A 56,077-nucleotide genomic window follows, 5' to 3' on the forward strand; every position below is an offset into this window, starting at 1 on the left:
CGGGTCCGTGTCCGTGTTCATGCTCAGCCCGGGCAGCAGCGAGCCGAGGTGGGCGGCCATCCGCCGGTTCGACCCCGGACCGCCGACGCAGAACTCCGTCCGGTCGCCGAAGCCCAGATGGGTCCGGTCGTGCTGGACGATCTGCGCCTGCGCCCCGCAGTCCTTCACGAGCGCGGCGAGTTCGAGCAGCGCGAACACGTCGAAGCGGTGCACCGCCCCGTCCCCGCCCGCCTCCCGGTTCACCACGAGCAGGCACTCGGCGTGGCCGGGCAGGCCGAAGAACGCCTGCTTGCGGCGGAGCCGCCGACGCCACACGTACGTCCGGGTGAGCCATCCCAGGGACGCGCTGAGGCCGGTCGCCAGCACGCCGAGCACGATGTTCCGCAGGTCCTCGTCCATAGGGGCGCATGCTAGCGGCGGTCGGGTGACCGTTCGAGAGGGGCGGAGCGCGGTCCTGCCTCCGAGGAGTCCGGGAAGTTACGCTGCGTGGACGATCATTGACGGGAGGTCAGGGATGCGTCGTTCCGGCTGGCGGTACGGGGTGATCGCGGCGGCGGCCGCGACGGTGCTCTCGGTGGGAGCCGCGGCCCCACCGCCGACCGCCCCCGCGCCGCCCGTCCCGCCGCCGACCGCCCCGCCCGGCTCCCCGGACCGGCCCGTCCCCCCGGCTCCGCCCGGCCCCCCGGTCCCGCGCGCGAAGGTGCCCGTGGCCGTCGGCCACGGCGGCGCCGTCGCCAGCGTCGACGCCGACGCGAGCGACGCCGGCATCGAGGTGCTGCGCCGGGGCGGCAACGCCGTCGACGCGGCCGTCGCCGTCGCCGCCGCCCTCGGAGTCACCGAGCCCTACTCGGCCGGCATCGGCGGAGGCGGCTACCTCGTCCACTACGACGCCAGGACCCGTACGGTCCACACCGTCGACGGCCGTGAGACGGCCCCCGCGTCGGCCGACGCCGCCCTCCTCACCGAGAACGGCGCGCCGCTCCCCTTCGACGAGGCGATGACCAGCGGCCGCGCCGTCGGAACCCCCGGCACCCCCGCCACCTGGGCCACCGCCCTCGACGCCTGGGGCAGCAAGCCGCTCCGCGAACTGCTCGCCCCCGCCCAGCGCCTGGCCCGCGACGGCTTCACCGCCGACGCCACCTACCGGGCCCAGACCGCCGCCAACGAGGCCCGGTTCCGCGACTTCCCGGCCTCCGCCGCCCTCTTCCTGCCCGGCGGCCGGCTCCCCGAGGTCGGCTCGGTCGTGCGCAACCCCGACCTGGCCCGCACCTACGCCACCCTCGCCGAGGAGGGCGTCGGGGCGCTCTACCGGGGCCCGCTCGCCCGCGACATCGTCCGCACCGTCCGCACGCCGCCGGTCCGCGCGGGCGCGGACCGCGTCGTCCGGGCCGGCGATCTGACGGAGCGGGACCTCGCCGCGTACCGGACGGTCCGGCGCGCGCCCACCGAGACCTCCTACCGGGGGCTGCGGGTGCTCGGCATGGCACCGTCGTCCTCCGGCGGCACGACCGTCGGCGAGGCCCTCAACATCCTGGAGTCCACGGACCTCGCGGCCGCCCCGGAGCCGCGGTACCTCCACCGCCTGATCGAGGCGAGCCGGATCGCCTTCGCCGACCGGGGCCGCTGGGTCGGCGACCCCGCCTTCGAGCGGGTGCCCGTCCGGGGCCTGCTCTCCCAGCGGTACGCGGACTCCCGGGCCTGTCTGATCCGCGACGACGCCGTCCTCGTCAGCCCGCTCGCGCCCGGCGACCCCCGGAACCCGGTGCCGTGCGCCGTCGGCGGGACCGCGGCGCCGACCACGTACGAGGGCGAGAACACCACCCACCTGACGGTGGCCGACCGGTGGGGGAACGTCGTCGCCTACACGCTCACCATCGAGTCCACGGGCGGCAGCGGCATCACCGTCCCCGGCCGCGGCTTCCTGCTCAACAACGAGCTGACCGATTTCTCCTTCGTCCCGGCGAACCCGGCCGTCCACGACCCCAATTTGCCGGGACCCGGCAAGCGCCCCCGCTCCTCCATCTCCCCGACGATCGTGCTCGACGGCCACGACCGGCCGGTCGTGGCCCTCGGCTCACCGGGCGGCGCCACCATCGTCACCACCGTCCTCCAGACCCTCACCGGCTTCCTCGACCGGCGGCTGCCGCTCGTCGACGCCATTGCCGCGCCCCGCGCCAGCCAGCGCAACCAGGCCGCGACCGACCTCGAACCCGCCCTCTGGAACAGCCCGGCGCGGTCCGCGCTCGAAGCCCTCGGGCACACCTTCCGGCAGAACCCGGAGATCGGCGCCGCCACCGGCGTCCAGCGCCTGCCCGACGGGCGCTGGCTCGCGGCCGCGGAGACCGTCCGCCGGGGCGGCGGCTCCGCGATGGTCGTCCGGCCGGACCGGTGACGGCGCGTCGTCAGGTTCCGTCCGGCGCCAGGGCGACCCCCATCCGGCGCGCGAGCGCCGCCACCCCCCGGACCGCCGGCCCGTCGCAGATCTGTTCCGCGGTGACGCGGTTGCTCCGGTGGTCGTCGTGCACCTCGTACAGGAGCGCGTAGACGAGCTTCTCCTCGCGCGCGGTGGGCCGCGCGGGCAGCGGCGTGTCCCGCCACAGCTCCGCGACGGCGGACGGCGACACCGGCGCGCGCCGTCCGCCGCCCGCGGGGCCGGGCGCCTCCGCCAGGCGGATCGCGCCCAGGGCGACCGAAGCCTCCGACAGCTCGCGCCGGAACGCGAGCCGGCCGGCGGCCTCCGGCGCCACCGCCCGGGCGGCCGCCGCGACCCGCGCGACCGTGGGCCCGTCCGTCCAGACCAGGGCCGGCACGTCCCCGGCGGCCGCGGCGACGGCGGTCCCGAGCCGCTCGCCCACGGCGGCGGCCAGGGCGTCGAGCGGCTCCGCTCCGGGGGCGCGGTCGCCGGCCGTGCCGCGGGGGCGGTTCTCGGCGGTGCCCACGGCTACAGGACCGTCAGGACGCGCGGGCCGGCGGCGGTGACCGCGACCGTGTGCTCGGCGTGGGCGGCGCGGGAGCCGTCGAGGGTGCGGATCGTCCAGCCGTCCCGCGCGGTGTAGTGCTCGTCGCCGCCGCCCCCGATCAGCATCGGCTCGATCGCCAGGACCATGCCGGGCCGCAGCCGCATCCCGCGCCCGGGCCGCCCCTCGTTGGGCACGCCCGGGTCCTCGTGCATGGCGCGGCCGATGCCGTGGCCGCCGAAACCGTCGGGGATGCCGTACCCCGCCTTCCGGCACACCGTGCCGATGGCGTGGGCGATGTCCCCGACGCGGTTGCCGGCCACGGCCGCGGCGATGCCGGCCGCCAGCGCCTCCTCGGCCGCCCCGATCAGCCGGGTGTCCTCGGGGCGGGCGCGGCCGACGGTGAAGCTCACCGCCGCGTCGCCCGCCCAGCCGCGCAGCAGGGCGCCGCAGTCCAGCGAGACGAGGTCGCCGTCGGCGAGCCGGGTCCCGTCCGGGACGCCGTGCACGATCGCGTCGTTGACGGACACGCAGACGACGGCGGGGAAGGGGGTCGGCGCCCAGTCCGGGCGGTAGCCGAGGAAGGGCGAGCCCGCGCCGGCCTCCGCCAGCACCTCGCGGGCCGCCCGGTCCAGCGCGGTGACCGGCACCCCGGGGGCGGCCTGCGCCCGCGCCGCCGCCAGGGCGCGGGCCACCACGCGGCCCGCCTCGCGCATCTCGTTCACGTTCTCTTCGGTCTTGATCTCCACCATTCCCATTACTATACCGGTATAGAAATGGTGTCGGGCCGGTAGAGTGGTGGCATGGTGCGCACCCCCCTGACCCCGGAAGAGCGCGAGCGCGGCGAGCGGCTCGGGCGGCTGCTGCGCGACGCGCGCGGCGGGCGCTCGATGGTGGAGATCGCCGCGGCGGCCGGCCTGTCGGCCGAGACCCTCCGCAAGATCGAGACCGGCCGTGCCCCGACTCCGGCCTTCTTCACCGTGGCCGCCCTCGCCGGCGTCCTCGACCTGTCGATGGACGACCTGCTCCTGCGCTGCGCGCCGCTGCCCGTCTGACCGGCGGCGCCCGGCCGCCGAGTGGCCTCCGCCCCGGCGGGGGAGGAGGCTTGAGGTGGGTACGTCCGGGTGGACCGGGTGCGTACGGCACGGAGGCTCCGCCCGGCCGGGAATGGGGCAGTGTCATGCGCATGCTTCTGAAGGTCGAGATGAACACCGAGTCCTCCAACGACCTCATCCGGCAGGGCGCCGTCCAGGGACTCATGGAGGAGGCGCTCGGGCGGATCCGCCCCGAGGCCGCGTACTTCACCGTCGAGAACGGCTGCCGCACCGGCTACTTCTTCTTCGACCTGGCCGAGACCTCCGACATGCCGGCGATCGCGGAGCCGTTCTTCATGCGCCTCGGTGCCAAGGTCCACTACTCGCCGGTGATGAACCCGGAGGAGCTGGCCAAGGGCCTCGGCCAGATCTCCGGGCGGGGCTGATCCCCCCACCGGGCCGGCCGGAGCCGACCCCCCCACCGGGCCGGCGGGGCGCGGGCGCCTCAGGCCGACCCGACCGCGAGCTGGACCCGGCTGTGGCGGGGCCGCTCGATCTCGTCCAGCAGCGCGAGCGCCAGATCGGCGTGCGCGATCCGGCCCGGGCCGTCCACGACCCTGCCGACCGCCGTGCGGTAGCCGCCGGCGGGCTCCGCCTCCGCGTTCAGGTCCAGCGGCGGCACCACCATCAGCCAGTCGAGATCCGGCCCGGCCGTCGCCGTCAGCAGCTCGAACTCCACGACGTGGCCCTGCGCGAAGGCCCGCCACTCCCCGGGGAAGCCCGGCGCGTCCATCAGCCGCACACCGGCCGCGTCCTCCAGGGTGGTGGCGATGCCGAGGGTCACCAGCCGGCCCACGCCGGCCGCCGAGAGCCCCGCGGCCAGCGCCTTCGCCGTCGCCGCGAAGTACTCCTCCGACGGTACGTCGAGGCGGGCGGAGGCGTGCACGGCCGCGTCGTGGCCGACGGCGAGCGCCGCCACCGACTCCGGGTCCGTCGCGTCCCCGCGCGCCACGGTCACTCCCGCCCGCTCCAGGTCCGCGTGGCGGGCCGGGTCGCGCACCACCGCCGTCACCCGGTGGCCCCGGGCCGCCGCCTCCGCCACGGCCGCGCGGCCGACCCGCCCGCCCGCGCCGAACACGATGATCTTCTTGCCGCTGTCGTTGTCGTCCATGAGCGGGACGGTAGGACGGGGGTGCCCGGTTACTTCAACGGTACGGGCACGGCTACCGTCGGACCCATGAGCGAACTGCCCCCGATACCCGTCCGGTTCGACGGCCCGGAGTGCGCGGACGGTGCCGTCCAGCCCTTCCGCGTCGGCGACAAGTGGACCGGCGTGGTGCTGCGCTGCCTGGAGGACGGCGCCGCCCGCCGCTTCGGCGAACTCCGCGCCGCGCTCCCCTGGATCACCCCCAAGGTCCTCACCGAGACCCTCCGCTCCATGGAGCGCAGCGGCTTCCTCACCCGGACCGCGTACGACGAGAACCCGCCGCGCGTCGAGTACGCCCTCACCCCGCTCGGCCGCTCCCTCCTCGGCCCCCTCGACACCGCCTGCGCCTGGGCCCGCGCCCACGGCAACGAGATCGGCGCCGCCCGCGCGGCCCACCCGGGACCCTGACCCCTGCCCCGGCCCGCGGGGGACCCGTGCGGGGAGCCGGGGCGACACGGCCCGGCCCGCCGGAGGGCCTTCAGCGACCGCGCCCCCGCCCGCCGGAGGGTCGTCGGGCGGACGCGGCCCAGCCCCCCAGAGTCCCGCCGGGCCGACGCGCCCCCGCCCACCGGAGGCCCGCCGGGCGACCGCGACCCCGCTCCGGCATAGGCTCGGCGGTCATGACGACCGACCCCGAGAACCCCGCCGGCCCGCGCCGCCTCCCCGACGAGCTGCGGCGCGGCCGCTACCTCAGCCTGACCACCTTCCGGAAGAACGGCACCGGTGTCGCCACCCCCGTCTGGTACGCCGTCGAGGGCGAGCGGGTGTACGTGTGGACCCGCACCGACTCCTGGAAGGTCAAGCGGCTCCGCAACGACCCCAGGGTCGAACTGACCGTCTGCGACCTGCGCGGCAACGTCCCCGAGGGCGCCGTCCGGACCCCCGGCACCGCCCGGCTCGTCACGGGGGAGGAGCTGCGGCACGTCCGCAGGCTGCTCTCGCGCAAGTACACCTACCAGTACTGGCTGGTCGACTGGCCCGCCACCCTCGCCCGGCTCGGCAAGCGCCCCCACACCGGGATCGTCGTCACCCTGTGAACCCGGCCGCGCGACCTGTCCGGACCACACCGATGTGGTCCCCGGGGCACGGAAAGGAAAACGGTCCGTAGCCGTCCCGTAACACGACTGCGGTGCAATGCCCTGCGGCGGACCGGAAGGTCCCCTTCTACCGCAGGGCAGGTGCGTGCGCATGACGGTCACTCACATTCCGTCCCAGATGGCGGAGTTCACCCACTGGCTGGGCGGGCTCGCCGCCCGCGCCGAGCGGACCGGCGGCTGGTGGGCCGTCTTCGCCGAACGGGACCCCGACGGGCTCCGCGCCTGCCTCGACGGGGCCGAGCTGCTCCCCTGGGACGTCGTCGAGTCCCTCCTCCAGGACGTGGGGGAGGGGCCGGAGCGGGGACGGGAGCTGTACGCGGCCGCCGCCGGCGCCCACGACCGGCGGCCCGGCGGGGCCGAGGCGCTCGCCGCGCGCCGCGAGCTGATGGAGACCGAGCGCCGCCACGCGGAGGCCCGCATCCGCGAGCTGTGGGAGCGGCTCCGCGCGCCCGGCCCCGAGGAGGCGGCCCGCCTCGCGCACGACCCCGAGGAGGCGGCCCGGCTCGCCCACGACCTCGCCTGGACCCGCGACGACCACGCCCGCGCCACCGCCCGGATCGTCGACCTCACCGACCGCCTCGACCGGCTCCACGCCTCCCCCGCCCCGGGCGCCGCCGCCGCCGCTCCCGGGGCGCGGGAGCGGCGCCCGCGCGGGGCCCGGTACGCCTGGGCGGACGACGCCGGCGCCGCCGGGGGACCCGCGCCCGCCCCCGTGCCCGACCTGCCCGCCGGCGGCGCCGAGCCGCGCGGCGCCCGCTTCCGGCTCCGGGCCCCGTCCCGTACCGGCGACGCGGCCGCGCCGGAGGCAGACGCGCCCGACCCGGACGAGGCCGCGGAGGCGGCCCGCGCCGCCGTCAACGCCGTCCACGCCCTCCAGCGGCTGCGCGCCCAGGGCCGTACGGGTGAGGCGCACGTACTGCTCTGCGAGGCGCTCGGCGGGCCGCCCGCCCGGCTGCCCGCGCTCGCCGGGGAGCTGCACCGGGCCGGGTTCGGCGCCGACTGGGCCACCCTGCTCTGGGAGGCCGCCTCGCTGCCGCCCGCCCGGCTGGCCGCCGTCGCCGGGGCGCTCGCCGACGCGGGCCGCGCCGACGACTGCGAACAGCTGCTGCGCCAGGGGCTCGCCCGTCCGGTGGAGGAACTGGCCGGAGCCGTCGCGGCCCTGGTGGCCGAGCGCCACGACCACGAGGCCCACGCGCTGCTCACCGCCTTCATCCGGGTCCGCACCCCCGAGGAGGCCGCGCGTCTCGCGGCCGTGGACCCGGCCCTGCTGGTGCCCCGGCTCGGCGCCGCGGCCCGCGGCCTGTCGCGCGCCGACGAACGGGCCCTGCGGCACGCACTGCGGGTCGGTGGCGTCCTCGGCCCCTGACGGCGGAACCGTACGTGCGGGGAGCAGTCGGCACGTGTCGGTACGTGTCCGGTGTGGACCACTCCGGTATGAAACATGATCGACTGCGCTGCTTCCGGGCGGCAGTCTTGCTCCGGGGTGTGACGGGGCTTACGTTCTCCTCCTACGCATCGTGTCTACGGGCGTAGAGGCTCTCTGACGCCGCGCCGAAGGAGCAGCTCATGACCGTCGTACGCGCCGCCCTCGTCCAGGCGACCTGGACCGGCGACACCGAATCCATGATCGCCAAGCACGAGGAGCACGCCCGCGAGGCGGCCCGCCAGGGCGCCCAGGTGATCGGCTTCCAGGAGGTGTTCAACGCCCCCTACTTCTGCCAGGTCCAGGAACCCGAGCACTACCGCTGGGCCGAGCCCGTGCCGGACGGCCCCACCGTCACGCGGATGCGGGACCTCGCCCGCGAGACCGGCATGGTGATCGTCGTTCCCGTCTTCGAGGTCGAGTCCGAGGGCTTCTACTACAACACCGCCGCCGTCATCGACGCCGACGGCAGCTACCTCGGCAAGTACCGCAAGCACCACATCCCGCAGGTCAAGGGGTTCTGGGAGAAGTACTACTTCCGCCCGGGGAACGCCGGCTGGCCGGTCTTCGACACCGCCGTCGGCAAGGTCGGCGTCTACATCTGCTACGACCGCCACTTCCCCGAGGGCTGGCGCCAACTCGGCCTCAACGGCGCCCAGTTGGTCTACAACCCCTCCGCCACCCACCGCGGCCTCTCGTCCTACCTGTGGCAGCTGGAGCAGCCCGCCGCCGCCGTCGCCAACGAGTACTTCGTCGCCGCCATCAACCGCGTCGGCGTCGAGGAGTACGGCGACAACGACTTCTACGGCACCAGCTACTTCGTCGACCCGCGCGGCCGGTTCGTCGGCGACGTCGCCTCCGACAAGGAGGAGGAGCTCGTCGTCCGCGACCTCGACCTCGGCCTCATCGAGGAGGTCCGCCAGCAGTGGGCCTTCTACCGCGACCGCCGCCCCGACGCGTACGACGGGCTGGTCCAGCCGTGAACAGCCTGTACGCCCGCCACCGCTCCGTCCTCCCCGACTGGCTGGCCCTCTACTACGACGAGCCGATCGAGATCACCCACGGTGAGGGCCGGCACGTCTGGGACGCCGAGGGCCGCCGCTACCTCGACTTCTTCGGCGGCATCCTCACCACCATGACCGCCCACGCCCTCCCCGAGGTCACCAAGGCGGTCGCCGAACAGGCCGGCCGGATCGTCCACTCCTCCACCCTCTACCTCAACCGCCCGATGGTGGAGCTCGCCGAACGGATCGCCACCCTCTCCGGCATCCCGGACGCCCGCGTCTTCTTCACCACCTCCGGCACCGAGGCCAACGACACGGCCCTGCTCCTCGCCACCGCGTACCGCCGCTCGAACCAGATCCTGGCGATGCGCAACAGCTACCACGGCCGCTCCTTCTCCACCGTCGGCGTCACCGGCAACCGCTCCTGGTCGCCGACCGGCCTCTCCCCGCTCCAGACCCTGTACGTGCAGGGCGCGGTCCGTGGCCGGGGCCCCTTCGCCGGGCTCACCGACGAGCGGTTCACCGACGCCGCCGTCGCCGACCTCGAGGACCTCCTCGGCCACACTCACCGGGTCGCCGCTCTCATCGCGGAACCCGTCCAGGGCGTCGGCGGCTTCACCTCCCCGCCCGACGGCCTCTACGCCGCCTTCCGCCGGGTCCTCGACCGGCACGGCATCCTCTGGATCTCCGACGAGGTGCAGACCGGCTGGGGCCGCACCGGCGACCACTTCTGGGGCTGGCAGGCGCACGCCCAGGCGGGGCCGCCCGACATGCTCACCTTCGCCAAGGGCATCGGCAACGGCATGTCCGTCGGCGGTGTCGTCGCCCGCGCCGAGATCATGAACTGTCTCGACGCCAACTCCATCTCCACCTTCGGCGGTTCGCCCGTCACCATGGCCGCCGGCCTCGCCAACCTCGGGTATCTCCTCGACCACGACCTCCAGGGCAACGCGCGCCGGGTCGGGGGCCTCCTCATCGAGCGGATCCGGGCCGCCGCCGCGGGCGTCGGCGCCGTCCGCGAGGTCCGGGGCCGCGGCCTCATGATCGGCATCGAACTCGCCGACCCCGTCACCGGCCGCGCCGCCCCCGAAGCGGCCTCCGCCGTCCTGGAACGGGCCCGCGAGGACGGCCTCCTCATCGGCAAGGGCGGCGGCCACGACACCAGCGCGCTGCGCGTCGCACCCCCGCTCTCCCTCACCGTCGCCGAGGCCGAAGAGGGCGCCGCGATCCTCGAACAGGCCCTCAGATCCCTCTAGTTGGCAGGGGAGAAGTCCCGTGAGCACCCGAACCCTGATCCGGGGCGGCCTCGTCGTCACCGCCTCCGACGAACTCCACGCCGACGTCCTCGTCGAGGACGGCCGCGTCGCGGCGCTCGCCGCCCACGGCTCCGACGCGGCGGCCGGCTGGACCGCCGACCGTGTCCTCGACGCCACCGACCGCTACGTCATCCCGGGCGGTGTCGACGCCCACACCCACATGGAGCTGCCCTTCGGCGGCACCTTCGCCTCCGACACCTTCGAGACCGGCACCCGCGCCGCCGCCTGGGGCGGTACCACCACCATCGTCGACTTCGCCGTCCAGTCCGTCGGCCACGCCCTCCGCGAGGGCCTCGACGCCTGGTACGCCAAGGCCGACGGCAACTGCGCGATCGACTACGCCTTCCACATGATCATGTCGGACGTCACGCCGGCGACCTTGCGGGAGATGCCCCTGCTCGTCCAGGAGGGCATCACCTCCTTCAAGCTCTTCATGGCCTACCCCGGCGTCTTCTACTCGGACGACGGACAGATCCTGCGGGCCATGCAGGTCGCCGCCGGCACCGGCGGCCTGATCATGATGCACGCGGAGAACGGCATCGCCATCGACGTCCTCGTCGAACAGGCCCTGGCCCGCGGCGAGACGGACCCTCGCCATCACGGGGAGGTCCGCAAGGCGCTGCTGGAGGCGGAGGCGACCCACCGGGCGATCCAGCTCGCGCGGGTGGCGGGCTCCCCGCTGTACGTCGTCCACGTCTCCGCCCAGGAGGCGGTGGCGGAGCTGGCGGCCGCCCGCGACCTGGGACTGCCGGTCTTCGGCGAGACCTGCCCGCAGTACCTGTTCCTGTCGACGGACAACCTGGCGGAACCGGACTTCGAGGGCGCCAAGTACGTGTGCTCGACCCCGCTGCGGCCGAAGGAGCACCAGGCCGCCCTCTGGCGGGGGCTGCGGACGAACGACCTCCAGGTGGTCTCCACCGACCACTGCCCCTTCTGCTTCGTGGGGCAGAAGGAGCTCGGCCGCGGCGACTTCTCGAAGATCCCCAACGGGCTGCCCGGCGTGGAGAACCGCATGGACCTCCTCCACCAGGCCGTCGTCGACGGGCACATCTCCCGCCGCCGCTGGATCGAGATCGCCTGCGCCACCCCCGCCCGCATGTTCGGCATCTACCCGCAGAAGGGCACCATCGCCCCCGGCGCCGACGCCGACATCGTCATCTACGACCCGCACGCGACCCAGGTGCTGTCCGCCGAGACCCACCACATGAACGTCGACTACTCGGCGTACGAGGGACGGACGGTGACCGGCCAGGTCGAGACGGTCCTCTCCCGCGGCGAACCCGTCATCGACCAGCGCAAGTACGTCGGCCACGCCGGCCACGGCGCCTTCGTCCCCCGTTCCACCTGTCAGTACCTGAACTAGGAGGCCGCCCCTTGGACTTCGGACTCGTCCTGCAGACCGACCCGCCCGCCTCGCAGGTCGTCGGCCTGATGCGCCGGGCGGAACGCAACGGCTTCCGCTACGGCTGGACCTTCGACTCCGCCGTGCTCTGGCAGGAACCCTTCGTCATCTACAGCCAGATCCTGGCCAACACCACGAAGCTGCACGTCGGCCCCATGGTCACCAACCCCGGGACGCGTACGTGGGAGGTCACGGCCTCCACCTTCGCCACCCTCAACGACATGTACGGCAACCGGACCGTCTGCGGCATCGGCCGCGGCGACTCCGCCATGCGCGTCGCCGGCCGCAGGCCCAACACCCTCGCCCGCCTCGGCGAGGCCATCGAGGTCATCCGCGACCTGGCCGAGGGCCGCGAGGCGACCGTGGACGGCAACCCGATCCGCATCCCCTGGATCGAGAACGGCAGGCTGCCCGTCTGGATGGCGGCCTACGGCCCCAAGGCCCTCGCCCTCGCCGGGCAGAAGGCCGACGGCTTCATCCTCCAGCTCGCCGACCCCTTCCTCACCGAATGGATGATCAAGGCCGTCCGGGAGGCGGCCCGGGACGCCGGCCGCGACCCCGACGCCCTCACGATCTGCGTCGCCGCCCCCGCGTACGTCACCGCCGACGACTCCCCGCAGGCCCTGGCGCACGCCCGCGACCAGTGCCGCTGGTTCGGCGGCATGGTCGGCAACCACGTCGCCGACCTCGTCGCCAAGTACGGCGAACACTCCTCGATGGTCCCCGAGGAGCTGACGGCGTACATCAAGGACCGCCAGGGCTACGACTACTCCCACCACGGCCGCGCCGACAACCCCGACACCACCTTCGTCCCCGACGAGATCGTCGACCGCTTCTGCCTCCTCGGCCCCACCGAGGCCCACATCGACAAGCTCCGCCACCTCAAGAGCCTCGGCGTCGACCAGTTCGCCGTCTACGACATGCACGACAACCGTGAGGGCACCATCGACGCCTACGGCTCCGGGATCATCCCCGCCCTCACCTCCTGACCCGCCGGAGGGCCCGGAACCGACTCGTCCGGGCGGATCAGAGACCGAGGAGCCGGTCGAGCTCCGTCCGGGCCTTCCGCGTGTCATCGTGTTCCTCGCCCAGCACCCGCGCCCGGTCCGCCACGACCTCCCGCAGCAGTGCGACCGCTGCCGGAACGTCGTCGAGGGCCGCGAGGATCAGGGCCCGCCCGAACCTCGTCGTGACCACCTCGGGGTGATGCGGGTTCCGGTAGCGCTCGACGCGTTCCTCCAGGAGCGTGTCGATCTCGCTCAGGAGGGTGCCGGTGTCGCCGAGCTCCAGCTTCAGCATGATGATGTTGTAGCGGGTGATCATGACGGCCGGATGCGTGTGGCCCAGCGTCTCCCGCTGGTCGCGTACCAACTCCTCATGGAGCGCCAGTGCCTCCACGGGGTCGCCCAGCTCCCACGTGAATCGCGCCGTGTTCAGCCGGACCAGGAGCGTGTTCGGGTGGAGCGCCCCGCGCACCCGGACCGCGAGCGGGAGCAGGGCCCGATATCCGGCCAGCGCCTCCTCCCTGCGTCCCGACTCGCCCAGGAACTTGTAGATGTTCATCCGGCTGAAGACGACCTGGGCGTGCTCCTCACCGAACTCGGCGATCCGGTCGCGCAGCAGCTCGTCGTGCAGTTCCAGGGCCAGGTCGTGGCGGCCCAGCACGCCGTGCCAGTACGCGATGTAGTGGCGCTCCTCGAACACGTCCAGGTGCGTCGGACCCAGCACCCGTTCCAGGTCGGGCAACAGCTCCTCGTGCAGGCGCAGCGCCTCCGCCCGGTCGCCGGCCCGGCCCGCCCAGTACGCGAGGTGGTGGCGCGTCTTCAGCGTGCGCGGATCGTCGGCGCCCAGAACCCGCGTCTGGTCGGCGAGGACCGCCCGGTGCAGCACCAGCGCCTCGGTGAAGTCCCCCGCCTCGCCGGTCGCGTACGCGATGCGGGAGCGGGTCTCCAGCACCTCGGGGTCGTCCGCGGCGAGCACCTGGCCCTGGTCCGAGAGCAACTCCTGGTAGAGGGCCAGGGAAGCGCCGTACGCTCCCGCCTTGCCCGTCCAGTACGCCGTCCTGGCGCGGGCGTGGAGGGTCATCTCCGACTCGGGCCCCAGATGGGTCCCGAGCCGCTCCGCCCACATCTCCCAGCGACCCCGGTTCGTGGTCGCCTCCGGGGCCGCGCGGAGTTCGAGGCTCCGCAGAAGCCGCTGGCGCAGCGCGCCGGCGGCGGCCGGGTCGGACGTGGCGAGCGACGCCTGCCACAGGTGCTCGGGCTCGCTCTGTTCGGCGTAGCGGTGCAGGGGGTCGTCGGGCGTGTGCTGGTCCATGGGGGCCATCATCTCCAGCGCGCGGCACAACGCGGCATGTCCCGTCGCCACGTCGTGCGTGTCCGACAGGGCCACGTACTCGGCCAGTGAGGGGTGGTGGACGCCGACCAGCTCCGTCCCCGACGGGGCCTTCCCGTGCGTCACGAGGCCCGCGAGCAGGTCGAGGACCAGCCCGGTCCGCTCGTCGTCGTCGGGTCCATGGAGCTCTGCGGCGGCCCGGACGAGCAGGGGCCGGGGCAGGGAGGTGCCGGTGCCCGAGGCCGCCACGACCGTCAGGACGGTGTCGACGGACGCGGGGTCGCCGCCCGGCGCGCCGTTGCGCAGCGGCGCCAGCACGGTGTCGTACATCGCCGTGAAGCCTTCGCCGCGCATCTCCTCCGCCAGGTGCCCGTGGCGGGAAAGGACGGTGAGCAGCTGCCAGTTCCCCCGCGCGAAGCCGTGGATCGCGGGCCGGTGGACGGACTTCACGTGCACCGAGTCCAGGTAGGCGGCCTGCTGCCGCTCGTCGGGCACCGGGATCGTGAAACGGTGCCAGTCGTCCGGGAGGGCGATCCCCTCCCGGACGGTGGCCACCACGCCGAACCAGTCGGGCGCCGTGTCGCCCAGCGCGGTCAGCTCGGTGATCACCTTGGCGCGCTGCGCCGGGTCCGTCACCTGGTCGATCCCGTCGACGATCACCCGTACGGGTTCCCGTGCGGGCATCAGCCGGAGCGGTCCACCGACCTCCCGGACCGTGGAGGGCAGGAGGGCGCGTTCGCCCTGGGGCACTTCCCGCGCGTACGTCTTCCTCGCTGCGGCGAAGCCCGGTAGATGGCGGCCGAGCTGCCTGGCCATGCTGAGGACGGACTCGCCGTTGCCCCACCGGAAGGCGTCGAGCCGGACGACCGCGCAGACCTCGGGAGTCGTCTCGACCTCCTCCTCGGGCAGCAGCTCGGCCCGGCTCAGCGCGGTGGCGAGCGTCGTCTTGCCCGTCCCCACGGCGCCGACCACGGCCACGAGCCGGTGGAGTCGGACGAGCCGTGCCACGTGGGCCAGCTCCCGGGGCGACTGGAAGAGACGCAGGGGTTCCAGGAGGACTCCGGTGGGGGTCGCCCCGGCAAGGACGCTCAACCCTGGGGTGTACGCCACGTTCCGCGAGAGCCAGGGGTCGATGTCGGTCGCGGACCGGCGCCCGCTGCCGTCGTAGGAGGCGCCCTGCGGAACCTGGCGGGACACCCGCTCCGACAGTGCCCGGCGTACGGCGCTCACGTGGAGGAACGGGGCGAGCCGGACGTCGCCGCGCCGGACCATGCGGTTCACGCCCCGGGAGACCTGGAGGTCGTACGAGACCCGATCGTCCTGTGACGAGGCCAGCCATGCGATCCCGCGCCGCGCCAGCATCGCGGACGAGGTCCAGCGGCCCATCGCCTCCCGCAGGGCCAGGCCGGAGTAGCATCCGTCGACCATGAGCGTCAGCTCCGGCACGCCGCCGTACCGGGCCGCGAGGCCGCCCACCTCGGTGGTCAGGTCGTACGCGGTCTCGGGGCCGGGGCGGGCGGGCGAGGACCGCAGCGGGAAGAGGAAATCCCCCTGGTCCGGGTGGTGTCCGTGGCCGAGGAACACCAGCAGCAGGGAGGCGCGAGCCGACTGCGCCGCACGGAACGCCTCCTCCACGGTCCGGGCCACTTCGTCGACGGTCGAAGGATTCAACAACAGTCCGTCGGCGGCGGCGGGCAGGCACTCGCCCCGTGCCGGGTCGAGGAGCAGCTCTCTCAACTCCTGCGCGACCGGCTCCAGTCGGACCAGTCGGTCCTCCTGCTTCTCCTCGCGGACGTCCCAGTGGGACGCGATCACCAGCATCATGCGCTCATCTGTCACGCGCGGCATTATCGCCGAGCGTCATGACGGCAACTCCGTTGTCGAACACATGACTTGGGGGCAAGGTCGGGAACCGCCGAGGAGTGCCGGGGCGTTGGACCGGCCGAACCAGTCCCGACACGTCCGGAACGAACGGACGTGCGACCCGACAGGGAGACACATGGCAGAGCTGGTCATGGTGCACGGCATCGGACCCGTGGGGGAGACCGAGCAGGAGCTCCGTGAGGAGTGGACGCGCACCCTCGCGCGCACCCTGCGCGACAAGGAGCGTGTCGAGGTCGCCGACCGTCTCGAACGCGGGGTCGTGACGGTCGACATGGCCTACTACCGCGACCTGTACCGACCCTACGTACCCCGGGACGAGTTCGACGTGACGCTGCCCCCGCAGGTGGCGGCGACCGGTGCGGCGTACGCCCAGGACGTCATCGGCAACATCAGTCGGCACGCGTCCGACCCCCGCGACAGCGAGGAGGCCGCCGATGCCCTGGAGGAACTGACCCTCGACGTCGGACCCGAACAGGGCCCACTGGAGCCGTTCCGTATGTTCGTCTCGATGATGGGGAGCCTCGGCCCCATCGCGCGCTCGGGCTTCGCCGCGCTCAGCGGCAGGGGGGCCTTCCATCTCGGACAGGTGGCCGCCTACCTGGACGACGAACGGGTGCGGGAAGGCGCGATCGAGGCGGTGCTCTCCCGGGTCACCCCGGACACCAAGGTCGTCCTCGCCCACTCCCTCGGCACCGTCGTCGCCTTCGAGGCCCTGCATCGCCTCGACCAGCCGCTGCCGCTGCTCGTCACCTTCGGCTCGCCCCTCGGGCTGCGCTCGATCATCCGCGGCCGACTGCGCCCGCAGCCCCTGCGTACGCCCCCCCAGGTGAAGCGCTGGGTCAACGTCGCCGACCGTGACGACTTCATCGTCGCCACCCTGCGCCTGCGCACCCTCTTCCCGGACGACGACGCGGTCCTGGAGCGCACGCGCACCGTCCGGAACAGCAACTTCGACCCGCACGCGGCGAAGGAGTACCTCGGCCGCTGGGAGACCGTGGAACCCCTGGCCGACCTGCTCTGACCCCGCTCCCGGCCGGGAGTCGCGCCGAGTGGGCACTCCGCTCGGCCGCACCGGTGCCGTCCCGCGCCTCTCCGGCGCGGCACGGACGCCGGGCCGGGAGGGGTGCCTAGGGTCGGGTGGCACGTACGACCCCTTCGTACGGATCCGTCCCGCAGAGGAGTGGCCCGTGGCCTCCCGGCTCAACCCCTACATCAGCTTCGCCGGCTCGGCGCGGCAGGCCCTCGACTTCTACCGGGAGGTGTTCGGCGGCTCGCTGGAGGTCAACACGTACGCGCAGTTCGGCCAGGCGCCGCCCGGCTTCGAGGACAAGGTCATGCACGGCATGCTGGAGACCACGGCCGGCTTCACGCTGATGGCCTCGGACACCCCGCCCGGCATGGACCACACCCCCGGCAACAACATCAGCGTCAGCCTCAGCGGCGACGACGAGACCGAACTCCGCGGCTACTGGACCAGGCTCTCCGAGCGCGGCACCGTCTCCGTCCCGCTGGAGAAGCAGATGTGGGGCGACGTCTTCGGCATGTGCACCGACGAGTTCGGCGTCACCTGGATGGTCAACATCTCCGGCGAGCCCTCCTGACCCGCCCTGACCACCGGAAACGTGGGTGAGAAGCACCTCGAACACCTGGTAGATTGATGTTCGTCGCCGCGAGGGAACGAGCGGGCGGCCAACACCTTGTCCGGGTGGCGGAATGGCAGACGCGCTAGCTTGAGGTGCTAGTGCCCTTTATCGGGCGTGGGGGTTCAAGTCCCCCCTCGGACACGATCGAGAACGAGCCGTGCAGGCCGGTGAGAACCGGCCGGCACGGCTCGTTCCCGTATGCCCCGGACTCCGGTGCCGGCGGCCTCCGGTGGCCCGCTCGCCTCAGGACTCCGGTGGGCGGAGGCCCGTCTGGCGGGTGATCCAGGGGAGGTGGGCGGTGATCCTGGTGTTCACCGCCGGGGTGTCCGTGGCGCAGCCGCGGCCGTAGGAGACCAGGGCGGCTAGGGCGGTGCGGCCGGTGGGGGCGCGGTGGACGAGGGGGCCGCCGGAGTCGTAGACGCAGGTGTCGCGGCCGGGGGTCCAGGTGCAGAGCTGGGCCAGGGTGAGGTGTTCGACGCCGCGGAGGGCGCAGGCGGTGTGGGGGAGCGTGTCCAGGGTCACCGTGCGCAGCACGGGGGAGGGGGCCTCGCCGAAGGCGGTGGCGCCCCAGCCGACGGCTTCCAGACGGGTGTGGGCGAACGATTCGCCAGGGGCCGGGAGGGCGATCGGGCGGACACCGGCGTCCGGGCGGACCGGGGTCGTGAGGGTGATCACGGCGAGGTCGTCGTGCTGGGTGCGGGGGTCGTAGCCGGGGTGGGTGGTGAAGCGCGCCGGGCGGGCCACGCGCGCGTGGCGGGACTCCGCCGCCGTGCGCAGGTCGTGCTCGCCGAGCAGCACCGCGACCCGGCCGGGATCGGCGTACGAGCCCGTCAGGCAGTGGGCGGCCGTCAGGACGTGCCGGGGGCCGATCAGGACGCCGCCGCAGAACTGCCGGTGGCGCTCGGTGTCGACCAGGGCCGCCGCGTACGGGTACGCCCCCGGGGCCGCCTCCCGGCCGCCGACGATCGCCGCAGCCTCGGGCGGCGCCACCGGCGCCGTCGCCAGAACCGTCCCCAGCAGTGCCCCCAGGAGCGCCGCCGTCAGTGCCCTCGCCCGTCCCACCATGCCCTCCGTGTCTGTCGACGCAGCGTGTCCATGACGTCAACGAGCCGGTACGGGGCAGGTCACCGCTCCGCGTCGGGCCGCCAGCCGGGGACGTACGAGGCCGCCGCCGCGTCCCAGGCGGGGGCGCCGCCGGGGAAGGGCCAGGCCCGGGTGAGGTCCGGGGCGCCGGCGGCCGCCTCCAGCTCGCGCGCGAGGAGGCGGGCCGCGTTCGCCGCGCGGGTCCTCCGGAGCGGTCCGTCCTCCAGCGCCGCCATCCGCTCCTCGTACGCCCGCACCGGGCGCTCCGCGCACAGCGCCACCCAGGCCGCGTCGGCCTCCCGGGAGAGGACCAGGACCTCCGGCCGGCCGCCCTCCGCGAGCGCGGCGGTCAGCCGGTCGTGGCCGTCCAGGACGACGGGGACGTTCAGGCCGCTGATCCACCAGGCGAACACCGGCGGCAGCACGCCCTCGCGGTACTGCCTGCGGTACGCCTTCACCCGGGGCGCCTCCGGCGGGGACAGGGGCCGCAGCGGCAGCAGGTCGCGGGCGTCGCCCTCGGGGTCCCCGTACCCGAACCAGGTGAGGTGGCCCCGGTCACGGTCGTACGGCAGGAGGTGGTCCCAGTGGCGCTCGACGAACCAGCCGGTGGCGTCCGGTGCCAGTCGCCACGCGCCCGCGTGCAGCGGTCCCGCGTCCGCCGCGCGCAGCTCCGCCTCCGCGTGCGCCGCCCACCGCTCCGTCCACGCCGCGCCTCCGGGAGCCGCGGACTCCGCGTACGCACGGGCCCGTTCGGCCCGGAGCGGCGCGAGGGGCGACACGTACCGGCCCGTCCGCGCGTAGTGCAGGCCCCGGTGGGTCACCCGCTGCCGGGCGAAGAGCACCGGCACGGGGCCCTCTCCGGGGGTCTCCCGCACCAGCACCAGGCGCCGCCCGTCGGCGCACTCCATCCGCAGCCCGGGCCGCACCGGGGAATCCACTCGCATGCGAGGAACCCTAGGTCTTTCCCGGAGAGTTCCGCCCGGCTGGGGACACCGGCTGGGGACACCGGCTGGGGACACCGGCTCGGGACACCGGCTCGGGGCGCCGGGCTGGGTGTCAGGGGACCCGCGCGGTCCATTCCGGCGAGGAGAACTTGGACTCCGCCAGGTCCTTGGCGAGGGCCAGCTCCTCCTCCGTGACCCGGCCCTCCGCCAGGCCGTAGCGCTGCCGGAAGGAGGCGACCATCCGCTCGATCACGGCCTCGCGCGGCAGACCGGTCTGACGGCGCAGCGGGTCGACGCGCTTCTTGGCGCTCTTGGTGCCCTTGTCGGAGAGCTTCTCGCGGCCGATCCGCAGCACCTCGGTCATCTTGCCGGCGTCGATGTCGTACGCCATCGTCACGTGGTGCAGCACCGCGCCGTCGCCGGTCACCATCCGCTTCTGCGCCGCGCCCGCGATCTTCCCGGCCTCGGTGGCGATGTCGTTGAGGGGCTGGTACCACGCCTTGACGCCCATGTCGCCGAGGGCGCCGAGCACCCAGTCGTCGAGGTAGGCGTAGCTGTCGGTGAAGGACAGGCCCTGCACCAGGGCGTCGGGGACGGACAGCGAGTACGTGATGGTGTTGCCGGGCTCGATGAACATGGCGCCGCCGCCGCTGATCCGGCGGACCACCTGGATGCCGTGCCGCTCGGCGGCCTCCGGGTCCACCTCGTTGCGCAGCGACTGGAAGCTGCCGATGACGACGGCCGGGGCGCCCCACTCCCAGACCCGGAGCGTCGGCGGGCGGCGGCCGGCCGCGACCTCGGCGGTGATCACCTCGTCGAGCGCCATGTGCAGGGCGGGGGCCTGCGGCGGTTCGTGGATCAGCTGCCAGTCGTAGTCGGTCCAGTCGGTGGCGTGCGCCAGCGCCCGGCGGACCGCCACCCCGATGCCCTCGGTGGTGAGGCCGTACATCTGCGTGCCGGGCGGCAGCGCCGCGTCGATGCGGGCCGCGAGCCCGGAGGCGTCGGTGTCGGCGGGGGCGCCCTCCAGGGCGCGGTCGATGGCGAGGATCGCCTCGTCGGGTTCGAGGAAGAAGTCGCCGGCCACCCGGACCCGGGCCAGCGCCCCGTCCACCACGTCGAGATCGACGACGACCAGCTTCCCGCCGGGGACCTTGTACTCGCCGTGCACCGGACCGACCTGCCTCTCGGGGAGCGCGGAGCCCCCAGGGGACGCGAAGGTCCCGCCAGGGGGTGAAACCGTCCAAAGCGTACTCCTGGTGTCCGCCTCCGGGCGGGCCGAGGCCCTGTACCGGTTGTCGGACCCGCGTGCTTAGCTGGACGCATGATCGAATCCTTCCTTGAGCACGTCCTCGACGGCGGTACGACCGAGGTGGAGGAAGCGGTCCGCAAGGCGGCCGCGGCGGAGATCATGCCGCGCTTCCGACAGCTCGCCGACCACGAGATCGTCGAGAAGAAGGGGCCGTACGACCTGGTGACGGTCGCCGACCGGGCCGCCGAGGAGCACCTGACCCAGGCGCTGACGGCCCTGCTGCCGGGCTCCGTCGTGGTCGGCGAGGAGGCCGTCCACGCCGACCCGGAGCTGTACGGGCGGCTGCGCGGCGACGCGCCCGTCTGGATCGTCGACCCGGTGGACGGCACCCGCCAGTTCGTCCACGGCGACCCGGGCTTCTGCACCCTGGTCGCCCTCGCCCGGCACGGCGAGCTCCTCGCCTCCTGGACCTACGCGCCGGCCCTCGGAGAGCTGGCCGTCGCCGTGAAGGGGCGCGGCGCGTTCCTGAACGGGGAGCGGATCCGGTCCGGTTCGCCCGCCCCGGACGCGGTGCTCCAGGTCGCCACCTCGCACCCCGACTACACCACGCCCGACCAGAAGCGGGCCCTGCTGGGCCTGGAGACCGAGGGCGTCCGGCCCCGGCCGTGCGGCTCGGCCGGCCTGGAGTACCTGGCCGTCGCCCGGGGCGAGCTCGACGCCACCGCCTTCAGCTGGGAGCTCGCCTGGGACCACGCGGCCGGACTGCTGCTGGTCGCGGAGGCGGGCGGCGCGCAGACCACCGTCGCCGGCGAGCCGTTCCGGATCGCCGGGGGCAACGCGCTGCCGTTCACGGCGGCCCGGGACGCGGCCACCGCCGAGCGGATCCGCGGCCTCCTCGGCGGCGGCCGGACCGAGGGCTGACGCGTGGTCACCGGCCGCCGGGCCCGCCCGATGCCGGCGCGCGGTCACCGGCCGCCGCGGCCGGAACCGGCCCCTCCCGAGGGGTCGCTCCGCCCCCGGCGGGCCCGGGCCTATCCTGGCCCTGCCGAACCGCCGGCCGACGTGAGGAGTCCGAGGTGACGTCGCTGCTCGATGCCGTCGTCGTGGGGGCGGGGCCCAATGGACTGACCGCCGCCGTGGAGCTGGCCCGGCGCGGCCGCTCCGTGGCCGTCTTCGAGGCGAAGGAGACCGTCGGCGGCGGAGCCCGTACCGAGGAGCTGACCCTCCCCGGCTTCCGCCACGACCCGTGCTCCGCCGTCCACCCGCTCGGCGCCGGCTCACCCGTCTTCCGGACGATGCCGCTCGACCGGTACGGCCTGGAGTGGCTCCACCCCGAGCTGCCCATGGCCCACCCCTGGGACGACGGCACCGCCGCCGTCCTCTCCCGCTCCGTCGCCGAGACCGCCGCCTCCCTCGGGCCGCGCGACGCCGGCACCTACCGCCGGCTGGTCGCCCCGTACCTCGGCAAGTGGGACACCCTCGCCCGGGACTTCATGCAGCTGCCGCTCACCGCGCTGCCCCGGGACCCGGTCACCCTGGCCCGCTTCGGGCTCACCGGCACGCAGCCCTCGACCTGGCTGCTGCGCCGCTTCCGCGACGAGAAGGCCCGCGCCCTCCTCGCCGGCCTGGTCGGCCACGTCATCGCCCCCCTCGACGGGTTCGCCACCTCCGCCGTCGGCCTCGTCTTCGCGCTCGCCGCGCACGCCGGCGGCTGGCCCGTGCCCCGCGGCGGATCCCAGGCGATCCCGGACGCCCTCACCGCGTACCTCACCGAGCTCGGCGGCACCGTCCACACCGGCTACGAGGTCAAGCGCCTCGACGACCTGCCGCCCGCCCGCGCCTACCTCTTCGACACCTCGCCCACCGCCCTCGCCCGCATCACCGGCTTCGGCGCGCACCACTACGCCCACTACCGGTACGGCGCCTCCGCCTTCAAGATCGACTACGCGCTCGACGGGCCCGTGCCCTGGACCGCCGAGGCCGCCCGCCGGGCCGGCACCGTCCAGGTCGGCCCCAGTGCCGGCGAGATCGACACCGCCCTGCGCCAGGCGTCCTCCGGCACCGCCCCCGAGACGCCGTTCCTCATCACCGCCCAGCCCAGCCTCGTGGACCCCAGCCGCGCCCCCGAGGGCCGGCACGTCTTCTGGGCGTACGGGCACGTGCCCAACGGCTGGCGCGGCGACCTCACCGACGCCATCGAGCGGCAGATCGAGCGCTTCGCCCCCGGCTTCCGCGACCGGATCCTCGCCCGCGCCACCGCGGGACCGCCCGAACTCGCCGCCCGCAACGCCAACTACATCGGCGGCGACATCGCCTGCGGCGCCGCCCGCGGCCTCCAGCTCGTCCTGCGCCCCACCCTCTCCCCGTGGCCGTACCACACCCCCCACCCCTCGGTCTTCCTCTGCTCCGCCGCCACCCCGCCCGGCCCCGGCGTCCACGGCATGTCCGGGCACAACGCCGCCAAGGCCGTCTGGCGCCACCTCAGGAACCTGGACAGCCGCGGAACCTAGACTCGCCCCATGGCCAAGTACATCGACGTGCACCCCGAGAACCCCCAGCCGCGCATCATCGACGGCGTGGCCGACTCGATCCGCAAGGGCGGGCTCATCGCCTACCCCACCGACTCCTGCTACGCCCTCGGCAGCCGGATCGGCAACCACGACGGCCTCACCCGCATCCGGGAGATCCGCCGCCTCGACGACCGGCACCACTTCACCCTCATGTGCGCGGACTTCGCGCAGCTCGGCCAGCTCGTGCACATCGACAACCGGGTCTTCCGCGCCGTCAAGGCCGCCGTCCCCGGCGCGTACACCTTCATCCTGCCCGGCACCAAGGAGGTGCCGCGCCAGCTCCTCCACCCCAAGAAGAAGACCGTCGGCGTCCGCATCCCCGACCACGTCGTCACCCAGGCGCTGCTCGCCTCCCTCGGCGAACCCCTGCTCTCCAGCACCCTGCTGCTCCCCGACGAGGAGGAACCGCTCACCCAGGGCTGGGAGATCAAGGAGCGGCTCGACCACCAGGTCGACGCCGTCCTCGACTCCGGCGACTGCGGCACCGTCCCCACCACCGTCGTCGACTTCTCCAGCGGCGAGCCCGAGGTCGTCCGCGTCGGCGCCGGGGACCCCACCCGCTTCGAGTGACCGGCGGGGGAGCGGGCCACCGGCCCCCGAGTGGCCCTTACGCCCGCGGGCGTGACCACCCTACGGTCGGCGGGGTGAACCACCGTTCACCCCGACCGCCGGAGGCCACCGCGTGATCGTCATCGCCCACGTCAGCGACATCCACATCGACGCGGGGGAGCGCGCCACCGCGCGCACCCGCGCCGTCCTGCGCCACCTGGAGGACCTGCCGTACGACCTCACGGCCGTCCTCGTCTCCGGCGACATCGCCGACCACGCCGACCCCGCGGAGTACGAGCGCGCCCGCGCCCTGCTCACCGGCCGCCACCCGCTGGTCGTCTGCCCCGGCAACCACGACGACCGCGCGGCCTTCCGGGCCGGCCTCGGGCCGCTGCTCCACGAGGACGGCGACCCCGCCCCCACCGCCCCCGTCGACCAGGTCCTGCGCGGCGACGGCTACGTCCTCGCCGTCTGCGACTCCTCCGTCCCCGGCAAGCACGACGGCCGCCTGGAGGACACCACCCTGGAGTGGCTCGACCGCGTCCTCACCGACACCCCGCGCGACACCCCTGTCCTCGTCGCCTTCCACCATCCGCCGGTGCCGCTGCACACGCCGTACGTGGACGAGATCCGCCAGTTCGGCGAGGAGCGGCTCGCCGCGCTCGCCGGCCGCCACCCCCATCTCACCGCCTTCCTCGCGGGCCACGCCCACACCGGCGCCGCCACCACCTTCGCCGGCCGCCCGCTGCTGGTCGCTCCCGGCACCGTCTCCACGATCCGCCTGCCCTGGGAGCACCCGGGTCCGGACAGCCCGCACGTCCATCTGGACACCCCGCCCGGGATCGCCTTCCATGTCCTGGGGGACGACGGACGGCTCACCACCCACTACCGGACGGTCGACGTCCCCGCCTGAACGTCCATGTCGTTTTTCTGCCAGCCGGACGCCCGCGCATCCCCGATCCTGGATCCATGCACACTGAGACCGAGCGCTGTGTGCGGGCCGTCCAGTCCAAGGACGCCCGCTTCGACGGCGTCTTCTTCACCGCCGTCCAGACCACTCGGATCTACTGCCGGCCCAGCTGCCCCGCGGTCCCGCCCAAGCCCGAGAACATGGAGTTCCACCCCAGCGCCGCCGCCTGCCAGCGGGCCGGCTTCCGGGCCTGCAAGCGGTGCCGCCCCGACACCAGCCCCGGCTCCCCGGAGTGGAACGTGCGGGCCGACACCGTCGCCCGCGCCGTCCGGCTGATCCAGGACGGGGTGGTGGACCGGGAGGGCGTCCCCGGGCTCGCCCGCCGGCTCGGCTGGTCCACCCGGCAGATCGAGCGCCAGATGCTCGCCGAGCTGGGCGCGGGCCCGCTCGCCCTGGCCCGCGCCCAGCGCGCCCAGACCGCCCGCACCCTCGTCGAGACCACCGGGCTGCCCTTCGGCGAGATCGCCTTCGCCGCCGGCTTCTCCTCGATCCGCTCCTTCAACGACACCGTCCGCCAGGTCTTCGCCCTCACCCCCGGCGAACTGCGCGCCCGCGCCGCCCGGCCCACCGCCCCCCACACCCCCGGCGTGATCAGCCTCCGGCTGCCGTTCAGGGCCCCGCTCGAACCGTCCAACCTCTTCGGCCACCTCGCCGCCACCGCCGTCCCCGGCGTCGAGGAGTGGCGCGACGGCGCCTACCGCCGGACCCTGGCCCTCCCGTACGGGCACGGGATCGTCGCCCTCGCCCCGCGGCCCGACCACATCGCCTGCCGGCTCTCCCTCACGGACCCGCGCGACCTCACCCACGCCATCAGCCGCTGCCGCCGGCTCCTGGACCTCGACGCCGACCCCGTCGCCGTCGACGACCGGCTCCGCGCGGACCCGCTGCTCGCCCCGCTCGTCGACAAGGCGCCCGGGCGGCGCGTCCCCGGCACCGTGGACCCGGCCGAGTTCGCCGTCCGGGCCGTCCTCGGCCAGCAGGTCTCCACGGCGGCGGCCCGCACCCACGCGGCCCGCCTGGTCACCGCGCACGGCGTCCCCGTGGAGGACCCCGAGGGCGGTCTCACCCATCTCTTCCCGACCTCCGAGGCGCTGGCCGGGCTCGACCCCGAGACCCTGGCCCTGCCCCGCAGCCGGCGCGCCACCCTGCTCACCCTCGTCCGGGCCCTGGCCGACGGGGAGCTCGCCCTGGGCCCGGACACGGACCGCGCGGAGAGCCGCGCGCGGCTGCTCGCCCTGCCCGGCTTCGGCCCCTGGACCACCGAGGTCATCGCGATGCGGGCGCTCGGCGACCCGGACGCCTTCCTCCCCGGCGACCTCGGCGTCCGCCGTGCCGCCGAGGGCCTGGGGCTGCCCGGCACCCCCGCCGCGCTCACGGCCCGTTCCGGCCACTGGGCGCCCTGGCGGGCCTACGCCGTCCAGTACCTTTGGGCGACCGACTCGCACCCGATCAACCACCTCCCCGCGTAAGGAAGTTCGACCATGCCCCGCACCGTCGTGCACACGGTCGTGGACAGCCCCTACGAGCCGCTGACCCTGGTGGCCGTCGACGGCGTCCTCAGCCGCGTCTACATGACAGAACAGCGCCACCGCCCGCCGGAGGAGACGTTCGGAGACCGGGACACCCGCCCGTTCGGCGAGACGATCCGTCAGCTCGACGCCTATTTCGAGGGCGAGCTCACCGAGTTCGACCTGCCGCTCCACCTGGAGGGAACCCCCTTCCAGCAGAGCGTCTGGGAGCAGCTCCTGCTCATCCCGTACGGGGAGACCCGGTCGTACGGCGAGCTCGCCGAGGCCCTGGGCAAGCCGGGCGCCTCCCGCGCGGTCGGTCTCGCCAACGGCAAGAACCCGGTCAGCATCATCGTCCCCTGCCACCGCGTGATCGGCTCCAGCGGAAGCCTCACCGGCTACGGCGGCGGCGTCGACCGGAAGAAGCGGCTGCTCGCCTTCGAGTCGGGAGGCTCCGGCCTGCCCGACGCGCTCTTCTAGGCCGTTCTCCCCGGGGCCGGCCGGGGCGGAGCGGTTCGGGCCGGGGCGGGCCGGATCGGCCCGGGGCGGGCGAGATCCGGACGGGACGGCCTAGGTCAGCCGGTCGAGGAGGGCCGGGAGCGCCGTGCCGATCGGCTCGCGCAGGACCTCGGCGGCGAGCGGGTCGTACGGGGTCGGCTCGGCGTTCACGATGATCAGCCGGGCCCCGTGCTCGGCGGCGATCCCGGCCAGCGAGGCCGCCGGCTGCACCTGGAGGCTCGTACCGACCGCGATGAACACGTCGGCGGCCTTGGCGACCGACATCGCGTTCCCGAGCACCACCGGGTCCAGCCGCTGCCCGAACATCACCGTCGCCGGCTTCAGGATCCCGCCGCAGTCCCGGCACGCCGGATCGGGTTCGCCGGCGTCGAGCCGCTCCAGCGCCTCCGTCATCGGCGTGCGGGCGTGGCAGGCGGTGCACACCACCGACCGGACGGTGCCGTGGAGTTCGAAGACCTTGCGGTCGGGCACCCCGGCGGCCTGGTGCAGCCCGTCCACGTTCTGGGTGATCACCCGCAGCGCGTTCCCGGTCCGCTCGAAGGAGGCGATCGCGCGGTGCGCCGCGTTCGGCTCGGCCGTCAGGACGGGCGCGTCGTGCCGCATCCGCCAGGAGCGGCGGCGGACCTCCGGATCCGCCATGTACGGACCGTAGGTGACCAGGCGTTCGGCCTCCGGGTCCTTCCGCCACAGCCCGTTCGGCCCCCGGTAGTCCGGGATGCCCGAGTCCGTGGAGATACCGGCACCGCTGAGGATCGCGACCATCGTCATGCCGGGAGACTAGGCATCCCGGATCCGCTCCCGCGACCGGGTTTCCCGGTGCTAGGTTCCGCCCATGGCCAAGGTGAACATCGCGCTCGACGCCGAACTCGTCGTGGAAGTCATGGTCCTGGCGGGCGTCGGCAGCCCGCAGGACGCCGTCGAGGCGGTCGTCCGCGACTACATCGCGCGCGGCCACCGCACGGAGGCCCGCACCGCCACCCGCGACGAGGCCAACCGGACCGGCGACATGCTGCCGCCGGAACCCCCGCAGGGCTGACCGCGGACTCGGCCGGAGCGCCGCGGGGCCGACGGCGCGGGCCCGGTCAGCCGTTCGCGGGCAGGCCGTTCTCCAGCTCCGCAGGGCCGCGGCCGCCGTCCAGCACCTCCAGTCCGGCCAGCGCCCGCAGGCCCAGGCTGCCCGGCAGGTGCGCCGTGACCTCGGACCGGTCGATCAGCTTCCAGGAGACCAGCTCGGACTCCTGGAGCCGGATCTCCGCGAGCCGCTCCCCGGACAGCACCCCGCCGTCGTACAGGTAGGCGACGACCGGCGGCCGGGCCGTGCTCTGCGCCCAGTCCACCGCGAGCAGCGGGCCCAGCGGCACGTCCAGACCGATCTCCTCGGCGGTCTCCCGGCGGGCCGCCTGGCGGGGCGTCTCGCCCGTCTCGGACTCGACCGTGCCGCCCGGCAGGACCCAGCCCTCGCGGTAGTTCGGCTCCAGGACGAGGATCCTGCCCCCGGTGTCCCGGAAGAGAGCGGCGGAGCCGGCCAGGACGCGGGGGAGGCCGGCGATGTACGTGGCGTAATCGGTGAGGGTCACACGGTCAGCGTAGCCAGCCGCAGCGTCCGTCCGGCGAGTTCGCGGATCCCGGCCCCGTCGAAGCCGTACACCGCGCTGCGCACCCGGTCGCGCAGCGGCCGGGACCACTGCGGCGGGATCGCCGCCGCCCCGCACAGCACCCCGGCCACCGACCCGGCCGTCGCGCCGTTGGAGTCGGTGTCGAGGCCGCCGCGCACGGTCAGCGCGATCGTGCGGGTGAAGTCGCCCTCGCCGTAGAGCAGTCCGGCGGTCAGCACCGCCGCGTTCGGCACCACGTGGATCCAGCCGAGGCCGGCCGTGCGCGCCGCCAGCTCGTCCAGCGTCCGCGACCAGCCGAGCCCCGCCTCGTACAGCGCGATCGTCTCCCGCACGGTCCGGGCCAGCCTGCTCCCCGGCGGCACCACCTCCAGGGCCGTGACGAGCGCGGAGCGGGCGTCGGGGGCGGTGAAGGCGGCGGCGACCAGGGCGGCCGCCCACATCGCCCCGTACACCCCGTTCCCGGTGTGCGAGACGACCGCGTCCCTGCGGGCCAGCCCGGCCGCCCGGCGCGGGTCGCCGGGACAGGTCCAGCCGTAGACGTCCGCCCTGATCAGGGCCCCGATCCACTCCTGGTAGGGGTTGTCGTAGGTGGCGGTGAGCGGTGGTCGCAGCCCGTTGGCGAGGTTCCGGTACGCGGCCCGCTCGGCGGTGTACGTCTGGAGGTACGGCAGCCGCAGCAGCCACAGCTCGCCCACCTGCTCGGTGGTGAAGCCGAAGCCGTGCGTCTCCAGCAGGTGCAGCCCGAGCAGGGTGTAGTCGACGTCGTCGTCCCGGCAGCTCTCGCGGATCCCGCCGCGCACGCAGAGCGGCCACTCGGGCCGCAGAGCGAAGCCGGTCGCGCCGGCGGGCGGCGGCGGCAGGTAGTCGGTGAGCGGGAGCGCGTCGGTGAGCCGCAGGTAGGCGTCGATGCGTTCCCGCGTCCAGTGCTCGCCCTGCTCGACGGGCTTGCCCAGCATGTTCCCGGCGATCCGCCCGGTCCAGCCGCCGAGGATCCGGTCGGCGAGGCCGGGGTCGGGCTCCGGCTCGGGGGCGGGGACAGGGGCAGGGGTGGCGGGCGTCGGCGCGGCGGGTGTCGGGCCGGGGTCCGGTGCGGGGTGGTGCGGGTCGGCGGGGGCCGGGTCGGCGGGGTCCGGGCGCTGCCCGGGGCCGTCCGTCATGCCCCGCCGTCCTTCGTCGGCTCGTCGCCCTCCGTGTCCGCGCGGGAGCGGGCCGCGCGGTGCGGCCGGGGGTGCCGGGTGGAGCCGCCCTGCTCGGTCATCGCCTCGCCGACCAGGGTCCGCACCGCGTCCCGCAGCCCGTGCAGCGCGTGGTGCCGGGCCGGGCCCGCTCCCGGATCCTCCCGCAGCTCCTTCACCAGCGCCCAGCACAGCACCAGCATGACCACCACGAACGGCAGGGCCACCAGGATCGTCGCCGTCTGGAGCGAGTCCAGGCCGCCCGCCACCAGCAGCACCGCCGCGACGGCCGCCATCAGCACGCCCCAGGTCACCACCAGCCACGTCGGCGGGTGCAGCGAGCCCCGGCTGGTCAGCGAGCCCATGACGAGGGAGGCCGAGTCGGCGCTGGTGACGAAGTACGTCATCACCAGGAGCATCGCGACGACCGAGCTGACCGTGCCCAGCGGCAGCGCGTCCAGCATCGCGAAGAGCGATGCCTCGGCGCCGTCCCGCACCGCCGTCGCCAGATCGGCCTCGCCCGTGGACTCCAGCCGGATCGCCGTGCCGCCCATCACGCAGAACCAGACCACCGTCGCCCCGGACGGCACGAGCAGCACGCCCACCAGGAACTCGCGGATCGTCCGGCCGCGCGAGATCCGGGCGATGAAGGTGCCGACGAACGGCGCCCAGGACAGCCACCACGCCCAGTAGAAGATCGTCCAGGCGCCCAGCCAGTCGCGGTCGGTGAAGGCGCCGGTGCGGCTCGCCATCGGCAGCAGCTCGTGCAGGTAGCCGCCGACCGAGGCCGGGATCGTGTCCAGGACGTAGACGGTCGGGCCGAGCAGGAAGACGAAGAGCGCCAGACAGCCGGCGAGCACGATGTTCAGCGTCGACAGCCACTTGACGCCCTTGTGCAGGCCGGAGAAGGCCGACAGGACGAAGGCCGCCGACAGGGCGGCGATGATGATCAGCTGGGTGGTCGTCGAGGCGTCGACGCCCAGGGTGAGGTCCAGTCCCTCGGCCACCTGGAGCGTGCCCAGGCCCAGGCTCGTCGCCGTGCCGAAGACGGTCGCGAAGACCGCGAGCAGGTCGATCGCCCGGCCCTGCCACGACGCGGCCCTGCGGGCGCCGAGGAGCGGGACGAAGGCGCTGCTCAGCTGGTTGCCGCGGCCCTTGCGGAAGCCCGCGTACGCCAGCGCGAGCCCGGCGATCCCGTAGATCGCCCACGGGGTCAGCGTCCAGTGGAAGAACGAGTACTCCATCGCCGTGCGCGCCGCCGCGCCCGTACCGGCCGGGCCACCGCCGGGCGGCGGGTCCAGGAAGTGCTGGAGCGGCTCGCCCACCCCGTAGAACATGAGACCGATCCCCATGCCGGCGCTGAACATCATCGCGATCCAGGCCAGATTCGTGAACTCCGGCTCCGAGTCGTCCGCGCCGAGCCGGATCCGGCCGAAGCGGCTCAGCGCGAGCACCACGCACAGCACCAGGAAGGTGTCCGCGGCGATCACGAACAGCCACGCGAAGTTGGCCAGGACCCAGGAGAGGGCCGTGGAGGAGGCGCTGTCGAAGGAGTCCTTGCCGAGCGCCGCCCAGCCGACGACCGCGACGACGGCGGCCACCCCGATCCCGATGACCTTCGCGTCGGGGGCGTGGCGTTCCGGTACGTGATCCGGAGACGTCCGGTCGTTCATATCCGTGCTCATGTGAGCCCACTATGGTCGGACATTTCTCGTTATCCGGGGGTGGCACGCCGTCTGGCGGTACGGATAGGGTCGGCCCTGGCGCGACTGCCTGTTCGAAAGCAAGGGATGCAAGGTGACGGACGGAGCAGCAACTCAGGTCGCTCACGTGCTGGTGGCGGCCGACAAGTTCAAGGGCTCGCTCACGGCCGTACAGGTCGCGGAGCGGGTCACGGCGGGGCTCCGGAAGGTCGTCCCCGGCCTCTCGGTCGAGGCCCTGCCCGTCGCCGACGGCGGCGACGGCACGGTCGCGGCGGCCGTCGCGGCCGGGTTCGAGCGGCGCGAGGTGGAGGTCGCCGGACCCGTCGGCACACCGGTCACCGCCGCGTTCGCGCTGCGCGGCACCACCGCGGTCGTCGAGATGGCGGAGGCGTCCGGCCTCCAGCTCCTCCCCGCCGGGGAGTTCGCCCCGCTGACCGCCACGACGTACGGCTCCGGCGAACTGCTGCGGGCCGCGCTCGACGCGGGCGCCACCACGCTCGTCTTCGGCGTCGGCGGCAGCGCCACCACCGACGGCGGCGCGGGCATGCTCGCCGCGCTCGGCGCCCGCTTCCTGGACGCGGACGGCGAGCCCGTCGGCCCCGGCGGGGCGGCCCTGGCCGAGCTGGCCTCCGCCGACCTCTCCGCCCTGGACCCGCGCTTCGCCGAGGTCGAGTTCATCCTCGCCAGCGACGTCGACAACCCGCTGACCGGCCCCAAGGGCGCGCCGGCCGTCTACGGCCCGCAGAAGGGCGCCACGCCGGAGGACGTCGAGACCCTCGACACGGCCCTCGCCCACTACGCGCGGGTCCTGGAGAAGGCGATCGGCCCGAAGGCCGCCGAGCTCGCCGCCTCTCCGGGCGCGGGCGGCGCCGGCGGCATCGGCTACGGCGCGCTCCTCCTCGGCGCGGGCTTCCGCCCCGGCATCGAGCTGATGCTCGACGTCCTCGGCTTCGCGCCCGCCCTGGAGCGCGCCACCCTCGTCATCACCGGCGAGGGCTCCCTCGACGAGCAGACCCTCCACGGCAAGGCCCCGGCGGGCGTCGCCGCGGCGGCCCGCGCGGCCGGCAAGGAGGTCGTCGCGGTCTGCGGCCGCCTCGCCCTCCCGCCCGAGGCCCTCGGCGCGGCCGGCATCCGCCGCGCCTACCCGCTCTCCGCCCTGGAGCCGGACCCCGCCAAGTCCATCCCGAACGCGGGCCCCCTCCTGGAGGAAGTGGCCTCGCACATCGCGCGGGACTTCCTGGCGTAGCGGGTACGGGCCGGGCGTTCCGCGACGCCCGGCCTTCGCGGCCGTCAGGCCGCGTCGACCGTCCGGTCCGGAGCGCCGGTCGACGGGTCCAGCGTGATCCGCGTCGTACCGTCGCTGCCGGAGACCAGGAGCGCGTCCGGGCCGTCCCAGGCGACCGCGACGAAGCCCGACCGCTCGCCGAACGTGGCCACCGGATGGCTCCGGGCGGTGAGACCCGAGCCGGAGACCACCGTCACCCGCCACAGCGGGTCGATGAGCGCGGCGCCCGTGTCCACGGTCACGTACCGCTCCGCACCGCCCGGCGCCGCCCAGCGCTCGGATTCCTCCCAGCCGGGGGAGAGGAAGTCGCCGAGGACCACCCGCGCGAACACGAGCAGGACGGCCGCCGCCGCGCACACGGCGACCAGCCCCTCACGCGCCCACCCCCGCCTGCCCGCCAACCGGACGCCCACCGCGCACAGCACCGCCAGGGCGAGCCAGTACGGCCAAGGCGCCCCGAACACGGCCAGCAGCACCACCAGCCGCGTCGACTCCGCCACCAGCGACCCCAGCGCCTGGACCACCGGAGCCAGCAGCCCCACCGCGATCAGAACCTTCCCGAGAGTCGTCCACCGTGGTGTCGTACGCATGTTCGTCGTCATGGTCACGGGGGGATCCTGCCACGTCATCGGGGCTCGCGTACGTAGTCGCTGTAGCGATTACCGTCGGCGTCCGCCCAGTTGCCTGCGTGAACGATCGCCCGTTCGCCGGAGCCGTCGACGCCGACATAGAGGCCGCAGCTGTGGGCAGCGGGCTCCTGGAAGCTCATGAAGAGCGCCCGCGGCTCATCGCTGTCGCCGAACGTCCATGTGAGGCCGGCCGGCTGGGCGACCGATTCCATCAGCCACTCGCAGGACGCGGACAATGACGCCCCCGTCAGGGACGCGGTGCCGTCCCCGCGGATGGTGAGGCGCCCTCCACCGCCTTCCTCGGTCCAGACGCCCTCGACGTCCGCGACGTCCAGACTTCGCTGATCGGCGGGGACGATCAGCAGGTCGGCGGCGATCCAGGCCAACGCCCCGACGGCCACCGCCAGTGCCGTCGTCACCCGCAGGATCATGCGGGTGCTTCTGGACAGGGGAGGTCTGCGCGGGCGAGGAGGCGCGGGAGGGGAGGGCTCGGACGTCATCCGCTCACCCTGGCGCAGTCAGCCGGAACGCGTCCAGCGCCAGCGTCATCTCCGTGAGGTCACGCGGCCGGGACAGCGACCGGGACGTCAGCTGCTCCAGGCGCCGCAGGCGGTTGAAGACCGTGTTGCGGTGGCAGTAGAGGCGGCCGGCGGCGCGGCCCGCCGAGCCTTCGCAGTCCAGCCAGGCGTCCAGCGTCTCCAGGAGCACCGCGCGGTCCGCCGGGTCCAGTTCGAGGAGGGCGCCGAGGACGTCCGTGACGAGGAGTTCGGCCAGGTCGGGCTGGCCGACAATCAGCGCGCCGGCCATCCGGCGGTCCAGCCGGACCACCTGGCGGGTGCCGGGCGGGCAGGTGCGCAGGGCGAGTTCGGCGAGGCGGCGGGCGCGGCCGAGTTCGGTCAGGCCGGTCACGACCGGGCTGATGCCCCCGGGGCCCGGGCACCGCCCGTCGAGGAGTTCCGCCAGCGCGTCCAGGCCCGTCCCCTCGGCCAGCGCCACCACCCCGATCTCGCAGTCGGCCCGCATCCGCCACAGGAACCGCAGCCCCTCGCCCCGCGCCTGACGGTGGAACGGCTCCCGCTCCTCGCGCCGGTCCGGGCGCAGCACCACCACCGCGTACCGCCCCTGCTCCGGCAGGTCGAGGCCCGCCGCCGCCCGCGCCACCATCTCCGGGGCGCGCTGGCCGCCGAGCAGTTCGTCGAGGAGCGCCTGGAGCTGCTCGTCCGTACGGCGCCGCAGCTCCGCCTCGGTCGCCCGGTACGCCTCCGAGGCGCGGTCGGCCTGCGCGTCCACCGCCGACCAGACCGTCGTCGCCGACTGCATCAGCGCCGCGAGCTGGGCCGCGTCGGGGCCCGTGCCCTCGATCAGCGCCTCCCACACCAGGTGACCGGCGTGCCGGTACGCGTGCACCACCAGCTCCAGCGGCATGCCCTGCTCGGCACGCCGCCGGCCCAGCAGCTCCGCGTGCTCCAGGTCGCGGCGGGGCGAGTGCCGGGGCGCCGAGATCATCTCGATCCCGATCCGCATCGCCTCGTGCGCCTCCTGCCAGTGCTGGTCGTAGGGCACGATCCGCCCGTAGGCGGGCTCGTACGCGTGCAGTTCCGTCAGATGCTCGTCCACCAGCTCCGGCACCCGCTCCAGAAGCGCCGTGCACGCACGGGCGAGCACCTTCCAGTCGTCACCGGTCCGCCGTCTGCGCCGTCCCATGGCGGGAGCATCCACCGCCCCGCGCCCCACGGCAACGCCCTGACGCGCAGCGTTGTGCGCATGCACAGCCCTCCGGCGGCCCCGCTGGTCACCGGCAGCGTTTGTGGAGCCGGGCGTGGACGGGCGGTCGGGCGCGGTGCTGGGGTGAGCGCCACCGAACGGCCAGTAACAAGGCCGAGTGACAAGGCGGCCCGGAAGGGGAGTCATGGGAGGTACCGCACCCGCCCTGACGGTGACGGATCTGACGGCGGGATACGGACCGGTGCACGCGCTGCGGCGCGTGTCGCTGACCGTGCCCGCGGGCGCCGTCGTCACCGTCCTGGGCGGCAACGGCGCCGGCAAGTCCACACTGCTGCGGGCGGTCTCGCGCACACTGCGCTTCCACGGCGGGGCGGTGGTCTCCGGCACGGTGACCGCGGCCGGCCGGCCGCTCGACGGGCTGACGCCCGACCGGGTCGTGGCGGCCGGCGTCTGCCAGGTCCCGGAGGGACGGCAGGTCTTCGCCCGGATGTCCGTCGAGGACAACCTGCGGGCCGGCGGGCTCGCCCGGCGCGGCGACCGCGCCGCGAAGGCGACCGCGCTGCGCCGGGTCCACGAACTGTTCCCCGTCCTCGCGGAGCGGTCCCGGCAGCCCGCCGGGCTGCTCTCCGGCGGCGAGCAGCAGATGCTCGCCGTGGGCCGGGCCCTGATGGCCGCCCCGGAGCTGCTGCTCCTGGACGAGCCGTCGCTCGGGCTCGCCCCGCTGATGGCGGCCCGGATCGCGGACGCGGTCCGGGAGATCAACGCCCAGGGCACGGCGGTGCTGCTCGTCGAGCAGAACGCGGCGCTCGCGCTGAGGCTCGCCTCCCACGCGTACGTCCTGGAGGTCGGCGAGGTCACCCTCTCCGGACCGGCGGAGGAACTCGCCGCCTCGGACGAGGTCCGCCGCCGCTACCTGGGGGTCGTGGACGCCGAGGCGGCCGAGGACGCCGCCCGGGCCAAGGCCACCCACCCCGTCCTGTCCCGCTGGGACGAAGAGGCCCGGGGCCCCGCCCGCGGCCTGCGCCGCAAGGAGAACCGATGAGCACCGCCCCACCGCCGGACGGCACCCCGGACGATCCGGAGGTCCCCGCCCCGCGCACCCCGGCAGACCCCCCGGCCCCCGCCGGCGCCTCGCCGCGGGCCGACGTCCCCGCCCTCACCGTCACCGGCCTCACCGTCCGGTTCGCCGGGCTGACCGCCCTCGACGGTGTCGGCTTCACCGTGCGCCCCGGGACCGTGCACGCCCTCATCGGGCCCAACGGCGCCGGGAAGTCCACCTGTTTCAACGTGCTCTCCGGGGTGTACCGGGCCACCTCCGGCTCCGTACGGCTCGGCGCGCACGAGCTGACCGCGCTGCCGCCGCACCGGATCGCCGACCTCGGCGTCGGCCGGATCTTCCAGAACCTGGCCCTGCCGCCGCGCGCCACCGTCGAGGACAGCCTGATGCTCGGCCGCCACCGGCTCACCCGCACCGGCTTCCTCGCCGCCGGGCTCCGGCTGCCGTCCGCCGCCCGCGAGGAGGCCCGGCACCGGGCCCGCGTCCGGGAGATCGCGGACTTCGTGGGCCTCGGCGACCAGCTCGCGAAGCCCGCGGGCTCGCTCCCGTACGGACAGCAGAAGCTCGCCGAGCTGGCGCGCGCCCTCTGCATGGAGCCCACCCTGCTCCTCCTCGACGAACCGGTCGCCGGCATGACCGCCGACGAACGGCGCCGCACCGCGGCCGTCATCGCCGGCGTCCGCGACGGCCTCGGCATCTCCGTCCTCCTCGTCGAGCACGACATGGGCCTGGTCATGCGGCTCGCCGACTCCGTCACCGTCCTCGAATTCGGCCGCCGCATCGCCGACGGCAGCCCCGCCGACGTGCAGAACGACCCGGCGGTCGTCCGCGCCTACCTCGGAGAGGAGACCGCCGCGTGAGCACCTTCGCCGAGTTCCTCATCAACGGGCTCTCCCTGGGCTCCGTCTACGCCCTCATCGCCCTCGGCTTCGTCGTCATCTTCCGCGCCACCGAGGTGGTCAACTTCGCCCACGCCTCGCTGCTCCTGGCCGGCGGCTACCTCGTCGCCGTCCTCCACGAACCGCTCGGCTTCTGGCCCGCGCTGGCCGCCGGGGTCGCCGGCGCGGCCGTCGTCGGCGCCGCGGTCGAGTTCCTCGTGATGCGCCGCCACCGGGGCGCCGACCACAGCGTCCTCGCCATCGTCACCATCGGCGTCGACATCCTGCTCGCCACCGAGCTGACCCGGCGCATCGGCACCGACATCCTCGCCCTCGGCGACCCGTGGGGCGACGCCGTCGTCACCCTCGGCCCGGTGACGATCGCGGAGACCCGGATCGCCGCCCTGCTCGCCGCCGCGCTCCTCATCACCGCCTTCCTCCTCGCCTTCCGGCACACCTCCTGGGGCGTGGCCATGCGGGCCGCCGCCGAGAACCAGGAGACCGCCGCCCTGATGGGCGTCCGGCTCGGCCGGGTCTCCCTCGGGGCGTGGGCGGTGGCCGGCGCGCTGGCCGCCGTCGCCGCGCTCTTCCTCACCGTCTTCCCCACCCCCGGACTGGAGCGCGGCACCTCGCTCGCCGCCCTGAAGGCGTTCCCGGCCGCGATCCTCGGCGGCCTCGACTCCACCACCGGCGCGCTCGCCGGCGGACTGATCGTCGGCGTCGTCGAGTCCCTCGCCACCGGCTACCAGTCCGACCTGGCCTTCCTCGGCCGCGGCATCGGCGACCTCGCCCCGTACCTGGTGATGGTCGTGGTGCTGCTGATCCGTCCGGCCGGCCTCTTCGGCACGAAGGAGCTCGCCCGTGTCTGAGCGCACCGGGATCCCCGCGAAGGCGTACGGCCTCGCCGCCGCCGCCCTCGTCCTGCTCGCCCTCCCCTTCTACCTGGAGCGGTTCTGGCTCCAGGCCGGGCTCTTCGCGATGGCCGCCGCCATCGGCGCCATCGGCATCAACCTGCTCACCGGCGCCACCGGCCAGCTCTCCATGGGCCACGCCTTCTTCCTCGCCGTCGGCGCCTACGGCTACTGCGCCCTCGCCGGCGACGGCACCGACGGCCTCTCCGGCCTCGGCCTGCCGGGCTGGCTCGCCGCCGTCCTCGCCGTCTGCCTCGCGGGCCTCGCCGGCGGGGTGTTCAGCCCCATCGCCGGCCGGCTGCACGGCGCGTACCTCGGCATCGCCACCCTCGCGCTGATCTTCATCGGCCAGCACGTCCTCTTCAACGCCCACGACCTCACCGGCGGCTACAACGGCCGGGCCGTCCCCCCGCTGAACCTCTTCGGCCTCACCTTCGACGACACCGAACTCCTCGTCGCCCAGGTGCCGTTCGGGGCCGTCGAGAAGCTCTGGTACCTGGGCCTGGCGCTGCTCCTCGCCGGGGTGCTGTTCGCCCGCGGGGTGCTCAGGGGCCGCCCCGGGCGCGCCATGAACGCCATCCGCGACCACCGGATCGCGGCCGGCGTCATGGGCATCCCGGTCGCCCGCCACCGGGCCGCCGTCTTCGTCCTCTCCTCCATGTACGCGGGCCTCGCCGGCGTCCTGCTCGCCCTGGTCTTCCAGCGGACCGTGCCCGAGTACTTCGGCATGGCGCTCTCCCTGGAGTACCTGGCGATGATCGTCATCGGCGGGCTCGGCTCCGTCGCCGGAGCCGTCGCGGGCGGGATCTTCGTCGCCCTGCTCCCGCAGGTCCTCAACCGGTACGCCGAAGCCCTGCCGCTGGTCTCCGCCCCCGGCACCGGCGGCATCGCGCCCGGCGAGGCGGCCCGCTACCTCTACGGCGCCGCCGTCGTCGGCGTCGTCCTCTTCCTGCCCGGCGGCCTCGCGAGGCTCGTCGCGCGCACCCCGATCCACCGACCCTCAGGGGAGACACGATGAAGCACAGACGACAGGCGGCCGTGCGGGGCCTCGCCGCGGCGCTCGCGACGCTGGTCGCGCTCACCGCCACCGGATGCAGCTCCAAGGCGAAGACGGGCGACGGCAAGGCGACCGGCGCGGGCGGGGTGAAGATGGGCGAGGGCGTCACCGACACCACCATCGCGCTCGGCGCGCTCACCGACATGACCGGCGTGTACGCCACCCTCGGCAAGAGCGTCACCCAGGCCCAGCAGCTGTGGGTGAAGCAGACCAACGCCGCCGGCGGCATCTGCGGACGCACGCTGGAGCTGACCGTCCGCGACCACGGCTACGACCCGCAGAAGGCGCTCGCCGCCTACACCGAGCTGGAGCCGAAGGTCGTCGGCTACGCCCAGTTCATCGGCTCCCCGTTCGTCGCCGCCGTCAAGCAGCGCGTCGACGGCCAGGACAAGGGCCTGGTCATGCCCCAGGCGTGGTCGGCCTCGCTCCTCGGCTCCCCGTACATCCGTGTCCTCGGGGCCACCTACGACGTGGAGACGATCAACGCGGTCGACTTCCTCGTCACCGAGAAGGGCCTCGGGAAGGGCGACAAGCTCGGCCACGTCTACTTCGAGGGCGACTACGGCGAGAACGCGCTCAAGGGCTCGAAGTACGCCGCCGAGAAGGCCGGCCTCACCATCGTCGAGCAGAAGATCAAGCCCACCGACAACGACATGTCCGCGCAGGTCGCGGCCCTCAAGCAGGCCGGGGTGAAGGCGGTCCTCGTCAGCGCCGGCCCCCGCCAGGCCGCCTCCCTGGTCGGCGTCGCCGCCGCGACCGGCCTGCGCGTCCCCGTCGTCGGCAACAACTCGGCCTTCGCCCCGCAGCTCCTCGGCACGCAGGCCGGCCCGGCCCTGGAGAAGATGTACTGGTTCGCCTCCCCGAGCCTCCCCATCGGCGCCGACACCCCGGTCGCCAAGAAGCTCGCCGCCGACTACGCGGCCGCGTACCCGGACGACGGCCTCGACAACGGCGTCGTCGCCGGCTGGACCGCCGCGACCGCCTTCGGCGAGATCCTCAGGAAGGCGTGCGAGAAGGAGGACCTCACGCGGGAGGGCGTCGCCAAGGCGCTCCTCATCCTGAGCGCCCACGACCCCGGCTTCGGCATGACCCACGACTTCAGCGACCCGAAGTCCCCGTCGTCCCGCCAGTCCGTCATCCTCCAGCCCGACAAGAAGGTCCCGGGCGGCATGCGCACGGTCCGGCAGCCGTTCGTCTCCGAGGCCGCCAAGAGCTTCACGCCCTGACCGCGCGAGGCGTCCACGGCGCGACGCCCAGGGCGTGACGTCCACGGCGTGACGCCCTCGGCGCGACGGGTCCGCGGCGCGACGCCCACGGAAAGAGGACGGAATCCGTCCTCTTTCCGTGGGAGCGTGACGGCATGACCGTCCTCGACACCCGCGCCCTCAACCGCGCCGCCCTCGCCCGCCAGCACCTGCTCGACCGCACCGACGCCCCCGCCCACGCCGTCGTCGCCCACCTCTGCGGGATGCAGGCGCAGGAGCCGCAGGAGCCGTTCACCGGCCTCTGGTCGCGGGTGCGGGACTTCCGGCCCGGCGCCCTGGACGCCCTCCTGACCGGACGCGAGGTCGTCCGCACCCATCTCATGCGCCGCACCGTCCACCTCGTCACCGCCGACGACGCCCTGGCCTGGCGCGCCCGCCACGGCACCATGCTCCAGGGACGCGTCCTCACCACCTACAAGGCCGAGCTCGCCGGCGTCGACCCGGACGAGCTGGCCGCCGCCGGCCGCGCCGTGATGGCCGACGGCACCCCCCGCACCATGGCCGAGCTCGTCGAGGCGGTCGCCGACCGGTGGCCGGCCCCGCCCCGCCGGGCCCTCGGCGAACTGCTCGTCGCCGGCGTGATCCCGATGGTCCAGCTGCCCCCGCGCGGCCTGTGGGGCGCCCGGGCAGGCGTCCGCAACCAGACCCTCGCGGCCTGGCTGGGCCGCGAGGTCCCGCCGCTCCCCGAGGACGGCACCGACCCGGTCGGCCAGGCCCTGGTCCGCCGCTACCTCGCCGCCCACGGCCCCGCCTCCTCCGGGGACCTCCGCGCCTGGTGCGGCCTCACCGGACTGCCCGCCGCCGTGAAGGCCGTACGGGACGAGCTCGTCGCCTTCCGCGACGAGCGGGGCCGCGAGCTCCTCGACCTGCCGGACGCGCCCCGCCCGGATCCGGACACCCCCGCCCCCGTCCGGTTCCTGCCCGCCTTCGACAACGCGATCCTCGGCTACCAGGACCGCGGCCGGATCATCGACGACGCCCACCGCGGGCTCTCCGTCGCCGGCGAGCGCGTCCTGCTGGTGGACGGCCGGGTCTCCGCCACCTGGACCCTGGACGAGGGCGTCCTCGCCGTCGCCCCGCTCCGCCCCCTCTCCCGGGCGGAGCGCGCCGCTGTCACCGAGGAGGGCGGCGCGCTGGCCGCCTTCCTGACCGACGGGGCGAGCGACGGCGTCCGGGTGGCAGCGGCCTGAGCCAGGCTCTCCCGCCGTTTTTCACCTGCCGGAAACCTCCCGGTGTGATGCTCGGATCATGAACGTGCTCATCGAGGAGAACGCCGCGCACCCCCGGCTGCCCGCCCTGCTGACCGCCTACCACCTGGCCACCGAGGCCGAGAAGGGCGCCGCGGTGACCGGCCCCGCCGATCTCCCGGCCGCCCGCCGCGCCGAGGCCGACGACCCGGTCACCGCCTTCGCCGCCGACACCGTGCTGCTCGCCACCGCGCCGGAGACGGGGGAGGCCGTCGGCTGCCTCGTCCTGAAGGCCGGGGCGGTGCCCGAGGTCAAGCGGGTCTGGGTCGAGCCGGAGGCCCGGGGCCGGGGGCTCGCCGGCGCCCTGATGGGCGAGGCGCTGCGCCGGGCCGCCGCGGCCGGGGCGGAGTCCGTCCGGCTCACCGTCTGGGAGTGGCGGCAGGGCCCGCTCGCCCTCTACCGCAAGCTCGGCTTCGAGCCGGCCGCCCCCTGGGACGACCGTCCCGGCCTGCTCTGCCTGCGGAAGCGGCTCGCTCCCGGCGACCGCATCGAGCGCCTGACCCCCGCCGCCGTCCGCGCCCACGCCGGAGGCGGCCTCGCCGCGCTCCTCGTGGACGCCGTCGACGGCGGCGCCTCCGTCGGCTTCCTGGCGCCCCTGGAGCGGGCCGAGGCGGCCGCCTGGTGGGCCGGGGCCGCCGGCGGCCGGGACGTGTGGGCGGCCTTCGGCCCGGACGGCGCCGTCACGGGGGCCGTCACCCTCCTCCGTACCGACACCGCCAACGGCCGCCACCGCGGCGAGATAGCCCGGCTGCTCGTCCACCGCTCGGCCCGCGGCCGGGGCCTGGGCCGCCGCCTCCTGGCCGCCGCCGAGGCCCACGCGGCCGCCACCGGCCTCACGCTCCTCGTCCTGGACACCCAGACCGACAGCCCCGCCGAACGCCTCTACCGGGGCGCGGGCTGGACCGCGGCCGGCACCGTCCCGGAGTACGCCGCCGACCCGGCCGGCGTCCTGCGGGCGACCACGCTCTACTACAAGCGCCTGGCATGACGAAGGGCCCGGAAGCGAGTCGCTTCCGGGCCCTTCACCCGTTTCCGTACGGCCGGGGTCAGCGCAGCTGCGCCGCCTCCGCCTGCCGCGCCTCCCGGCTCTCACGCCGGTTGCCGCGGAAGGTGTTGACGCGGCGGGCCGTCGCGAAGAGGGGGATCACGGCGCCCAGCACGACCTGGAGGGCGCAGCCGGCCTGGAGCAGGAACTGCCCGCCCGGGGCGTCGAAGGCCCAGGCGGCCAGCATGGCCATCGCTCCGACGATCCAGCTGAGCATGGCCGCCGCGAGGACACCCCGCGGCTTGGGGTACTCGACCCGGCTCACCATCAGCCACGCCGTGCCGATGATCGCCAGCAGCGTCGGGATGAACGGCAGCTCGAGCAGGATGATCGAGACCACCGTCAGCGCGCCGAAGGGGCTCGGCATGCCCTGGAACATGCCGTCCTTCATCGTCACGCAGGAGAACCGCGCGAGGCGCAGCACCACCGCGAGCAGCACCACGATCGCGGCGACCGCCGAGACCTTCTGCTGCGCGTCGTCCGCGACCATGCCGTAGACGAGCACGAAGTACGCCGGCGCCAGACCGAAGCTGATCAGGTCCGACAGGTTGTCGAGCTCGGCGCCCATCGGCGAGCTGCGGAGCTTGCGCGCCACGATGCCGTCGAAGAGGTCGAAGATCGCCGCGCAGAGCATCAGTATCACCGCGGTGGCGGCGCTGTTGCGTGCCATCCCCGTCTCGGCGCTGCCGGTGAGGTGCGGGATCAGGATGCCCGTGGTGGTGAAGTACACCGCCATGAAGCCACACGTGGCGTTACCGAGCGTGAGGGCGTCCGCTATGGACAGCCTCAGCGACAGCGGCATCTCCTCCGCCTCCTCGGCCCGCTCCGACGCGTCGTCGGCGGCCCAGTCGGCGGCTCGTGTGTCGGGATCAATCACGGTCAATGCGAGTCACCCCCGCGGTTGTGACCTGCCCCACCTCGACGTCGACCTCGACACCCTCCGGAAGGTAGATGTCGACCCGCGAGCCGAAGCGGATCAGGCCGATCCGGTCCCCCTGCTCGACCTTCGTCCCCTGCGGGATGTAGGGCACGATGCGCCGCGCCACGGCACCCGCGATCTGGACCATCTCGATGTCACCGAGCTCGGTGTCGAAGTGCCAGACGACGCGCTCGTTGTTCTCGGACTCCTTGTTGAAGGCCGGGACGAAGCCGCCGGGCACGTGCTCCACCGAGGTCACCGTGCCGGCCAGCGGCGCACGGTTGACGTGCACGTTGAGCGGGCTCATGAAGATGGCGACCCGGGTGCGCCCGTCCTTCCAGGGCATGATGCTCTGCACCACGCCGTCGGCGGGGGAGATGACCCGGCCGCGCGCGATCTCGCGCTCGGGGTCGCGGAAGAACCACAGCATGCCGGCCGCGAGCGCGGTGGCCGGCACGGCGATGGCCCGGGCGCGCTTCGAGCGGCCGGAGCGCGCGAGGCTGAGCGCCGCCGTGGCGACGGTCGGCAGAAGCCACGGCGATGCTCCGCGTGCGATGCGTGCGCCCTTGAGGCTGTCGCGGTGTGCAGAGTTTGGGCTGTGGGGCATGGATGACCTTCGTAGCGGATGATGCCGCGCTGGCAACGGGGGACGGCGGCTTTCCGGCGATGCTATCGGTTGCGGGGCGCAACTGGGCAAGCCAGGAACCGAGTCGACGGCCGGAAGACGAACACGGGGTGTGATCTTCTTCGCGGCCGAATCGACTCAAAACCGACAATCATCCCTGGAGGCGGTACTCCTCCAGGAGTCGGCGGCCAATGATCATTTTCTGGATCTCGGCGGTACCTTCACCGATGAGCAGCATCGGCGCCTCGCGGTAGAGGCGCTCGATCTCGTACTCCTTCGAGAATCCATAGCCGCCGTGAATGCGGAAGGCATCCTCCACGACCTCCTTGCAGTATTCGGAGGCGAGGTACTTCGCCATCCCTGCTTCGAGGTCGTTTCGTTCCCCGGAGTCCTTTTTGCGTGCTGCGTTCACCATCATGGCATGGGCGGCCTCGACCTTGGTAGCCATTTCGGCCAGCTTGAACTGGATCGCCTGGTGCTGGGCGATCGGCTTTCCGAAAGTGTGACGCTGCTGGGCATACTGGACACCGAGCTCAAAAGCACGCTGAGCGACGCCGCAACCACGGGCCGCCACGTTCACGCGGCCGACCTCGACGCCGTCCATCATTTGGTAAAACCCTCGCCCGGTGACCCCGCCGAGGACCCTATTGGCCGGAATGCGCAGGCCGTCCATGATGAGCTCGGTCGTGTCGACGCCCTTGTAGCCCATCTTGTCGATCTTGCCGGGGATGGTGAGGCCGGGGCGGACCTCACCGAAGCCGGGCTCCTTCTCGACGAGGAAGGTCGTCATCGACTTGTGGGGCGCGGTGCCCTCCGGGTGGCCTTCGTCACTTCGGACGAGGACGGCGACCAGCGTTGACGTACCGCCGTTGGTCAGCCACATCTTCTGGCCGTTGAGGACGTACTCGTCGCCGTCCTTCACCGCCTTCGAGGTGATGGCCGACACGTCCGAGCCGAGGCCCGGCTCCGACATCGAGAAGGCGCCGCGCGTCTCGCCGGCCGCCATCCGCGGAAGGAAGTACTCCTTCTGCTCCTGCGTGCCGTGCTGCTTCAGCATGTACGCGACGATGAAGTGGGTGTTGATGATGCCGGAGACCGACATCCAGCCGCGGGCGATCTCCTCCACGCACAGCGCGTAGGTGAGCAGCGACTCACCCAGGCCCCCGTACTCCTCGGGGATCATCAGACCGAAGACGCCGAGCTCCTTGAGCCCGTCGACGATCTGCTGGGGGTACTCGTCGCGGTGCTCCAGCTCGGTCGCGACAGGGATGATCTCCTTGTCGACGAATTCCCGCACGGTGGCGAGGATCTCCTGCTGGACATCGGTCAGACCGTGGGTCTGGGCGAGTCGCGCCATGACTACTTCTCCGACTTCTTGGAAGGCTCGATGAGCTCGGGGCGGCCGGGCTGCTCGCCGCCGCGGGCGTCGATGTACTCGGCGGTCGGGACCATCACCTTGCGGCGGAAGACGCAGACGAGGGTGCCGTCCTGCTTGTAGCCCTTGGTCTCGACGTACACGATCCCGCGGTCGGTCTTCGACCTCGACGGGGTCTTGTCGAGGACGGTCGTCTCGCCGTAGATCGTGTCGCCGTGGAAGGTCGGCGCCACGTGGCGCAGCGACTCGATCTCCAGGTTGGCGATGGCCTTGCCGGAGACGTCCGGGACGGACATGCCGAGCAGCAGGGAGTAGATGTAGTTGCCGACCACCACGTTCCGCTTGAAGTCGGTCGTGTTCTCCGCGAAGTTCACGTCCATGTGGAGCGGGTGGTGGTTCATGGTGAGCAGACAGAAGAGGTGGTCGTCGTACTCGGTGACCGTCTTCCCGGGCCAGTGCTTGTAGACCGCCCCGACCTCGAACTCCTCATAGGTGCGTCCGAACTGCATGGCCCTACGCCTCCGGGATCTCGAACGTGCTGGTGCGCCGCATGCCGGCGGCGCGGCCCTTGCCGGAGATGACCAGGGCCATCTTGCGGGACGCCTCGTCGATCATCTCGTCGCCGAGCATCGCGGAGCCCTTCTTCCCGCCGGCCTCGGAGGTGTAGTAGTCGTACGCGTCGAGGATCAGCTCGGCGTGGTCGTAGTCCTCCTGCGACGGGGAGAAGATCTCGTTCGCGGCGGCGACCTGGTCCGGGTGGAGCACCCACTTGCCGTCGAAGCCGAGGGCCGCGGCGCGCCGCGCGACCGCCTTGTAGCCCTCCTGGTTGCGGATCTGCAGGTAGGGGCCGTCGATCGCCTGGAGGTTGTTGGCGCGGGCCGCCATCAGGATGCTCATCAGGATGTGGTGGTACGCGTCCGCCGGGTAGCCGGGCGGCTGCTCGCCGACGACCAGGGACTTCATGTTGATGGAGGCCATGAAGTCGGCCGGGCCGAAGATGATCGTCTCGACGCGCTGCGACGCCTGCGCGATGGCGTTGACGTTGGTCAGGCCCTGGGCGTTCTCGATCTGCGCCTCGATGCCGATCTTGCCGACCTCGAAGCCCATGGTCTTCTCGATCTGCGTGAGCAGCAGGTCGAGGGCGACGATCTGCTGGGCGTCCTGGACCTTCGGCAGCATGATGCAGTCGAGGTTCTGGCCGGCGCCCTCGACGACGGTGACGACGTCGCGGTAGGTCCAGTGGGTGGTCCAGTCGTTGACGCGGACCACGCGGGTCTTGCCGGTCCAGTCGCCCTCGTTCAGGAACTTCACGATGGTGTGGCGGGCCTCGGGCTTGGCCAGCGGGGCGCAGGCGTCCTCCAGGTCGAGGAAGACCTGGTCGGCGGCGAGGCCCTGGGCCTTCTCCAGGAAGCGCGGGTTGGAGCCGGGCACCGCGAGACATGAGCGGCGGGGGCGCAGCCGGTTCACAGGGGAAGCGGTGCTGGTCATGCGGGGACCTCCGTGCTTGCAGTGACGTCTAGGGGGTGGAGCTTGTTCGCTCTCCGGATCTCGTCGACGATACGGCCGATGATCTCGGTGATGCCGAAGTCCTTCGGTGTGAAGACCGCGGCGACGCCCGCCCGGCGCAGTTCCTCGCCGTCGGCGTTCGGGATGATCCCGCCGACCACGACCGGGATGTCGGTGGCGCCGGCGTCCCTGAGCCGGTCCAGGACGTCCGGGACGAGCTGGGCGTGCGAGCCGGAGAGGATCGACAGACCGACGGCGTGCACATCCTCCTCCAGGGCGGCGTCCACGATCTGCTCCGGGGTGAGCCGGATGCCCTGGTAGACCACCTCGAACCCGGCGTCGCGGGCCCGGACGGCGATCTGCTCGGCGCCGTTGGAGTGCCCGTCGAGGCCCGGCTTGCCGACCAGGAAGCGGAGCTTGCCGATGCCCAGGTCCTCGGCGGTGCGGTCGACCTTGCGGCGGACCTCGGCCAGCGGGGAGCCGGACTCGGCCGGCACGGCGACCGGGGCGGAGGAGACGCCGGTGGGGGCGCGGTACTCGCCGAAGACCTCGCGCAGCGCCCCGGCCCACTCGCCGGTGGTGACGCCGGCCCGGGCGCACTCCAGGGTGGCGTCCATGAGGTTCTCGGTGCCGCGCGCGGCGGCCTTGAGCTGCTCCAGGGCCTGCTGGGTGGTGGGGAAGACGAACGGGTCGCCGCCGCCCTGGCGGTCCGTGGACTCCTGGCGCTCGGCGCGCCAGCGGGCCACGGCGCCGACGACACGGGCCTCGACGGCCGGGTCGACGGTCTGGATCGCGGTGTCGAGGTCTGCGGTGAGCGGGTTGGGCTCGGTCGTCTCGAAGACGTTGACGCCGATGATCTTGTCCTCGCCGGACTCGATCCGGGCGCGCCGCTCGGCGTGCGAGGAGACGAGCTGGGCCTTGAGGTAGCCGGACTCGACGGCGGCCATCGCGCCGCCCATCTCCTGGATCCGGTCGATCTCGGCCAGGCACTCGGTGACGAGGGCGTCGACCTTGGCCTCGACGACGTGGGAGCCGGCGAAGATGTCCTCGTACTCCAGCAGGTCGGACTCGTGGGCGAGGACCTGCTGGATGCGGAGCGACCACTGCTGGTCCCAGGGCCGGGGGAGGCCCAGGGCCTCGTTCCAGGCCGGGAGCTGGACGGCGCGGGCGCGGGCGTCCTTGGAGAGGGTGACGGCCAGCATCTCCAGGACGATCCGCTGGACGTTGTTCTCCGGCTGGGCCTCGGTGAGGCCGAGCGAGTTGACCTGGACGCCGTAGCGGAAGCGCCGCTGCTTGGCGTCCTCGATCCCGTACCGCTCGCGGGTGATCGTGTCCCAGATGCGGCCGAAGGCGCGCATCTTGCACATCTCCTCGATGAAGCGGACGCCCGCGTTCACGAAGAAGGAGATGCGGGCGACGACCTCGCCGAACCGCTCCTCGGGGACCTGCCCCGAGGCGCGGACGGAGTCGAGGACCGCGATGGCGGTGGACATCGCGTACGAGATCTCCTGGACCGGAGTGGCCCCCGCCTCCTGCAGGTGGTAGCTGCAGATGTTGATCGGGTTCCACTTCGGGATGTTGTTGACCGTGTACGCGATCATGTCCGTCGTGAGGCGGAGCGAGGGGCCGGGCGGGAAGACGTGCGTCCCGCGCGACAGGTACTCCTTCACGATGTCGTTCTGCGTGGTGCCCTGGAGCTTGGTGATGTCCGCACCCTGCTCCTCGGCAGCCACCTGGTAGAGCGCCAGGAGCCACATCGCCGTGGCGTTGATGGTCATCGAGGTGTTCATCTGCTCCAGGGGGATGTCCTGGAACAGCCGGCGCATGTCACCGAGGTGCGAGACGGGGACGCCGACCCGGCCGACCTCGCCGCGGGCGAGGATGTGGTCGGGGTCGTAGCCCGTCTGGGTCGGCAGGTCGAAGGCGACCGACAGACCGGTCTGCCCCTTGGCGAGGTTGCGCCGGTACAGCTCGTTGGACGCCTCGGCGGTCGAGTGACCGGCGTACGTCCGCATGAGCCACGGCCGGTCCTTCTGGCGCTCAGTCATCTTCGGGACCTCAGATGTTCCGGAAGCGGTTGATGGCGTCGATGTGCTGGGCCCGGAGCTCGGGGTTGCTGACGCCCAGGCCCTCCTCGGGCGCGAGCGCGAGGACGCCGACCTTGCCCTGGTGCAGGTTGCGGTGGACGTCGTAGGCGGCCTGGCCGGTCTCCTCCAGGGAGTAGACCTTGGAGAGGGTGGGGTGGATCTTGCCCTTGGCGATCAGGCGGTTGGCCTCCCACGCCTCGCGGTAGTTGGCGAAGTGCGAGCCGATGATCCGCTTCAGCGACATCCACAGGTAGCGGTTGTCGTACTGGTGCATGTAGCCCGAGGTGGAGGCGCAGGTGGTGATGGTGCCGCCCTTGCGGGTGACATAGACCGAGGCGCCGAAGGTCTCGCGGCCCGGGTGCTCGAAGACGATGTCGATGTCCTCGCCGCCGGTCAGCTCACGGATCTTGGAGCCGAAGCGCTTCCACTCGCGCGGGTCCTGGGTGTTCTCGTCCTTCCAGAACTTGTAGCCCTCGGCGTTGCGGTCGATGACCGCCTCGGCGCCCATGGACCGGCAGATGTCGGCCTTCTCCGGGGAGGAGACGACGCAGATCGGGTTGGCGCCGCCGGCCAGGGCGAACTGGGTGGCGTAGGAGCCGAGGCCGCCGCTGGCGCCCCAGATGAGGACGTTGTCGCCCTGCTTCATGCCGGCGCCGTTGCGGGAGACCAGCTGGCGGTAGGCGGTCGAGTTGACCAGGCCGGGCGCGGCGGCCTCCTCCCAGCTGAGGTGCTGCGGCTTCGGCATCAGCTGGTTGGACTTGACGAGCGCGATCTCGGCGAGGCCGCCGAAGTTGGTCTCGAAGCCCCAGATGCGCTGCTCGGGGTCGAGCATGGTGTCGTTGTGGCCGTCGGACGACTCCAGCTCGACCGACAGACAGTGCGCGACGACCTCGTCGCCCGGGGTCCAGGCGTTGACGCCGGGGCCGGTGCGCAGGACGACGCCGGCGAGGTCGGAGCCGATGACGTGGTACGGCAGGTCGTGGCGCTTGGTCAGCTCGGAGAGGCGCCCGTAGCGCTCCAGGAAGCCGAAGGTCGAGACGGGCTCGAAGATCGAGGTCCAGACCGAGTTGTAGTTGACGGAGCTGGCCATGACGGCGACGAGCGCCTCGCCCGGGCCGAGCTCGGGCAGTGCCACCTGGTCGAGGTGGAGCGACTTGCGGGGGTCCTTGTCGCGGCTCTCGACTCCGGCGAACATCTCGGCCTCGTCCTTGTGGACGGTGACGGCCCGGTACGACTCGGGGAGCTTGATGTTCGCGAAGTCGGCGGACGTGGCGTCCGGCGACTGGATCGCGTCCAGGATTTCCTTCACGGTGTGCCTCCGGCGGAGAGCGTCCGGGAGCGGACGCCTGAGGGATACGTCGGGGAGTGCTGCTGCTGTGGAGGTGTGCCGTCGGTTCGGCTCGGGTGGTGCTGTGGCGGCGCCGGTGTGGGGCGCGAGGGTGCCTGTGACGCAGGCGTCCGGGCGCACGGCCGTGGGGCTGTGGGGACAGCCGGAGCACGGGCTTTCTCTGTGCTCCGGCCACCCGGACAACATCAACGTATGGCACGCCGTGTCACGTGACAAGGCACTGCGTGCCAACAATTTCTCTCAGATGCGAAATGGTGCTCACGGATGAGCGATGATCGATCGAAATGGCCTGTGAGCAGGCAAAACGCGACGAGGGCCGCCCCCGGGAAACCGGGGGCGGCCCTCGTCCAGGACCTTCGAAGCTGGGGGAGAAGTGCGCCTCAGCCCTTCGTGAGTGCCTGCTGGATGGTCCGCATGACCTCGTCCAGCGGAGCGTCGGTACGGGCCACCGCGACCACCACGTCACCCGAGGTGGAGACCTGGGCCGGCGCCGCCGCGACAGGCTCCTGCGCGGGCTGCGGCTGCTGCGGGGAGGGGGCCGGCCGGCCCGCGCCTATGCCGGTGCCGAAGGTCTCCCGGACGATCGCGAAGGCGTGGTCGAGCTGGGTCTCCACGTCGCCCTGGCCGCCGGCCCGCAGCCAGCGGCGCAGCACGTGGTTGTGGGCGGTGACCACCGCCGAGGCCGCCACCTCGGCGAGCAGCGGGTCGTCGTTCCCGTCGTGGTGGTCCCGCTCGTCGAAGTGGCCGAGGAGGTAGCGGGTGAAGAGCCGCTCGTAGCGGGCCACCGAGGCGATCTCGCGCTCCCGCAGCGTCGGCACCTCACGGGTCAGCCGGTAACGGGCCACGGAGATCGCGGGGGAGCCCGCGTACATCTTCATGACCTCCTTGATGCCCCGGCACACGGTGTCGAGCGGGTGCTCGTGCGGCGGCGCCGCGTTCAGCACCGCCTCCGCCCGCACCAGCGTGTCGTCGTGGTCCGGGAAGATCGCCTCCTCCTTGGACCGGAAGTGGCGGAAGAAGGTCCGCCGGGCCACCCCGGCCGCCGCCGCGATCTCGTCGACCGTGGTGGCCTCGTACCCCTTCGTCGCGAAGAGCTCCATCGCGGCGGCCGCCAGCTCCCGCCGCATCTTCAGCCGCTGGGCGGCGGCACGGGTCCCCGCCGCGCTCTCCTGAGCGTCGGACGGAGAGGTGGCACGGGGTGTCTTCACGGCCTTGGGCATGACCCGAACGTACTGCATCCGTGCAGGAAGACGCGCCTGCGGGGGCGGGCCGCCGGAGGGCTCCAGCAGCCCGCCCCACCCCCGTCGAGGCTCGGTGGGCTCAGCGCCGGGCATATTCGCGGAAGCCGCGCCCCGTCTTGCGGCCGAGGCAGCCGGCCGCCACCAGGTGCTCCAGAAGCGGCGCCGGGGCCAGGCCCGGGTCGCGGAACTCGCGGTGCAGCACCTTCTCGATCGCCAGCGAGACGTCCAGACCGACCACGTCGAGCAGCTCGAACGGACCCATCGGGTAACCGCCGCCCAGCTTCATCGCGGTGTCGATGTCGTCCAGCGTCGCGTAGTGCTCCTGGACCATCTTGACCGCGTTGTTCAGGTACGGGAACAGCAGCGCGTTCACGATGAAGCCGGCCCGGTCGCCGCAGTCGACGCCGTGCTTGCGGATCTTCGCGGTGACCTCGCGGACGGTGGCGTGCACGTCGTCGGCGGTCAGGACCGTACGGACGATCTCGACCAGCTTCATCGCCGGCGCCGGGTTGAAGAAGTGCATGCCGATCACGTCCTGCGGACGCGAGGTGGCCCGGGCACAGGCCACGACCGGCAGCGAGGAGGTCGTGGTGGCGAGCACCGCGCCCGGCTTGCAGATCTTGTCCAGGCGGGCGAAGAGCTCCTGCTTGATCCCGAGGTCCTCGGCGACCGCCTCGACCGCCAGGTCCACCTCGGCGAAGGCGTCCAGCGAACCGGCCGGCGTGATCCGGGCCAGCGTCTCGTCGCGGGCCTCGCCGGTCAGCCGGCCCTTGTCCACCGAGCGGGCCAGCGACTTCGCGATGTACGCCTTGGCCGCGTCCGCCTTCTCCTGCGAGCGGGCGGCGAGGACGACGTCGTACCCGGCCTTGGCGAAGACCTCGGCGATGCCGGACGCCATCGTGCCCGAGCCGGCCACGCCCACCGAGCGGACCTCGCGGCCCGCGCCGGCGCCGCCCGAGGTCTCGGGGGTCAGCGCGTCGGCGACCTTCTCGGCCGAGCCCGGCGCCGCGTACGTGTAGAAGCCGCGGCCCGCCTTGCGGCCGGTCAGCCCGGCCTCGGAGAGCTGCTTCAGGATCGGCGCGGGGGCGTGCAGCCGGTCGTGGGACGCCTGGTACATCGCGTCGAGGACGGTCCGGGCGGTGTCGACGCCCACCAGGTCGAGCAGCTCCAGCGGACCCATCGGCAGGCCGCAGCCCAGCTTCATCGCCGCGTCGATGTCCTCGCGGGAGGCGTAGCGGGCCTCGTACATGGCCGCGGCCTGGTTCAGGTAGCCGAAGAGCAGCCCGTCCGCGATGAAGCCGGCCCGGTCGCCGACCGCCACCGGCTCCTTGCCGAGGTCCTGGGCCAGCCGGGTGACGGCGTCCACCGCCCGCGGGTCGGTCAGCACCGAGGAGACCACCTCGACCAGCTTCATGGCCTGGACCGGGGCGAAGAAGTGCAGGCCGAGGACGCGCTCCGGGTGCGCCGAGTCGGCGGCGAGCCGGGTCACCGAGAGGGCGTTGGTGCCGGTCGCGAGGATGGCGTCCGGGCGGACGACGGAGTCCAGCGCCCGGAACACCTCCTGCTTGGTCTCGTACTCCTCCGGGACGACCTCGATGACGAGGTCGGCCGCGGCGGCGGCCTGGAGGTCCGAGTAGACGCGGAAGCGCGCCAGCGCGTCCTGCCGCTCGTCCTCGGTGATGCGCTCACGGGCCACCGCGCGGGCGGTGGACGCCTCCAGGGCGGCGACGGCGCGGGCGCCGGCGGACTCGCTGACGTCGATGCCGACGACCTCACGGCCGGCCCGGACGAGGACGTCGGCGATGCCGGTGCCCATGGTGCCGAGACCGACGACGGCGATGGTGGAGAGAGGGGTGTCCATCAGGGGACTCCTGGGAGGAAGAGTGACGACTGAAGGCGGTACGCGCGGGAGAGAGAAGAGGGCGCGGAAATACCGGGAGCGCGGCCGGCCGCACGGAGGCGGCGCCGCGGTGTGCGGGGATGCGGCCCCGGCGCACGGCGGCGAGGGCCTGGAGAAAGAGAAGGGGGGACGAAGGCTCTGTCCCTGAGCCACGTCGAGAACTGCCGAACCGACCAGCGCTCACCACGGCTGCGTCACCAGGCCGCGGCGAGAAGTGCGGGGGTTCCCCGCTCACTTGAGATTAACCGGCGGGTAACGAGCGCGCCAGTCCTGGGAAGTCGGGAAAATGTGATGTGGATCGCGGATAGCCTCGGATTCATGGAAAATCCCGAGGGAATCTCCGAGGATCCCGAATTCTGCTCGATGATCGATCGATTGCGGGATGAGATCGAGAACGCAGAGGGAAGCGTTCCCGACGCATTCGGAGAACTCGTCCGCACCACCGATCCCGAAGAACTCCACGGCCTGCTCACCGCCCCCGGCCGCCCGCTCTGGGCCCGCGAGATCGCCGCCTACCTGCTCGGCGTGGCCGGCGACCCGCGCGCCTTCGAGGCCCTCGTCCTGCTCCTCAACCACCGGGACCCCGAGCGGTGCGTCACCGCCGCCCACGCCCTCGTCCGGCTCGGCGACCCGCGCACCGCCCGGGCCGCCGCCGCACTCGCCACCAACGAACTCCGGGCGGCCTACGCACTGTTGCCCGTCCGGCTCCTCGCCGACCTACGCGCGCCCGAGTCCGTCCCGGCCCTCGTCGCCGTCCTGGAGCGCCGGCTGGCGGACGGCGACCCCCACTGGCGGGTCGGCCTCGCCTGCGTCGAGGGCCTCGGCGCGCTCGGCGACCCGCTGGCCCGGGACGTCCTCGAAGCGGCCCTCCCGCACCCCCGGCTCGGCCGCGCCGCCGAGCGCTCCCTGACCCTGCTCGGCGGACCCGCCGTCTGACCCGCTCCGGAGCCGCGCCGCGCGGAGCAGCCCCGCCGCGCGGAGCAGCCCCGCCAGCCCGGCCAGCACCGGCGGCAGCCCCGCCAGCGCGAAGCAGACGGCGAGCGGCAGCCGGTCCACCAGGAGCCCCGCCCCGGCGGTCGCCACCGTGGTCCCCGCGTTGAAGGAGGTGTTGACCCAGGCGCCGGCCCGGGTGCGGCGCTCCGCGCCGACGGACTCGTCGGCCAGCAGATACGCGGTCGTCAGCGCGGGCGCCACGAACAACCCGCCCAGCGCGACCCCGGCGACCAGGACGTACGGATGCGGAGCGAGCCCCGTCGCCCCCAGGACCGCGCCGAGCGCGAGCCCGAGCGCCGCGAGCCGGGTGGCGAGGGAGCCGCGCCACCGGACGGCGCCCAGGAGCAGACCGCCGACGGCGCTGCCCGCGGAGAGCGCCGCCAGGGCCCACGGCATCAGTCCGGGCCGCCCCGCCGCGTCCGAGAAGGCCACCACCAGCAGCTCCACCGCCCCGAGACACAGGCCCAGGGCGGCCGCCCCGGCCATCGCGCTCCCGAGACCGCGCGGCGGAGCGCCCCCGGCGGCCGTACGCGCGGCGGGCGCGGCCGCCCCCGCCGCGCCCGGGACGGACCGGGTGAGCGGCGAGGCGGCGAGGAGCAGACCGCCCGTCAGGATCAGGACCGCGCTCAGCGCGAGCCCGGCGGGCGGGGCGGCCCCGAGGAGCACCAGGCCCACCAGCAAGGGGCCCGAGACGAAGAGCAGTTCCTCCGCCACCGTGTCCAGGCTGTACGCCCGGCGCAGCAGGTCCCGGTCGGTGAGGAGGCGGCTCCACAGGGCCCGCATCACGGGCCCCAGCGGGGGCGTCGCCGTGCCCGCCGCCGCGGCCAGCGCCATCAGGACGAGGTCCGGGGTGCCGGGCCGGGCGCAGACGACGGTGAGGGCGGCGAGCAGCGCCGCGTACAGGAGGACCAGGGGAGGCAGGGCGCGGCCGGGGCCGTGCCGGTCGACGAGGGCGGCCCGGGCCGGTGAGAGGAGGACGGAGGTGAGCCCGAAGGCGGCCAGCGCGGTGCCGGCCGTCGTGTACGAGCCGGTCGTCGCCTTCACGGAGAGCAGCAGGGAGAGCGGGGCCGTCCCGTTGGAGAGCCGGCCGAGCAGGGCGGCGCCGAAGGTCCGGCGCGCGTGCGGGGCCCGCAGGACCGCCGCGTACGACGGCGCGGCGGGCGTGCGGGCAGGAGGTGCCACGGACATGGGTGTTCCTCGTGGAGAGGGCGCGCGTCAGCCCTGGGCGAGCGCGCCGGGTGTGCGGGGACGACGGGACGCCGCGCCGGGGACGGACCCAGGGGCACGGGCGTCGGCACGCCGACTCCTACGCACGGAGGAAGAGGAACACGCGCGTCAACGTATCAGCCGGAGCTCCGCCTGTCCGCCCTCCGGGCGCCGCTCCGGGACCAGCGCGAACGCCTCGATCTCCAGCAGCAGCTCGGGCCGCACCAGCGCGTCGACCTGCACCGCGGAGCTCGCCGGCAGCGGCAGCCCGGCGAAGGCCGCGTCCCGCGCGTCCCGCACGGCCGGGAGGTGCGCCACGTCCGTGAGGAAGTAGGTCAGCTTCACCACGTCCCCGAAGCCCGCGCCGGCGGCGGCCAGGCAGCGCTCCAGGTTGGCGAAGACCTGGCGCGCCTGGGCGGCCGGGTCCCCCGCGCCCACCACGGTCCCCGAGACGTCGGTGGCGACCTGGCCGGAGATCGCGACGAACCGGCCCGTGCCCCAGACGACGTGGCTGTACTGCGGGCTGGGCGCGACGCCCTCGGGGGCGGGGACGTGGGTCAGGTGGCTGGTCATGCCCCACATCCTCGCCCA

Annotated in this window: 53 protein-coding genes and 1 tRNA gene (1 of these 54 cut by a window edge); 29 read left to right on the top strand and 25 right to left on the bottom strand. The window is 73.7% G+C overall.

Annotated features, from left to right (window positions below):
• Positions 1-399: the 5' portion of a hypothetical protein gene (locus ACFVU3_RS22480; RefSeq protein WP_390068674.1), read on the bottom strand. 333 nt of this gene lie to the left of the window's left edge; 399 of the gene's 732 nt are visible here — the first part of the coding sequence; the start codon lies at positions 397-399; the stop codon falls past the left edge of the window.
• A gap of 115 nt (positions 400-514) precedes the next feature.
• On the opposite strand from ACFVU3_RS22480, the gene ggt reads away from it, so the two are divergent.
• On the top strand, positions 515-2,392 hold the full coding sequence (gene ggt / locus ACFVU3_RS22485) for a gamma-glutamyltransferase (protein WP_390068675.1): 1,878 nt from the start codon (positions 515-517) through the stop codon (positions 2,390-2,392).
• Between the two features lie 10 nt (positions 2,393-2,402).
• Here the strand turns inward: ggt and ACFVU3_RS22490 are convergent, their stop codons facing one another.
• The gene (locus tag ACFVU3_RS22490; RefSeq protein WP_390068676.1) at positions 2,403-2,939 is read right to left on the bottom strand and encodes a hypothetical protein; all 537 of its coding nucleotides are present in this window, start codon (positions 2,937-2,939) and stop codon (positions 2,403-2,405) included.
• Between the two features lie 2 nt (positions 2,940-2,941).
• Entirely contained in the window at positions 2,942-3,709 is a 768-nt protein-coding gene (gene map / locus ACFVU3_RS22495; protein WP_390068678.1) for a type I methionyl aminopeptidase, read from the bottom strand.
• Between the two features lie 51 nt (positions 3,710-3,760).
• Between map and ACFVU3_RS22500 the strand changes: the two genes are divergently transcribed.
• Together ACFVU3_RS22500 and ACFVU3_RS22505 are read left to right on the top strand one after the other, a co-directional pair.
• Positions 3,761-4,012 carry a helix-turn-helix domain-containing protein gene (locus tag ACFVU3_RS22500; RefSeq protein ID WP_390068680.1) on the top strand — a complete coding sequence of 84 codons (252 nt, stop codon included), beginning with the start codon at positions 3,761-3,763 and terminating at the stop codon, positions 4,010-4,012.
• Between the two features lie 125 nt (positions 4,013-4,137).
• The gene (locus tag ACFVU3_RS22505; RefSeq protein WP_390068682.1) at positions 4,138-4,437 is read left to right on the top strand and encodes a hypothetical protein; all 300 of its coding nucleotides are present in this window, start codon (positions 4,138-4,140) and stop codon (positions 4,435-4,437) included.
• Between the two features lie 59 nt (positions 4,438-4,496).
• On the opposite strand, the gene ACFVU3_RS22510 is transcribed toward ACFVU3_RS22505, so the two are convergent.
• A complete protein-coding gene (locus ACFVU3_RS22510) occupies positions 4,497-5,162 on the bottom strand; it encodes an NAD(P)-dependent oxidoreductase (protein ID WP_390068684.1) in 666 nt (221 codons plus the stop codon).
• Between the two features lie 66 nt (positions 5,163-5,228).
• Between ACFVU3_RS22510 and ACFVU3_RS22515 the strand changes: the two genes are divergently transcribed.
• The 7 genes from ACFVU3_RS22515 (at position 5,229) to ACFVU3_RS22545 (ending at position 12,429) form a co-directional block, all read left to right on the top strand.
• Positions 5,229-5,606 (top strand): winged helix-turn-helix transcriptional regulator, encoded by a 378-nt coding sequence (locus tag ACFVU3_RS22515; protein ID WP_390068686.1) that lies wholly within the window; start codon positions 5,229-5,231, stop codon positions 5,604-5,606.
• Between the two features lie 212 nt (positions 5,607-5,818).
• Positions 5,819-6,235, top strand: coding sequence for a PPOX class F420-dependent oxidoreductase (locus ACFVU3_RS22520; RefSeq protein WP_390068687.1), 417 nt, complete (start codon positions 5,819-5,821; stop codon positions 6,233-6,235).
• 151 nt (positions 6,236-6,386) lie between these two features.
• Entirely contained in the window at positions 6,387-7,661 is a 1,275-nt protein-coding gene (locus ACFVU3_RS22525) for a UL36 very large tegument protein (protein ID WP_390068689.1), read from the top strand.
• A 200-nt stretch (positions 7,662-7,861) separates the two neighbouring features.
• Complete coding sequence (locus ACFVU3_RS22530; RefSeq protein WP_390068691.1) at positions 7,862-8,701, top strand: nitrilase-related carbon-nitrogen hydrolase; 840 nt, start codon at positions 7,862-7,864, stop codon at positions 8,699-8,701.
• Positions 8,698-9,978: an aspartate aminotransferase family protein gene (locus ACFVU3_RS22535; RefSeq protein WP_390068693.1), complete on the top strand. Its 1,281-nt coding sequence runs from the start codon at positions 8,698-8,700 to the stop codon at positions 9,976-9,978. The genes ACFVU3_RS22530 and ACFVU3_RS22535 overlap by 4 nt, the downstream gene beginning before the upstream one ends.
• 19 nt (positions 9,979-9,997) lie before the next feature.
• On the top strand, positions 9,998-11,401 hold the full coding sequence (gene hydA / locus ACFVU3_RS22540) for a dihydropyrimidinase (protein WP_390068695.1): 1,404 nt from the start codon (positions 9,998-10,000) through the stop codon (positions 11,399-11,401).
• Between the two features lie 11 nt (positions 11,402-11,412).
• Positions 11,413-12,429: a TIGR03842 family LLM class F420-dependent oxidoreductase gene (locus ACFVU3_RS22545; protein WP_390068697.1), complete on the top strand. Its 1,017-nt coding sequence runs from the start codon at positions 11,413-11,415 to the stop codon at positions 12,427-12,429.
• Positions 12,430-12,466: 37 nt separating this feature from the next.
• Here the strand turns inward: ACFVU3_RS22545 and ACFVU3_RS22550 are convergent, their stop codons facing one another.
• The gene (locus ACFVU3_RS22550; protein WP_390068699.1) at positions 12,467-15,613 is read right to left on the bottom strand and encodes a tetratricopeptide repeat protein; all 3,147 of its coding nucleotides are present in this window, start codon (positions 15,611-15,613) and stop codon (positions 12,467-12,469) included.
• A gap of 160 nt (positions 15,614-15,773) precedes the next feature.
• On the opposite strand from ACFVU3_RS22550, the gene ACFVU3_RS22555 reads away from it, so the two are divergent.
• From ACFVU3_RS22555 to ACFVU3_RS22565, 3 genes are all read left to right on the top strand, one after another.
• Positions 15,774-16,679, top strand: coding sequence for a hypothetical protein (locus tag ACFVU3_RS22555; RefSeq protein ID WP_390068701.1), 906 nt, complete (start codon positions 15,774-15,776; stop codon positions 16,677-16,679).
• 166 nt (positions 16,680-16,845) lie between these two features.
• Entirely contained in the window at positions 16,846-17,259 is a 414-nt protein-coding gene (locus tag ACFVU3_RS22560) for a VOC family protein (RefSeq protein ID WP_390068702.1), read from the top strand.
• Between the two features lie 98 nt (positions 17,260-17,357).
• Positions 17,358-17,442: transfer RNA gene (locus ACFVU3_RS22565), tRNA-Leu, on the top strand.
• Positions 17,443-17,544: 102 nt separating this feature from the next.
• Here ACFVU3_RS22565 and ACFVU3_RS22570 read toward each other — a convergent pair.
• From ACFVU3_RS22570 to ACFVU3_RS22580, 3 genes are all read right to left on the bottom strand, one after another.
• Positions 17,545-18,366 carry a S1 family serine peptidase gene (locus tag ACFVU3_RS22570; protein ID WP_390068703.1) on the bottom strand — a complete coding sequence of 274 codons (822 nt, stop codon included), beginning with the start codon at positions 18,364-18,366 and terminating at the stop codon, positions 17,545-17,547.
• Between the two features lie 59 nt (positions 18,367-18,425).
• Positions 18,426-19,328: a hypothetical protein gene (locus ACFVU3_RS22575; RefSeq protein ID WP_390068704.1), complete on the bottom strand. Its 903-nt coding sequence runs from the start codon at positions 19,326-19,328 to the stop codon at positions 18,426-18,428.
• 112 nt (positions 19,329-19,440) lie between these two features.
• A complete protein-coding gene (locus ACFVU3_RS22580) occupies positions 19,441-20,496 on the bottom strand; it encodes a biotin/lipoate A/B protein ligase family protein (RefSeq protein ID WP_390068705.1) in 1,056 nt (351 codons plus the stop codon).
• Positions 20,497-20,649: 153 nt separating this feature from the next.
• On the opposite strand from ACFVU3_RS22580, the gene ACFVU3_RS22585 reads away from it, so the two are divergent.
• From ACFVU3_RS22585 to ACFVU3_RS22610, 6 genes are all read left to right on the top strand, one after another.
• On the top strand, positions 20,650-21,498 hold the full coding sequence (locus ACFVU3_RS22585) for an inositol monophosphatase family protein (protein WP_390068707.1): 849 nt from the start codon (positions 20,650-20,652) through the stop codon (positions 21,496-21,498).
• A 155-nt stretch (positions 21,499-21,653) separates the two neighbouring features.
• Positions 21,654-23,087 carry a phytoene desaturase family protein gene (locus tag ACFVU3_RS22590; protein ID WP_390068709.1) on the top strand — a complete coding sequence of 478 codons (1,434 nt, stop codon included), beginning with the start codon at positions 21,654-21,656 and terminating at the stop codon, positions 23,085-23,087.
• A 9-nt stretch (positions 23,088-23,096) separates the two neighbouring features.
• Positions 23,097-23,717: an L-threonylcarbamoyladenylate synthase gene (locus ACFVU3_RS22595; RefSeq protein ID WP_390068711.1), complete on the top strand. Its 621-nt coding sequence runs from the start codon at positions 23,097-23,099 to the stop codon at positions 23,715-23,717.
• A 112-nt stretch (positions 23,718-23,829) separates the two neighbouring features.
• The gene (locus tag ACFVU3_RS22600; protein WP_390068713.1) at positions 23,830-24,609 is read left to right on the top strand and encodes a metallophosphoesterase; all 780 of its coding nucleotides are present in this window, start codon (positions 23,830-23,832) and stop codon (positions 24,607-24,609) included.
• 56 nt (positions 24,610-24,665) lie between these two features.
• Entirely contained in the window at positions 24,666-26,135 is a 1,470-nt protein-coding gene (locus ACFVU3_RS22605; RefSeq protein WP_390068715.1) for an AlkA N-terminal domain-containing protein, read from the top strand.
• Positions 26,136-26,147: 12 nt separating this feature from the next.
• A complete protein-coding gene (locus tag ACFVU3_RS22610; protein WP_390068717.1) occupies positions 26,148-26,654 on the top strand; it encodes a methylated-DNA--[protein]-cysteine S-methyltransferase in 507 nt (168 codons plus the stop codon).
• Between the two features lie 90 nt (positions 26,655-26,744).
• On the opposite strand, the gene ACFVU3_RS22615 is transcribed toward ACFVU3_RS22610, so the two are convergent.
• The gene (locus ACFVU3_RS22615) at positions 26,745-27,461 is read right to left on the bottom strand and encodes an NAD-dependent deacetylase (protein ID WP_390068719.1); all 717 of its coding nucleotides are present in this window, start codon (positions 27,459-27,461) and stop codon (positions 26,745-26,747) included.
• 64 nt (positions 27,462-27,525) lie between these two features.
• Here ACFVU3_RS22615 and ACFVU3_RS22620 point away from each other — a divergent pair, with 64 nt between their 5' ends.
• Positions 27,526-27,729, top strand: coding sequence for a type II toxin-antitoxin system VapB family antitoxin (locus ACFVU3_RS22620; RefSeq protein WP_360313700.1), 204 nt, complete (start codon positions 27,526-27,528; stop codon positions 27,727-27,729).
• A 46-nt stretch (positions 27,730-27,775) separates the two neighbouring features.
• On the opposite strand, the gene ACFVU3_RS22625 is transcribed toward ACFVU3_RS22620, so the two are convergent.
• From ACFVU3_RS22625 to ACFVU3_RS22635, 3 genes are read right to left on the bottom strand one after another with little or no spacing between them, the layout of a single operon-like run.
• The gene (locus ACFVU3_RS22625; protein ID WP_390068721.1) at positions 27,776-28,270 is read right to left on the bottom strand and encodes an NUDIX domain-containing protein; all 495 of its coding nucleotides are present in this window, start codon (positions 28,268-28,270) and stop codon (positions 27,776-27,778) included.
• Positions 28,267-29,466 carry an ADP-ribosylglycohydrolase family protein gene (locus ACFVU3_RS22630; RefSeq protein WP_390068723.1) on the bottom strand — a complete coding sequence of 400 codons (1,200 nt, stop codon included), beginning with the start codon at positions 29,464-29,466 and terminating at the stop codon, positions 28,267-28,269. The genes ACFVU3_RS22625 and ACFVU3_RS22630 overlap by 4 nt, the downstream gene beginning before the upstream one ends.
• Positions 29,463-31,169 carry a BCCT family transporter gene (locus ACFVU3_RS22635; protein WP_390068724.1) on the bottom strand — a complete coding sequence of 569 codons (1,707 nt, stop codon included), beginning with the start codon at positions 31,167-31,169 and terminating at the stop codon, positions 29,463-29,465. The genes ACFVU3_RS22630 and ACFVU3_RS22635 overlap by 4 nt, the downstream gene beginning before the upstream one ends.
• A gap of 112 nt (positions 31,170-31,281) precedes the next feature.
• Here ACFVU3_RS22635 and ACFVU3_RS22640 point away from each other — a divergent pair, with 112 nt between their 5' ends.
• Positions 31,282-32,433, top strand: coding sequence for a glycerate kinase (locus ACFVU3_RS22640; RefSeq protein ID WP_390068726.1), 1,152 nt, complete (start codon positions 31,282-31,284; stop codon positions 32,431-32,433).
• Positions 32,434-32,477: 44 nt separating this feature from the next.
• Here the strand turns inward: ACFVU3_RS22640 and ACFVU3_RS22645 are convergent, their stop codons facing one another.
• From ACFVU3_RS22645 to ACFVU3_RS22655, 3 genes are all read right to left on the bottom strand, one after another.
• The gene (locus tag ACFVU3_RS22645; protein ID WP_390068727.1) at positions 32,478-33,080 is read right to left on the bottom strand and encodes a hypothetical protein; all 603 of its coding nucleotides are present in this window, start codon (positions 33,078-33,080) and stop codon (positions 32,478-32,480) included.
• A 17-nt stretch (positions 33,081-33,097) separates the two neighbouring features.
• Positions 33,098-33,532 (bottom strand): hypothetical protein, encoded by a 435-nt coding sequence (locus ACFVU3_RS22650; RefSeq protein WP_390068729.1) that lies wholly within the window; start codon positions 33,530-33,532, stop codon positions 33,098-33,100.
• Positions 33,533-33,605: 73 nt separating this feature from the next.
• Positions 33,606-34,805 carry a PucR family transcriptional regulator gene (locus tag ACFVU3_RS22655; protein ID WP_390068730.1) on the bottom strand — a complete coding sequence of 400 codons (1,200 nt, stop codon included), beginning with the start codon at positions 34,803-34,805 and terminating at the stop codon, positions 33,606-33,608.
• Positions 34,806-35,085: 280 nt separating this feature from the next.
• Between ACFVU3_RS22655 and ACFVU3_RS22660 the strand changes: the two genes are divergently transcribed.
• From ACFVU3_RS22660 to ACFVU3_RS22690, 7 genes are all read left to right on the top strand, one after another.
• The gene (locus tag ACFVU3_RS22660; RefSeq protein ID WP_390068797.1) at positions 35,086-35,868 is read left to right on the top strand and encodes an ABC transporter ATP-binding protein; all 783 of its coding nucleotides are present in this window, start codon (positions 35,086-35,088) and stop codon (positions 35,866-35,868) included.
• The gene (locus ACFVU3_RS22665) at positions 35,865-36,743 is read left to right on the top strand and encodes an ABC transporter ATP-binding protein (RefSeq protein WP_390068732.1); all 879 of its coding nucleotides are present in this window, start codon (positions 35,865-35,867) and stop codon (positions 36,741-36,743) included. Before ACFVU3_RS22660 ends, ACFVU3_RS22665 begins: the two co-directional genes overlap by 4 nt.
• The gene (locus ACFVU3_RS22670; protein ID WP_390068733.1) at positions 36,740-37,630 is read left to right on the top strand and encodes a branched-chain amino acid ABC transporter permease; all 891 of its coding nucleotides are present in this window, start codon (positions 36,740-36,742) and stop codon (positions 37,628-37,630) included. Before ACFVU3_RS22665 ends, ACFVU3_RS22670 begins: the two co-directional genes overlap by 4 nt.
• Positions 37,623-38,690, top strand: coding sequence for a branched-chain amino acid ABC transporter permease (locus ACFVU3_RS22675; RefSeq protein ID WP_390068735.1), 1,068 nt, complete (start codon positions 37,623-37,625; stop codon positions 38,688-38,690). Before ACFVU3_RS22670 ends, ACFVU3_RS22675 begins: the two co-directional genes overlap by 8 nt.
• On the top strand, positions 38,687-39,955 hold the full coding sequence (locus ACFVU3_RS22680) for an ABC transporter substrate-binding protein (RefSeq protein WP_390068737.1): 1,269 nt from the start codon (positions 38,687-38,689) through the stop codon (positions 39,953-39,955). The genes ACFVU3_RS22675 and ACFVU3_RS22680 overlap by 4 nt, the downstream gene beginning before the upstream one ends.
• A 134-nt stretch (positions 39,956-40,089) precedes the next feature.
• On the top strand, positions 40,090-41,184 hold the full coding sequence (locus ACFVU3_RS22685; protein WP_390068739.1) for a winged helix DNA-binding domain-containing protein: 1,095 nt from the start codon (positions 40,090-40,092) through the stop codon (positions 41,182-41,184).
• Between the two features lie 58 nt (positions 41,185-41,242).
• A complete protein-coding gene (locus ACFVU3_RS22690; protein ID WP_390068741.1) occupies positions 41,243-42,229 on the top strand; it encodes a GNAT family N-acetyltransferase in 987 nt (328 codons plus the stop codon).
• A gap of 58 nt (positions 42,230-42,287) precedes the next feature.
• On the opposite strand, the gene pssA is transcribed toward ACFVU3_RS22690, so the two are convergent.
• The 9 genes from pssA to ACFVU3_RS22735 form a co-directional block, all read right to left on the bottom strand.
• Complete coding sequence (gene pssA, locus ACFVU3_RS22695) at positions 42,288-43,163, bottom strand: CDP-diacylglycerol--serine O-phosphatidyltransferase (RefSeq protein WP_390068799.1); 876 nt, start codon at positions 43,161-43,163, stop codon at positions 42,288-42,290.
• Positions 43,156-43,812, bottom strand: a complete 657-nt coding sequence (locus tag ACFVU3_RS22700; protein ID WP_390068743.1) for a phosphatidylserine decarboxylase — start codon at positions 43,810-43,812, stop codon at positions 43,156-43,158. Before ACFVU3_RS22700 ends, pssA begins: the two co-directional genes overlap by 8 nt.
• Before the next feature lie 169 nt (positions 43,813-43,981).
• Positions 43,982-45,187: an acyl-CoA dehydrogenase family protein gene (locus ACFVU3_RS22705; RefSeq protein WP_390068745.1), complete on the bottom strand. Its 1,206-nt coding sequence runs from the start codon at positions 45,185-45,187 to the stop codon at positions 43,982-43,984.
• 2 nt (positions 45,188-45,189) lie between these two features.
• Positions 45,190-45,714 carry a MaoC family dehydratase gene (locus tag ACFVU3_RS22710; protein ID WP_390068746.1) on the bottom strand — a complete coding sequence of 175 codons (525 nt, stop codon included), beginning with the start codon at positions 45,712-45,714 and terminating at the stop codon, positions 45,190-45,192.
• 4 nt (positions 45,715-45,718) lie between these two features.
• The gene (locus ACFVU3_RS22715; protein WP_390068748.1) at positions 45,719-46,693 is read right to left on the bottom strand and encodes an HpcH/HpaI aldolase/citrate lyase family protein; all 975 of its coding nucleotides are present in this window, start codon (positions 46,691-46,693) and stop codon (positions 45,719-45,721) included.
• Entirely contained in the window at positions 46,690-48,759 is a 2,070-nt protein-coding gene (locus tag ACFVU3_RS22720; RefSeq protein ID WP_390068750.1) for a protein meaA, read from the bottom strand. The genes ACFVU3_RS22715 and ACFVU3_RS22720 overlap by 4 nt, the downstream gene beginning before the upstream one ends.
• A gap of 10 nt (positions 48,760-48,769) precedes the next feature.
• Positions 48,770-50,107 (bottom strand): crotonyl-CoA carboxylase/reductase, encoded by a 1,338-nt coding sequence (gene ccrA, locus ACFVU3_RS22725; RefSeq protein ID WP_390068752.1) that lies wholly within the window; start codon positions 50,105-50,107, stop codon positions 48,770-48,772.
• A 419-nt stretch (positions 50,108-50,526) separates the two neighbouring features.
• Positions 50,527-51,384: a TetR family transcriptional regulator gene (locus ACFVU3_RS22730; RefSeq protein ID WP_390068754.1), complete on the bottom strand. Its 858-nt coding sequence runs from the start codon at positions 51,382-51,384 to the stop codon at positions 50,527-50,529.
• Positions 51,385-51,466: 82 nt separating this feature from the next.
• A complete protein-coding gene (locus ACFVU3_RS22735) occupies positions 51,467-53,248 on the bottom strand; it encodes a 3-hydroxyacyl-CoA dehydrogenase family protein (protein ID WP_390068756.1) in 1,782 nt (593 codons plus the stop codon).
• 357 nt (positions 53,249-53,605) lie between these two features.
• Between ACFVU3_RS22735 and ACFVU3_RS22740 the strand changes: the two genes are divergently transcribed.
• Positions 53,606-54,223: a HEAT repeat domain-containing protein gene (locus ACFVU3_RS22740; RefSeq protein WP_390068758.1), complete on the top strand. Its 618-nt coding sequence runs from the start codon at positions 53,606-53,608 to the stop codon at positions 54,221-54,223.
• A gap of 1,392 nt (positions 54,224-55,615) precedes the next feature.
• Here ACFVU3_RS22740 and ACFVU3_RS22745 read toward each other — a convergent pair.
• The gene (locus ACFVU3_RS22745) at positions 55,616-56,059 is read right to left on the bottom strand and encodes a RidA family protein (protein ID WP_390068760.1); all 444 of its coding nucleotides are present in this window, start codon (positions 56,057-56,059) and stop codon (positions 55,616-55,618) included.
• Between the last annotated feature and the right edge of the window lie 18 nt (positions 56,060-56,077).

The organism is Streptomyces sp. NPDC058052 (genome assembly GCF_042885515.1).
Taxonomy (GTDB): Bacteria; Actinomycetota; Actinomycetes; order Streptomycetales; family Streptomycetaceae; genus Streptomyces.

Coding starts and splice junctions, on each gene's coding strand:
- ggt (WP_390068675.1), top strand. CDS start 515: ATGCGTCGTTCCGGCTGGCGGTACGGGGTGATCGCGGCGGCGGCCGCG.
- map (WP_390068678.1), bottom strand. CDS start 3,709: ATGGTGGAGATCAAGACCGAAGAGAACGTGAACGAGATGCGCGAGGCG.
- ACFVU3_RS22500 (WP_390068680.1), top strand. CDS start 3,761: ATGGTGCGCACCCCCCTGACCCCGGAAGAGCGCGAGCGCGGCGAGCGG.
- ACFVU3_RS22505 (WP_390068682.1), top strand. CDS start 4,138: ATGCGCATGCTTCTGAAGGTCGAGATGAACACCGAGTCCTCCAACGAC.
- ACFVU3_RS22510 (WP_390068684.1), bottom strand. CDS start 5,162: ATGGACGACAACGACAGCGGCAAGAAGATCATCGTGTTCGGCGCGGGC.
- ACFVU3_RS22515 (WP_390068686.1), top strand. CDS start 5,229: ATGAGCGAACTGCCCCCGATACCCGTCCGGTTCGACGGCCCGGAGTGC.
- ACFVU3_RS22520 (WP_390068687.1), top strand. CDS start 5,819: ATGACGACCGACCCCGAGAACCCCGCCGGCCCGCGCCGCCTCCCCGAC.
- ACFVU3_RS22525 (WP_390068689.1), top strand. CDS start 6,387: ATGACGGTCACTCACATTCCGTCCCAGATGGCGGAGTTCACCCACTGG.
- ACFVU3_RS22530 (WP_390068691.1), top strand. CDS start 7,862: ATGACCGTCGTACGCGCCGCCCTCGTCCAGGCGACCTGGACCGGCGAC.
- ACFVU3_RS22555 (WP_390068701.1), top strand. CDS start 15,774: ATGGCAGAGCTGGTCATGGTGCACGGCATCGGACCCGTGGGGGAGACC.
- ACFVU3_RS22570 (WP_390068703.1), bottom strand. CDS start 18,366: ATGGTGGGACGGGCGAGGGCACTGACGGCGGCGCTCCTGGGGGCACTG.
- ACFVU3_RS22575 (WP_390068704.1), bottom strand. CDS start 19,328: ATGCGAGTGGATTCCCCGGTGCGGCCCGGGCTGCGGATGGAGTGCGCC.
- ACFVU3_RS22585 (WP_390068707.1), top strand. CDS start 20,650: ATGATCGAATCCTTCCTTGAGCACGTCCTCGACGGCGGTACGACCGAG.
- ACFVU3_RS22595 (WP_390068711.1), top strand. CDS start 23,097: ATGGCCAAGTACATCGACGTGCACCCCGAGAACCCCCAGCCGCGCATC.
- ACFVU3_RS22605 (WP_390068715.1), top strand. CDS start 24,666: ATGCACACTGAGACCGAGCGCTGTGTGCGGGCCGTCCAGTCCAAGGAC.
- ACFVU3_RS22610 (WP_390068717.1), top strand. CDS start 26,148: ATGCCCCGCACCGTCGTGCACACGGTCGTGGACAGCCCCTACGAGCCG.
- ACFVU3_RS22615 (WP_390068719.1), bottom strand. CDS start 27,461: ATGACGATGGTCGCGATCCTCAGCGGTGCCGGTATCTCCACGGACTCG.
- ACFVU3_RS22620 (WP_360313700.1), top strand. CDS start 27,526: ATGGCCAAGGTGAACATCGCGCTCGACGCCGAACTCGTCGTGGAAGTC.
- ACFVU3_RS22630 (WP_390068723.1), bottom strand. CDS start 29,466: ATGACGGACGGCCCCGGGCAGCGCCCGGACCCCGCCGACCCGGCCCCC.
- ACFVU3_RS22635 (WP_390068724.1), bottom strand. CDS start 31,169: ATGAGCACGGATATGAACGACCGGACGTCTCCGGATCACGTACCGGAA.
- ACFVU3_RS22650 (WP_390068729.1), bottom strand. CDS start 33,532: ATGATCCTGCGGGTGACGACGGCACTGGCGGTGGCCGTCGGGGCGTTG.
- ACFVU3_RS22655 (WP_390068730.1), bottom strand. CDS start 34,805: ATGGGACGGCGCAGACGGCGGACCGGTGACGACTGGAAGGTGCTCGCC.
- ACFVU3_RS22665 (WP_390068732.1), top strand. CDS start 35,865: ATGAGCACCGCCCCACCGCCGGACGGCACCCCGGACGATCCGGAGGTC.
- ACFVU3_RS22680 (WP_390068737.1), top strand. CDS start 38,687: ATGAAGCACAGACGACAGGCGGCCGTGCGGGGCCTCGCCGCGGCGCTC.
- ACFVU3_RS22685 (WP_390068739.1), top strand. CDS start 40,090: ATGACCGTCCTCGACACCCGCGCCCTCAACCGCGCCGCCCTCGCCCGC.
- ACFVU3_RS22690 (WP_390068741.1), top strand. CDS start 41,243: ATGAACGTGCTCATCGAGGAGAACGCCGCGCACCCCCGGCTGCCCGCC.
- ACFVU3_RS22700 (WP_390068743.1), bottom strand. CDS start 43,812: ATGCCCCACAGCCCAAACTCTGCACACCGCGACAGCCTCAAGGGCGCA.
- ACFVU3_RS22705 (WP_390068745.1), bottom strand. CDS start 45,187: ATGGCGCGACTCGCCCAGACCCACGGTCTGACCGATGTCCAGCAGGAG.
- ACFVU3_RS22710 (WP_390068746.1), bottom strand. CDS start 45,714: ATGCAGTTCGGACGCACCTATGAGGAGTTCGAGGTCGGGGCGGTCTAC.
- ACFVU3_RS22715 (WP_390068748.1), bottom strand. CDS start 46,693: ATGACCAGCACCGCTTCCCCTGTGAACCGGCTGCGCCCCCGCCGCTCA.
- ACFVU3_RS22720 (WP_390068750.1), bottom strand. CDS start 48,759: ATGACTGAGCGCCAGAAGGACCGGCCGTGGCTCATGCGGACGTACGCC.
- ACFVU3_RS22730 (WP_390068754.1), bottom strand. CDS start 51,384: ATGCAGTACGTTCGGGTCATGCCCAAGGCCGTGAAGACACCCCGTGCC.
- ACFVU3_RS22735 (WP_390068756.1), bottom strand. CDS start 53,248: ATGGACACCCCTCTCTCCACCATCGCCGTCGTCGGTCTCGGCACCATG.
- ACFVU3_RS22740 (WP_390068758.1), top strand. CDS start 53,606: ATGGAAAATCCCGAGGGAATCTCCGAGGATCCCGAATTCTGCTCGATG.
- ACFVU3_RS22745 (WP_390068760.1), bottom strand. CDS start 56,059: ATGACCAGCCACCTGACCCACGTCCCCGCCCCCGAGGGCGTCGCGCCC.